This window comes from Bradyrhizobium sp. UFLA05-125 (assembly GCF_059803515.1).
Window position 1 is genome coordinate 1 of record NZ_JBANBJ010000080.1, and the last position, 40,393, is coordinate 40,393.

36 protein-coding genes are annotated in these 40,393 nt (G+C 64.0%); 19 read left to right on the forward strand and 17 right to left on the reverse strand.

The features are described 5' to 3' along the window. A partial coding sequence (locus tag SO156_RS38760) for an MFS transporter (protein ID WP_498538438.1) occupies positions 1-610 on the forward strand: 610 nt, incomplete at its 5' end. Between the two features lie 132 nt (positions 611-742). Here the strand turns inward: SO156_RS38760 and SO156_RS38765 are convergent. Together SO156_RS38765 and SO156_RS38770 are read right to left on the reverse strand one after the other, a co-directional pair. Further along, positions 743-1,237, reverse strand: coding sequence for a VOC family protein (locus SO156_RS38765; RefSeq protein WP_498538439.1), 495 nt, complete (start codon positions 1,235-1,237; stop codon positions 743-745). 215 nt (positions 1,238-1,452) lie between these two features. Next, the gene (locus SO156_RS38770; RefSeq protein WP_498538440.1) at positions 1,453-1,998 is read right to left on the reverse strand and encodes a carboxymuconolactone decarboxylase family protein; all 546 of its coding nucleotides are present in this window, start codon (positions 1,996-1,998) and stop codon (positions 1,453-1,455) included. Positions 1,999-2,155: 157 nt separating this feature from the next. Between SO156_RS38770 and SO156_RS38775 the strand changes: the two genes are divergently transcribed. Both SO156_RS38775 and SO156_RS38780 read left to right on the forward strand, forming a co-directional pair. Beyond that, the gene (locus SO156_RS38775; protein ID WP_498538441.1) at positions 2,156-3,370 is read left to right on the forward strand and encodes an acyl-CoA dehydrogenase family protein; all 1,215 of its coding nucleotides are present in this window, start codon (positions 2,156-2,158) and stop codon (positions 3,368-3,370) included. 152 nt (positions 3,371-3,522) lie between these two features. Beyond that, positions 3,523-4,662, forward strand: coding sequence for an acyl-CoA dehydrogenase family protein (locus SO156_RS38780; protein ID WP_498538442.1), 1,140 nt, complete (start codon positions 3,523-3,525; stop codon positions 4,660-4,662). A gap of 283 nt (positions 4,663-4,945) precedes the next feature. On the opposite strand, the gene SO156_RS38785 is transcribed toward SO156_RS38780, so the two are convergent. From SO156_RS38785 to SO156_RS38830, 10 genes are all read right to left on the reverse strand, one after another. After that, on the reverse strand, positions 4,946-5,983 hold the full coding sequence (locus tag SO156_RS38785; protein WP_498538443.1) for an amino acid ABC transporter substrate-binding protein: 1,038 nt from the start codon (positions 5,981-5,983) through the stop codon (positions 4,946-4,948). Positions 5,984-6,093: 110 nt separating this feature from the next. Next, a complete protein-coding gene (locus SO156_RS38790) occupies positions 6,094-6,687 on the reverse strand; it encodes a L,D-transpeptidase (protein ID WP_498538444.1) in 594 nt (197 codons plus the stop codon). A gap of 184 nt (positions 6,688-6,871) precedes the next feature. Next, a complete protein-coding gene (locus tag SO156_RS38795; RefSeq protein ID WP_458145991.1) occupies positions 6,872-7,858 on the reverse strand; it encodes a hypothetical protein in 987 nt (328 codons plus the stop codon). A gap of 101 nt (positions 7,859-7,959) precedes the next feature. Beyond that, positions 7,960-8,523, reverse strand: coding sequence for a thioredoxin family protein (locus SO156_RS38800; RefSeq protein WP_458145990.1), 564 nt, complete (start codon positions 8,521-8,523; stop codon positions 7,960-7,962). 30 nt (positions 8,524-8,553) lie between these two features. Then, positions 8,554-9,252 carry a cytochrome c biogenesis CcdA family protein gene (locus SO156_RS38805; protein ID WP_458145989.1) on the reverse strand — a complete coding sequence of 233 codons (699 nt, stop codon included), beginning with the start codon at positions 9,250-9,252 and terminating at the stop codon, positions 8,554-8,556. 470 nt (positions 9,253-9,722) lie between these two features. Further along, a complete protein-coding gene (locus SO156_RS38810; RefSeq protein WP_458145988.1) occupies positions 9,723-10,334 on the reverse strand; it encodes a sigma-70 family RNA polymerase sigma factor in 612 nt (203 codons plus the stop codon). A 304-nt stretch (positions 10,335-10,638) separates the two neighbouring features. Beyond that, a complete protein-coding gene (locus SO156_RS38815; RefSeq protein ID WP_498538445.1) occupies positions 10,639-11,376 on the reverse strand; it encodes a response regulator in 738 nt (245 codons plus the stop codon). A gap of 24 nt (positions 11,377-11,400) precedes the next feature. Beyond that, positions 11,401-13,149: an ATP-binding response regulator gene (locus SO156_RS38820; RefSeq protein WP_498538446.1), complete on the reverse strand. Its 1,749-nt coding sequence runs from the start codon at positions 13,147-13,149 to the stop codon at positions 11,401-11,403. Next, positions 13,119-15,194, reverse strand: a complete 2,076-nt coding sequence (locus SO156_RS38825) for a sensor histidine kinase (protein WP_498538447.1) — start codon at positions 15,192-15,194, stop codon at positions 13,119-13,121. The genes SO156_RS38820 and SO156_RS38825 overlap by 31 nt, the downstream gene beginning before the upstream one ends. A gap of 6 nt (positions 15,195-15,200) precedes the next feature. Next, on the reverse strand, positions 15,201-16,196 hold the full coding sequence (locus SO156_RS38830) for a TRAP transporter substrate-binding protein (protein ID WP_498538448.1): 996 nt from the start codon (positions 16,194-16,196) through the stop codon (positions 15,201-15,203). Between the two features lie 306 nt (positions 16,197-16,502). On the opposite strand from SO156_RS38830, the gene ugpB reads away from it, so the two are divergent. The 5 genes from ugpB to SO156_RS38855 all read left to right on the forward strand — a co-directional run bounded on the left by ugpB (position 16,503) and on the right by SO156_RS38855 (position 20,728). After that, on the forward strand, positions 16,503-17,831 hold the full coding sequence (gene ugpB, locus SO156_RS38835) for a sn-glycerol-3-phosphate ABC transporter substrate-binding protein UgpB (RefSeq protein ID WP_458151678.1): 1,329 nt from the start codon (positions 16,503-16,505) through the stop codon (positions 17,829-17,831). A gap of 194 nt (positions 17,832-18,025) precedes the next feature. Then, positions 18,026-18,205 (forward strand): DUF4089 domain-containing protein, encoded by a 180-nt coding sequence (locus tag SO156_RS38840; protein WP_458151677.1) that lies wholly within the window; start codon positions 18,026-18,028, stop codon positions 18,203-18,205. Between the two features lie 7 nt (positions 18,206-18,212). Then, positions 18,213-19,607 carry an AtzE family amidohydrolase gene (locus SO156_RS38845; RefSeq protein ID WP_498538449.1) on the forward strand — a complete coding sequence of 465 codons (1,395 nt, stop codon included), beginning with the start codon at positions 18,213-18,215 and terminating at the stop codon, positions 19,605-19,607. Between the two features lies 1 nt (position 19,608). Further along, positions 19,609-20,001: an oxalurate catabolism protein HpxZ gene (gene hpxZ, locus SO156_RS38850; protein ID WP_498538450.1), complete on the forward strand. Its 393-nt coding sequence runs from the start codon at positions 19,609-19,611 to the stop codon at positions 19,999-20,001. A gap of 4 nt (positions 20,002-20,005) precedes the next feature. Next, complete coding sequence (locus SO156_RS38855; protein WP_498538451.1) at positions 20,006-20,728, forward strand: GntR family transcriptional regulator; 723 nt, start codon at positions 20,006-20,008, stop codon at positions 20,726-20,728. A 98-nt stretch (positions 20,729-20,826) separates the two neighbouring features. Here SO156_RS38855 and atzF read toward each other — a convergent pair whose 3' ends face one another. After that, positions 20,827-22,635: an allophanate hydrolase gene (atzF, locus tag SO156_RS38860; protein WP_498538452.1), complete on the reverse strand. Its 1,809-nt coding sequence runs from the start codon at positions 22,633-22,635 to the stop codon at positions 20,827-20,829. 195 nt (positions 22,636-22,830) lie between these two features. Then, the gene (locus SO156_RS38865; RefSeq protein ID WP_458148440.1) at positions 22,831-23,340 is read right to left on the reverse strand and encodes a MarR family winged helix-turn-helix transcriptional regulator; all 510 of its coding nucleotides are present in this window, start codon (positions 23,338-23,340) and stop codon (positions 22,831-22,833) included. A gap of 136 nt (positions 23,341-23,476) precedes the next feature. Between SO156_RS38865 and SO156_RS38870 the strand changes: the two genes are divergently transcribed. Next, positions 23,477-25,330, forward strand: a complete 1,854-nt coding sequence (locus SO156_RS38870; protein WP_498538463.1) for a feruloyl-CoA synthase — start codon at positions 23,477-23,479, stop codon at positions 25,328-25,330. 166 nt (positions 25,331-25,496) lie between these two features. Continuing rightward, entirely contained in the window at positions 25,497-27,179 is a 1,683-nt protein-coding gene (locus SO156_RS38875; RefSeq protein ID WP_498538453.1) for a tannase/feruloyl esterase family alpha/beta hydrolase, read from the forward strand. A gap of 340 nt (positions 27,180-27,519) precedes the next feature. On the opposite strand, the gene SO156_RS38880 is transcribed toward SO156_RS38875, so the two are convergent. Then, entirely contained in the window at positions 27,520-28,014 is a 495-nt protein-coding gene (locus SO156_RS38880) for a MarR family winged helix-turn-helix transcriptional regulator (protein WP_498538464.1), read from the reverse strand. Positions 28,015-28,094: 80 nt separating this feature from the next. Here SO156_RS38880 and SO156_RS38885 point away from each other — a divergent pair, with 80 nt between their 5' ends. From SO156_RS38885 to SO156_RS38895, 3 genes are all read left to right on the forward strand, one after another. Next, entirely contained in the window at positions 28,095-29,315 is a 1,221-nt protein-coding gene (locus tag SO156_RS38885; protein WP_498538454.1) for a cytochrome P450, read from the forward strand. A 9-nt stretch (positions 29,316-29,324) separates the two neighbouring features. Further along, a complete protein-coding gene (locus tag SO156_RS38890; RefSeq protein ID WP_458148443.1) occupies positions 29,325-29,648 on the forward strand; it encodes a 2Fe-2S iron-sulfur cluster-binding protein in 324 nt (107 codons plus the stop codon). 77 nt (positions 29,649-29,725) lie between these two features. Next, positions 29,726-30,937 carry an ABC transporter substrate-binding protein gene (locus SO156_RS38895; protein WP_498538455.1) on the forward strand — a complete coding sequence of 404 codons (1,212 nt, stop codon included), beginning with the start codon at positions 29,726-29,728 and terminating at the stop codon, positions 30,935-30,937. A 210-nt stretch (positions 30,938-31,147) separates the two neighbouring features. Here SO156_RS38895 and SO156_RS38900 read toward each other — a convergent pair whose 3' ends face one another. Continuing rightward, a complete protein-coding gene (locus SO156_RS38900) occupies positions 31,148-32,161 on the reverse strand; it encodes a fumarylacetoacetate hydrolase family protein (protein WP_498538456.1) in 1,014 nt (337 codons plus the stop codon). Positions 32,162-32,266: 105 nt separating this feature from the next. Here SO156_RS38900 and SO156_RS38905 point away from each other — a divergent pair, with 105 nt between their 5' ends. The 3 genes from SO156_RS38905 (at position 32,267) to SO156_RS38915 (ending at position 35,066) form a co-directional block, all read left to right on the forward strand. Then, positions 32,267-32,926: a GntR family transcriptional regulator gene (locus tag SO156_RS38905; RefSeq protein ID WP_498538457.1), complete on the forward strand. Its 660-nt coding sequence runs from the start codon at positions 32,267-32,269 to the stop codon at positions 32,924-32,926. Between the two features lie 66 nt (positions 32,927-32,992). Next, on the forward strand, positions 32,993-34,234 hold the full coding sequence (locus tag SO156_RS38910) for an MFS transporter (protein WP_498538458.1): 1,242 nt from the start codon (positions 32,993-32,995) through the stop codon (positions 34,232-34,234). A gap of 55 nt (positions 34,235-34,289) precedes the next feature. Continuing rightward, positions 34,290-35,066 (forward strand): cyclase family protein, encoded by a 777-nt coding sequence (locus SO156_RS38915; RefSeq protein ID WP_498538459.1) that lies wholly within the window; start codon positions 34,290-34,292, stop codon positions 35,064-35,066. Positions 35,067-35,094: 28 nt separating this feature from the next. On the opposite strand, the gene SO156_RS38920 is transcribed toward SO156_RS38915, so the two are convergent. Beyond that, positions 35,095-36,360, reverse strand: a complete 1,266-nt coding sequence (locus tag SO156_RS38920) for an NAD(P)/FAD-dependent oxidoreductase (RefSeq protein ID WP_498538460.1) — start codon at positions 36,358-36,360, stop codon at positions 35,095-35,097. A gap of 303 nt (positions 36,361-36,663) precedes the next feature. Here SO156_RS38920 and SO156_RS38925 point away from each other — a divergent pair, with 303 nt between their 5' ends. The 3 genes from SO156_RS38925 to SO156_RS38935 all read left to right on the forward strand — a co-directional run bounded on the left by SO156_RS38925 (position 36,664) and on the right by SO156_RS38935 (position 40,384). Further along, on the forward strand, positions 36,664-37,836 hold the full coding sequence (locus SO156_RS38925; RefSeq protein WP_498538461.1) for an ABC transporter substrate-binding protein: 1,173 nt from the start codon (positions 36,664-36,666) through the stop codon (positions 37,834-37,836). Between the two features lie 353 nt (positions 37,837-38,189). Then, positions 38,190-39,536, forward strand: coding sequence for a hypothetical protein (locus tag SO156_RS38930; protein ID WP_498538462.1), 1,347 nt, complete (start codon positions 38,190-38,192; stop codon positions 39,534-39,536). Positions 39,537-39,928: 392 nt separating this feature from the next. Continuing rightward, positions 39,929-40,384 (forward strand): hypothetical protein, encoded by a 456-nt coding sequence (locus SO156_RS38935; RefSeq protein ID WP_458148452.1) that lies wholly within the window; start codon positions 39,929-39,931, stop codon positions 40,382-40,384. Positions 40,385-40,393: the final 9 nt, after the last annotated feature.

Consider the following 40,393-nt stretch of genomic DNA (forward strand, 5'->3'; position numbering starts at 1 on the left):
GCTTCGCATCGTGCGGCAGCCGCGCTTCATCGCGGCGGCGCTGTGCGGCGTGATCGCCTATCCCATGATGAACCTGGTGATGACCTCGGCGCCGCTCGCCATGAAGCTCTGCGGCCTCAGCGTCAGCGATTCCAATTTCGGCATTCAATGGCACATTGTCGCCATGTACGGCCCGAGCTTCTTCACCGGCGCCTTGATCGCACGCTTCGGCGCGCCGAAGATCGTCGCCACCGGCCTCTTGCTGGAGGCGGGCGCCGCGGCGATCGGCCTCTCCGGCATCACCGCGATGCACTTCTGGGCGACGCTGATCGTGCTCGGGGTGGGGTGGAATTTCTCCTTCATCGGCGCCTCCGCGCTGGTGCTGGAGACGCACCGCCCGAACGAACGCAACAAGGTGCAGGCGTTCAACGATTTCCTCGTCTTCGGCATGATGGCGATCGGTTCGTTCTCCTCGGGACAGTTGCTCGCGAATTACGGCTGGTCTGCGGTGAACATGGTGGTGTTCCCGCCGGTGCTGCTGGGCCTGGCGGTCCTCTCGTTCGCCTCCTGGGCGCGCCGTCGCAAGGCGCGGCTGGAAGCCGCGATGGGCGAGTTTCCGGATGCGATTTGACGTAGTTCTGCTGAGTTCTTCCCGCGGGGTCGGAATCGTAGGGTGGGCAAAGGCGCGGAGCGCCGTGCCCACCATCTCTTCACGATTGCGACAGAAGTGGTGGGCACGCTCCGCTTTGCCCACCCTACGAAGTCACGTCTCCCGCTGCTTCAGCAAATCCTCCAGATCCAGCCGCTTCGTAAACATCGCCAACTTCCCATCCGGCCCAAACGGCCACTGCTCCCGCGGCCGGTCCCAATAGAGCTCGACGCCGTTCTCGTCGGGATCGCGCAAATAGAGCGCCTCGGACACGCCATGGTCGCTCGCGCCGTCGAGTGCAATGCCAGCGGAGAGCACGCGATGCAGCGCATCTGCAAGCGCCGGCCGCGTCGGATAGAGGATCGCAGTGTGATAGAGCCCGGTCGTGCCCGGCGGTGGCGGCGAGCCGCCCTTGCTCTCCCAGGTGTTGAGGCCGATGTGATGATGATAGCCGCCCGCCGAGATGAAGGCCGCGCCGGAGCCCATGCGCTGCATCAGCTCAAAACCCAGCACGCCGCAATAGAAGCCGAGCGCGCGATCGAGATCGGCGACCTTCAGGTGAACATGGCCGATGCGGGTGCCTGCGTTGACGGCGGGATTTGGTGACATGCTGCTGCTCCGTTACTCCACACCACATAGGGACTGCTGCGGGACAGAGGAACTGGCCCATACCGAAACTCAGCGTTTCCGGATCGGCAACCAGCATGATCCGGAAAAGTGCCTAGCGGTTTCCCTCGCGACAAACGCGGAACGCGTTTGCGCGGAGATCATGCTCAAACAACAACCTAAAGCGCGATGACGAATCTTCCCAATCTCATCGCGCTTTAGCTCAGCTCCGACACGGCCCCCTCCGGCAGATCGAATTCAAAGCTGTTCAGCGTCATCGACACCAGCGTGTAGTAGCCGCACAGCCCGATTACCTCGACGACTCCGCGCTCGCCGAGCAGCGCGACGGCCTCGTCGTAGAGTCCCTTCTCGACGCCGTGGCCCTCGTGCAGCGACTTGGCGACGTCGTAGATCATCTTGCCTCTGGGATCGTCGAACTCCGGCGTGCGGCGGTCGCGGATCGCGTCGATAATCTCCGGCTCCATCCCGCCCTGAAGCGCCAGGCGCTTGTGCGCGTACCATTCGTAATGCGAGGTCCAATGCCGCGCCGTCACGAGAATTGCGATCTCCGAGAGCTTTGCGGGAAATACGGTGTTGAAGCGCAGGACCTCGCCGAGCCGCGTGGCGTGGCGCGCCATCTCCGGGCTGTTGAGCCAGGCCATCATCGGTGCCGGCGGCTTGCCGCGTTTTCCGGCAATCGACTCGTCATAGGTCTGCCGCTGGTCGTCGCTCATTTCGCCAGGCGAAAGTAGCTTCAGGCGCATTGTCGTTTCCTCTGTGTTTTCAAGCCTTGCCGTGCTGACGACTATAGCCTGACGAAGAACGGTGTGAGTAGGTGGAGCATACGGAATAGGTTGAATTCCGCGGTGCGATGGCCCAGAGTCATAGCAACAAGCTGACCTTGATGGACGGAAGCGACCCATGACCGACTCAAAAGCGCCGGATTTCGAATCAACCGAGCTCGAAACATTTCGCAACGAGACCCGCGCCTGGCTGGAGGCCAACTGCCCGCCAGAGATGCGCAAGCCCGCGACGTCGGACGCCGACGTGTTCTGGGGCGGGCGCAATGCGAAATTTTCGTCCGAGCCGCAGCGCGTCTGGTTCGAGCGCATGCGCGACAAGGGTTGGACGGTGCCGGATTGGCCGAAGGAATATGGCGGTGGTGGTCTGTCGCCTGCCGAGCACAAGGTGCTACGCGCGGAGATGGCTAAGATTGGCGCACGTCCGCCGCTGTCGAGCTTCGGCATCTGGATGCTCGGCCCGGCTCTGCTCAAATACGGCAACGAAGCGCAGAAGAAGGAGCATCTGCCGAAGATCGCGGCGGGACTGATCCGCTGGTGCCAGGGTTATTCCGAGCCCAATGCCGGCTCCGATCTCGCTTCGCTACAGACCCGCGCGGAGAGCGACGGCGACGATTTCGTCGTCACCGGCCAGAAGATCTGGACGTCCTATGCGAACTACGCCGACTGGATCTTCTGCCTGGTGCGGACCGATCCGGCGGCGAAGAAGCACGACGGCATCAGCTTCATCCTGTTCGACATGACCTCGAAGGGTGTCTCGACCAAGCCGATCCTTCTGATCTCCGGCTATTCGCCGTTCTGCGAGACCTTCTTCGACAATGTCCGCGTGCCGAAATCTCACGTGGTTGGCACCGTCAACCGCGGCTGGGACGTTGCAAAATATCTGCTGCAGCACGAGCGCGCGATGATCTCGGGCATGGGCGAGCGCGGCGTCGGCCGCCCGCTCGGTCAGATCGCTGCCGATTCCGTCGGCGCCGATGCGCAGGGCAAGCTCGACGATGCGATGCTGCGCGGCCAGATCGCGAGCTTCGATGTCGATGAAGCGGCGCTCGCAGCCTGCGCCGAGCGCGCGGTCGACCTCGCCAAGGCGGGACAGGCGCATCCGGCGTTCTCATCCGCAATGAAATATTACGGTACCGAGCTCAACAAGCGCCGCTACGAGATCCTGATGTCGGCCGGCGGCGTCGACGCGCTGGAATGGGAGAGCGAGCGTTCCAGGCAAGGCGCCCGCCCGCGCGCCTGGCTGCGCACCAAGGCCAACTCGATCGAGGGCGGTACGTCCGAGGTCATGCTCGGCATCGTCGCAAAACGCATCCTCGATCTGCCGGGGGCGTGAGGCGTTCCGTCGTTCCGGGGCGCGCGAGAGCGCGAACCCCAATGCGCAATTGCGCATTGTGGAACCTCGAGATTCCGGGTTCGATGCTGCGCATCGCCCGGAATGACACGAACAACAAACATGCATTTCGCCAGACGTTAGAGATTTGAATCATGGCCCTCGTCCTCACCGAAGAACAATCGATGCTCCGCGACTCTGCGCGCGGGCTGATCAGCGACAAGGCGCCGGTGTCGCATCTGCGGCACCTGCGCGACTCAAAGGATCCGACCGGCTTCTCCAAGGAGCTGTGGCACTCCTTCGCCGAGATGGGCTTTGCCGGCCTCCTCGTGCCGGAAGAGTTCGGCGGCAGCGGCCTCGGCTGCGTCGAAGCCGGAATCGTCATGGAGGAGATCGGTCGCACGCTGATGCCGTCGCCGTTCCTGGCGACAAGCGTGGTCGCCGCGTCCGCGCTCACGCGTGGCGGCAATGCCGCGCAGAAATCCGACTACTTGCCGAAGATCTCGAACGGCTCGCTGCTCGCCAGCCTCGCGATCGACGAAGGCGCCAAGCACCGGCCGCTCCAGACCAATCTGCAAGCCGTCCGCGCCGGCAACGGTTTCAAGCTTTCCGGCGCCAAGGCGCTGGTCGTCGACGGCCATGTCGCCGACTTGTTCATCGTTGCGGCGCGCACGGCGGGCTCCGCCGGCGAACGCGAGGGCCTGACGCTGTTCCTGGTCAACCCTGCGGCCAAGGGCGTTGCCATCGAGCGCACCATCATGGTCGATGCACACAATGCGGCGCGCATCGAGTTCAATAATGTCGAGGTCAATGCCGACAGCGTGCTCGGCGAGTTCGATCGGGGCGCCGAGCTGCTCGACGGCGTGCTCGATATCGGCCGCGGAGCGGTCGCCTCCGAAATGGTGGGCCTGAGCGAAGAGGTGTTCGGCCGCACCGTCGAGTACCTCAAGCAGCGCAAGCAGTTCGGCAAGCTGATCGGCGAATTCCAGGCGCTCCAGCACCGTGCCGCCGAGCTCTATGTTGACATCGAGATCACCCGCGCCGCCGTCATGAAGGCGATGCAGGCGCTCGATGCCGATGCCGCCAAGGCCGCGTCAGCCGTCGCGGTCGCGAAAGCGCGCGCCGGCACTACTGCGACCCGTGCGGTTCAGGAAGGCGTGCAGATGCATGGCGGCATGGGCATGACCGACCAGTTCGACATCGGCTTCTTTATGAAGCGCGCCCGCGTCTGCGAGGAATTGTTCGGCGATGCCAACTACCATGCCGAGCAGCTGGCAAGGGCAAGGGGGTATTGAGGCGTATTGAGTGAGGCGAGGCGCAGCGCCGTCTCCCGGACGATGCTGCGCATCGCCTAGAGAACCATGAGAGCCTGGCTCTCGCATCTCGGACTTCATCCTTCGAGACGCGCGTTCCGCGCTCCTCAGGATGACGGGAGAGAGTGGCACTTGTGACGCCATTCGTCATGGCCGGGCTCGTCCCGGCCATCCACGCGCATCCGCGTATGCCGTGCCCAAAGACGTGGATGCCCGGGACAAGCCCGGGCATGACGATTGAGAGCGTGGCTGCGCTTGAAATCTACTACCGCATCGGCGGTGCGTACTGCACGCCACCCGCGTTCCAGAGCTGGTTCATGCCGCGCGGGATTTTCAGCTTGGATTTCTCCCCGATATTGCGCTCGTACATCTCGCCGTAATTGCCGACGTGGCGGATGATGCGCACGGCCCAGTCCTTGGTCAGCCCAAGCTGCTCGCCGTAATTGCCTTCGGTGCCGACGAGGCGCATCACTTCGGGCTTCTTCGACTTCAGGGCCTCGTCGATGTTCTCCGAGGTGACCCCTAACTCCTCGGCGTTGATCATGGCGTAGAGCGTCCACTTCACGATCATCATCCAGTCGTCGTCGCGCTGGCGCACGACGGGTGCGAGCGGCTCCTTGGAGATCATGTCCGGCAGGATCATGTGGTCGCCGGGCTTGGAAAGGTTGAGCCGCAGCGCATAGAGCTGGGAGACGTCGGCGGTCAGCGTGTCGCACTTGCCGCTGTCATAGGCCTTGACGACGTCCTCGAGCTTGTCGAACTTCACCTCTTCATACTTCATGTTGTTGGCACGGAAGTAGTCGGCGAGGTTGAGCAGCGTCGTGGTGCCCGACTGCACGCAGACCTTGCTGCCGTTGAGGTCCAGCGCGGTCTCCTTGTTGCGCGAGCGGGGCAGCATGAATCCTTCGCCATCGTAGTAGGCGACTGCCGGGAAATAGAGGTCGTAGTCGAGCTCACGCGCCATGCTCCAGGTCGAGTTGCGCGAGAGGATGTCGACCTTTCGGCTCTGCAATTCCTTGAAGCGCTCGCTGGCGTCGAGCGGAATAAACTTGGCCTTGCTCGGATCGTTGAAGATGGCCGCCGCCACCGCGCGGCAAAAATCGACGTCGAAGCCAGTCCAGTTGCCCTTGTCGTCGGGGATCGAGAAGCCCGGCAGGCCCTTGTTGACGCCGCAGAACACTTCGCCGCGCCGGACCGTGCGCTTCAGCGTGCGGGTGTCGTACATCTCATAGACAACGGCCAAAGCGCCGACCAGGACAGCGACCGCGAGCCCGATCAGCAGGCCGCCTCGAAAAGTGCGCATGATTTGTTTCTCTCGAAATAATCGGGAAAAGGAGTTTGGACGAAGGCGGAGAGCATGATCCGGAAAAGTCCGAAGCGGCTTGCCGAAAAATCATGCTCGAACGATAACCCTTAGAGTTCGGGCTTCTGCCGGATCACCACCTTGGTCCCGACCGGGACGCGATCGTAGAGATCGGCGACGTCATTGTTGACGAGACGGAAGCAGCCTGAAGACACCTTGGTGCCGATCGTATCAGGGCGGTTGGTGCCATGGATGCGGTAAACGGTGGTGCCGAGATACATGGCGCGGGCGCCGAGCGGATTGCCGGGGCCGCCGGCCATGAAGCGCGGCAGATAGGGCTGGCGCTGGATCATCTCCGGCGGCGGCGTCCAGTCCGGCCACTCCTTCTTGTTGGTGATGTTCACCAGTCCCTGCCACTGGAAACCGTCGCGGCCGACGCCGATGCCGTAGCGGATCGCGCGCCCGCCGGGCTGCACCAGATAGAGGTGACGCTCCGAGGTCGAGATGATGATGGTGCCGGGCGCTTCGGTCGTGCGGTAATAGACGACCTGCTTCTGCCATTCCGGATCGAGCTCGTAGCTGTCGTCCGCGATCAGGCCTGGCTCATCGCCGCGGTCGGGCTGCTGGGCGCAGGCGTAGGAGGTGGGGAGGATCAGGCCGAGTGCGGCGATCAACATCCCTGTCAGGCGACGAAAATCCGTCATTTCAAGCTCTCCCCGCTGCCACATTGCAAATCATTCGGAACCATCAAAACTCAGGGGCAGCTTCATGGCAAGTTAATGGCGCGCCCGGCTGGTATGTCACTAGGATGTTTTGGTTTTTTGACATGCCTCAATGCCACGAACAGGGGATATGGCGCGAAAAGCCGTGTCCGCGCGGCGAGGACTGCTAGATCCGGTTGTTCTCAGGCCCTATTCCGAGCCGCCGGACGATCTCGGTGCCCACGGCGCGTGCCTCTGGCCGCGAGCCGATGCGGGGGCTGCGAAACCTTTGTCCGGACCGCAATCTGATCGCGACGATGCAGTGCTCGTCCTCGGATCGACCGCGGCGCTCGACCGTGATCGCCTCGACGTCGCGCCCCTCGATATGGTCCGCGCGCAAGCTACCGTCGCCCGACAAGCGTTCAACGCGAACATCGCCCTGCCGGATGATCCAGAAGGCGCCCGTCACGAGATTGGCATATCTGTGAACGGCGAACGCGGCGACCGCGCCGATCGGCAGCAGCAGGATGTCGACCAGGCCGGGCGACAGACCGCGCCAGAGCTTGTAGGCGTAGGGAACGGCGGACAGTCCGGCGACGATCAATGCAACGATCCTGATGTCCCTGTTGGAGAACGGCTCGACGGGCTCGCCGAGATGCATCTCGGGATTGGCGGCATCGAGCGGATTGACCGGTGGCTCGACATTGGGAACGCCGAACTGCGCGGCGATCCGGGCAACGGTGTCGCGGACATGCGTGACGTCGGAGATGGGTGGGGACGTCAGGCGCTCCCCCGACGCAAGCGTGAAGGCCAGATGGAAGCGCGTCGTGGACGCCTTGCGCGCCTGGACCTGTCCCTGGACCTGCAGTTGCGAGATTTCGTCCTTCGCGACGATCCGGGTGCGAAGCCGTCCGAACGGGCGCTGCTGACCGATCAGGATTTCATTCGGCGTGATGATCCACACCACCGCCGGTGCAAGCATGACGCCGCCGATGAACGCCGCTCCGAGGAGCAGCGCGAGCACGGAGATGACCAGTTCCAGGACATCGTGCGCAAACAAGCCTGGCGTGAAGCAAAGCGAAACGATTGCCGCGAAGCCGGCGATCACCAGCCGCTGCGCAATTGAGGAGCCTTCACGAAGGCGGATGTCGTCGCTGGTGGTGGCGTCGTCCATTTCGGGCGGTCGATTCCGTCGGCACGAAACTCCACGGACGGGTCCGTGGAGTCAAGCAACAACGGCGGCATGCGAGCCGGCCTCGTGATGTCCGCGCGGGATCAGCTATTGGCATTGAGCAGGCGAGCGACCGTGCGGTCGATCGTATCATAACTGCCTTCGCCTTCGTGCTGGAAGACGATCTTGCCGCTCTGGTCGATGATGTATTGCGCCGGCCAATACTGGTTGCGGTAGGCATTCCAGGTCCGGGAGTCGTTGTCCTGCGCCACCGGATAGCTGATGCCGTGACGCTTCAGCGCGGCTTGCACGTTGGAAGCAGAGCGCTCGAACGGAAATTCCGGCGTGTGCACGCCGACCACGACCAGGCCCTTGTCCCTGTACTTGGCGTAGAGCTCGGTGACATGCGGCAATGTGTTGACGCAGTTGACGCAGCCATAGGTCCAGAAATCCACCAGCACCACCTTGCCGCGGAGGTCGGCGAGGCTCAGCGGCTTCGAGTTGAACCAGTTGCTGATGCCGGTGAAGTCCGGTGCGGTGTCCTGGCTGGCGGCCGCGACCTTGATCGACGCCGCGGGCGCGGCCTCGTCGCAGATGCCGGGAATGACGGCGCCGGTCACAGCGAGGCCGATCAGTGCGGCGGAGACGGCGAGCAGTTTGAGAGTCATGGAAACGTCCTCCGGTGAGATGTGGGGTGATCACAGGCCGATCTGGCCGGTGGGATAGAACCCGGTGAGCCACGCCACGATCAGCGTGTCGTATTGGAAGTAGGCGGCGAGCGCGAAGGCAATCACGACGACGCCAAAGGCCTGCTGCAGACGCGGCGAGATGCGCGCGATGCTGGCCACGCGCGTGGTCACGGCCTGTCCGCCATAGGCAATCGCAAGCATCGGCAGCGCCGCGCCGATAGCATAGGCGATCAGAAGCGTGCCGGCCCAGGCCAGGTTCTTCGAGGTTGCCACCAGGGTGAGGATCGAGCCGAGCACGGGCCCTGCGCAGGGCGTCCAGACGAGGCCGAGCGTGGTGCCGAGCACCAGCCCGCCAAGCGCGCCCTCGCGCTGCGCGTTCTGCGATGTGCCCAAATCAAGCCAGCCATGAAGCCGGATCGACAGCCACTCGAACGGCGCCGGCCACAGCATCAGCAGGCCGAAGCCAAGCAGCAGAATGGCCGCAGCCGAACGCAGCACGTTCGGGTCGAAGTCGAACAGGTGCGTGATCGCGCCGAGCAGTAGCGCAGTTGCGGAAAACGAGATGACGAAGCCCAGCGCAATCATCGCCGGCCGCAGGCGTCCCGCGCGGCCGATGGATGCCCCGAGCAGGATCGGCAGCACCGGCAGCGTGCAGGGCGCGGCGATGGTGAGGACGCCGGCAAGGACAGCAAAGATCAGGTCGAGCATCGGGGCACTCGTGGATGGGGTCACGAGGCTATTCGGGACGAAGCCGCACGTCGTTACAGAGCGTCACGCATTCGTGACGGGCAGCCGTCGCCGTCTGCTCCGCTGCGTTCGCTCCCCCTTGTGGGGGAGGGTTAGGGAGGGGGTAGCCCCGGGCGAAGTCGGAGTTCGTGGCACCCCCCTGCCTGCCCCTCCCCGCAAGGGGGGAATGAGAGAACGGTACGCACCTCACTCAAGCGCGTCGCACCAGCGCCTCGTGACCACCCCCAAATATAAAACGACCCGGAGGCGGGCACACCGTCCGGGTCGTTGGAGGTCCTTGGGAGGTTTAAGCAAACCGTATGGAGCTTTATACGGGGGAAGTTTTTCCGCCTGATGTTGTGGTTCGTTTCAATTGTTTCGTCGGCGGTAACGCTTTCGTGTCCCGGGACAGGGCCGCAGATGCGGTCCCATCCCTTTGAAATCACAAATCTTTAGGCGGCGAAGCGGTCGACGCCGGCAACTTTCAGCAAATCGGCCAGTTGCTTACGGGCGTAGAACATCCGGGTCTTCACCGTGCTCTGGGGGATGCCGATGATCTGGCCGACCTCCTCCACCGATTTCTCGTGGTAGTAGACGAGATTGATGATCTCGCGATGCGCCGGCGACAGTTTTGCCACGCAGGCGCGCAGGATCGCGCTGGTGTCGTTGCGGTCGAGCGCCGTCTCCGGCGTGTCGTGCTCGTCCGGGATCTGGCGCACGTCTTCCTGGTCGATGTCCTCGAAGCGGCGCTGGCGCATTGCGGTCAGCGCCTTGAAGCGGGCGATCGAGAGCAGCCAGGTCGAGACTTGCGAGCGGCCCTGGAATTGGCTGGCGGTCCGCCACACGTCCAGGAAGACCTGGCTCACGAGGTCTTCAGCCGTGGTAGCGTCGCGCACGATGCGCAGGATGAAGCGGTACACCCGCACATTGTGACGGCAGTACAGGATGTGCATGGCCGTCCGGTTGCCGTCGGCAATGCTTTCCAGAAGCATTTCGTCCGATGTCGCCTGAGCGGCAATGATGCCCTCGCTGGCCTGGGCGTTGATGGCGACGACATTCTGCATGACTGGCTCCCCGTAGCGCCGCAACCGAGCGGCGTTTCCTTGGATCAAAGTGTTAAAGAGCCAGCGTTTCGGGACGTCTGCGCGACAAGCGGAAAATGGTTTCGTGCGCCGCCAAATTGTTTCGTCGCGAGGCTTGCGACGAAATATTCGGAGTAAAAAAATCAATTAATTCAATGTACGGGATTTACGGGGCTGCGGACCTTGCGGAGGCAGGAACGAATCTTTCATTTCCGCGTTCGCCGCCGCTCTAATCTCGATGTCGTCCTGGCTTTCGCCAGGAGGGCATCGCGATCCTTGATCGACGCTACGCCTTCTCGCCCGACGGCGAGAACAGATAGCCGCCGCCTCTGATCGTGCGGATCACGGCGGGCTTGGTCGGATCGGGCTCGATCTTGCGGCGGATGCGCATGATGCGCAGATCGACGGCGCGGTCGAAGGCCTCGGCGTCGCGCGCATTGGCGAGCTCGAGGAGACGCTCGCGCGACAGCACACGCTTCGGATTGGCTGCGAACACCTTGAGCAGCCCGAATTCGGATGCGGTCAGCGGATGCTCGTTGCCTTCGTCGTCGCGCAGCGCCTGCGCCTCGAGGTCGAGCCATTTGGTGCCGAAGCGCACGAGCTGATCCTTGTCGGATTTTGCCGCCGCCGTTTCCGTCGCCACCGCCTTCACCGGCGTGCTCCGCCGCAGCACCGAGCGGATGCGAGCCATCAGCTCGCGCAGCTCGCAGGGCTTGGCGACATAATCGTCGGCGCCGAGCTCGAGCCCTACGACGCGGTCGATCGGGCTCGCGGTCGCCGTGAGCATGATCACCGGAACGTTGATGCGGCGCTTGAGGTCGCGGATGATCGACAGGCCATCTTCCTCGGGCATGTTGAGATCGAGCACGACGAGATCGGGCATGCCGCCCTGGATCGCCGTGCGCAAGCTCTTGCCACCGTCACACAGCGTCACGGTGAAGCCGTGCATCTTGAGGTAATCGCCGACCATTTCCCGGGCCGGGGCCTCGTCGTCGACGATCATGATGTGCTGGCTCTGGGTCATGTCATTCAGATCCTGGCACTCAAACTATGGCAATTCGGTCGCGGGTAGCGTGATAGTGAAGATCGAGCCCTTGCCGGGGCCGCCGCTGGCGGCGGTCACCTCGCCGCCATGCATGTCGATAATACGCTTGACGATGGAAAGCCCAAGGCCTGTCGAGCTCTCGCCCGCGGTCGGTTTTGCGGAAAGCCGCTGGAATCGGCCGAAAAGGCGACCCAGATCCTCCGGCGACAGGCCCGCGCCCTCGTCGTTGACACGAATGACGGTGTCGTTGCCCTCATGCGTGACGGTCACGCCGATCTTGCCGCCGATCGGACTGTATTTGATCGCATTGCTGATCAAATTGTCGATCGCCTCGCGGATGCGATCGGTGTCGCACATGGTGACGATGTTTGCAGGCGCGGTGACGCTGATGGTTTGCTGCTTGTTGACGGCGAGCGGCTGGTTGGCCTCGGCGACCTCCTGGACCAGGGATGCGACGTCGACCGGCTCGCGGCGGATCGTGATGTCGAAAGCGTCGGCCATCGCGTCCGAGATCAGGTGATCGACCATCGTGGTCAGGCGCTTGGTGGCGTCGCGAATGTGATCGACCTGGGCGATGACGCCGCCGCTCGAGGCGCCCGTCGTGATCAGCTCCTTCAGCATCTCGGTGCGGCCGAGGATGACGCCGAGCGGATTCTTCAAGTCATGGGCGACGGTGCCGAGAATCTCGTTCTTGAAGCCGTTGGCGCGCTGCAAGCGCAGCCACTGCGCGGAGAGGCGCCGGTTGGCCTGCATCAGGGCACGGGTACGCTGGGCGACGCGGTCCTCGAGCTGGGTATTGGCGTCCTGGAGCTGCTGATAGAGGATGACGTTGTCGAAGGCGATCGAGAGCCGGCTGGAGAAGATCTCGACCAGCGAGCGGTCGGTTTCCGAGAGCTCGCGCTCGGCCTGCAAGAGCACCACGACCTCGCGGCCGCTGCCGGTGCGCAAATAGATCACGCTGCGGTGGTCGGCGAACTCGTTCTTGCGGCGCTGGAAGGCGGCCTCCACGAGCGCGCGCAGATCGGGGTCGAGCGCTTTCGAGGTGGTGGTGCCGATGAAGCGGCTGTAGCAGCCGGAGCCGGCCAGCACAGACAGTTCCGCGCCTGCCGCTCCGCCATTGTCGCGCAGCACCAGTATACCGGCGCAGTCGACATTGAGCAGCGAGGCGAGCTGGGTCAGCACGCCCTCGGCGAGCCGCTGCATCGACTTGAAGTCGTAGAGGGTGGAGGCGGCGTCGATGATGATCTCGAGCCCGCGCCTTGTCTGCACCATGCGCTCGAGCTGCTGATAGGAACGCAGCGCCGCGGTCAGCGAGGTGAACAGCTTGTCCGCGGTGAGCTCGGTCTTGGCCTTGTAGTCGTTGATGTCGTACTGGACGATGACGCGCCGTTCCGGCGCCTGGCCCGGCTGTCCCGTGCGCAGGATGATGCGGACGGTCTCGTTGCGGACCTCGTTGCGGATGAATTCGACGAGCTCGAGCCCCGCGACATCCGTCTCCATGATGACGTCGAGCAGCACGGCGGCGATGTCGTTGTGCTCGCGCATCAGCTTGCGGCCTTCGGCCGCCGAATAAGCGGAGAGGATTTCGAGACCCTGGCCGTTCAAGCTGTAGTCAGAGAGCGCAAAGCGCGTGCCGTCATGCACGGCCGGATCGTCGTCGATGACGGCGATCTTCCACTTCCGCGCAGTCGTATCCTCCGCCGTGGTGGCGGTGTCGTCGATCAGGTGGAGGACATCGTCCTGTTCGGCCATTGAGAAGTCCCGTCAGTCTCTGTGCTTTGCGTGCCGCCCTTGGCGACCCGGGGCATGATAATGCGAAAAGTGGTGCCTTGTCCCAGCTTGGATTCCAGCATCATCCGCCCGCCGAGCTGCTGGGTGACCAGGTTATAGACGATATGGAGGCCGAGACCCGTGCCGCCCTCATTGCGCCGGGTGGTAAAGAAAGGGTCAAAGGCCTGCCGCTGCACGTCCGGCGTCATGCCTGCGCCGTCGTCGACAAAGCTGAGCTCGATGTCATCAGACCCGCGCGGCCGTGCCGAGATCGAGATGGTGCCGGCGCGGCCGTCGGCGAAGGCGTGGTTGGCGGCGTTGAGGAACAGGTTGGTCAGGATCTGGCCATAGGAGCCGGGATAGCCGTCGAGCAGCAGCCCTTCCGGCACGTCGACTTTGAGCGTGATCGGCGAGCGCTTCAGCACCGGGCGCAGGCTGGCGATGATCTGGTCGGTGGCCTCGCTCAAGCTGAACTGCCGGCGCTCGGCATGGGAGCGGTCGACCGCGACCTGCTTGAACGACTGGATCAGCTCGCCGGCGCGCGTAAGGTTGGCGACGAGCTGCTGCGAGGCGTCGCGCGAGGACTGCACGAATTCTTCCAGCTGCGAGCGCCGCAGGCCGCCATCGCCCTTCAGCTGCGCCTCGAAGATCTCGCTGCGCCGGGCAAAGCTGGAAGCAACCGTGAGGCTGATGCCGATGGGGTTGTTGACCTCGTGGGCGACGCCGGCAACGAGGCCGCCGAGCGCGGCCAGCCGCTCGGCGTCGATCAGGTTCTGCTGTGCGGTATTGAGCTCCAGGAGCGCGCTCTCGGCCTTCTCCTTCGATGCGCGCAACTCGTCCTCGGTCTTGCGCTTGGCGATCGCGTTCTCGCGGAACACTTCCACCGCGCGCGCCATGGCGCCGACCTCGTCGCGCGCTTTGATGCCTTGCACTTCGCGGTCGAGATCGCCGATCGTGATCGCGCGCATCGCGGTCATGATCTGCTGCAGGGGCAGCCGGATCGACAAAGCGATCAGCACGCCGACGGTGAGGATGATGCCGAGGAAGATCACCGCGATCGACAGCACCCGCCGCGAAATGTCCGACAGCGTTCGGTCAAAGGTCTCCTGCGCCCGCTGCTCGCGCTGGCGCATCTTGGTCGAGAGGTCGTCGATGGCGCCGATGGCCTCGGCCTGGCTAGCGTCGATAGTGTTGCGCAAAAGATCGGTGCGGCTCATGAGCTGCTCGGAGAGGTTTGCAAAGCCCTCGCGTAGCGCGGTGGTGCGGGTGGCGAGCCGCTCCAGCGCCATCCGCTGGAGGTCGTTGTCGGCGAGATCCCTCATCACGGGGATGGTCTTCTCGATCGTCTCGGTGTTGCGGCGGGCGTCCTCGGCGGAGGCCGACGCCAGCGAGAGATAGTAGGAATTGGCCGCGACCAGCATGGCGGTGAAGGCTTCGCGGGACTTGCCCAGCGAGGGCCAGATCAGCGCGTCGCGATGGCCGGTCGCGCCTTCGATGATGGAATAGAGCCCGGCCATGTCCTTGGCGGGCCCCAGCACCTGGTCCTCATAAGTCTTGGCGATGGTCGCCTGCACGCTGCGCAATTCGCCAAAGCCGTTGAGGAAGCGCTCGGTGGTGCGCTCGAGCTCCTCGACCGAGCCCGACAGCATCGGGTCCTTGGCGGCGCGGTTGGTCAGCGTGCCCAGCACGGCCTCGCGCAGCAGCAGGATCTCGGCGAACAGGTCGGGGCTCGGCTGGTTGATGTAGCGGTGGATGAGGTTTTGCAGGCGTCCGGTCTCGCTTTCGAGCAGCGCCAGGATCTTGTCGGACTCGCGCACCTGGCGGAGATCGTCCCAGGCCGAGGCCAGCACTTGTGCCCCGTTCCAGATCATCGCCACGAGCACAATGACCACGGCGGAGTTCAGCGCCGCGATCGACAGGATGCGCCAGCGGATCGGAACGGCGCGCAGTACGCCGACGATGCGGGCGCGCAAGCGTCCGACCGGGCCGGGCGGCTTTTCCTTCTCGCTGTGTCCAAGCGCTGCCAAGCGGCCTCACTCCACCTTGCGAATACGTTCGATCAGCGCAGCCGCGGCAGGGTCCTGCGCGGCCTTGGCGTAGATGTCGGCCATCGCATCCTCGAACGGCTTGTGGTCGATATCCCTGATGATGGTGACGCCGGCAGCTTGTGCCTTGCGCTGCGACTGCTCCTCCAGATCACGCCACTTCTCGCGCATGAAGCGGCTGGAGCGCTGCGCGGCTTCGCGAAAAATCTGCTGGTCCTCCGCGGACAGGCTCCGCCAGGCCTTCAGCGAGATCACCAGCACCTCCGGGCTCATCGTGTGTTCGGTCAGCGTGTAGTAGCCGGCATATTTGTAATGGTCCGTGGTGACGAAGGACGGCCAGTTGTTTTCTGCGCCGTCGATCAGATGAGTCGCGAGCCCCGTGAGCACCTGCCCATAGGGCAATTCGACCGGCTCGGCGCCGAGCGATCGGATCATCGCCGACATCAACTCCGATTGCTGCACGCGGATCCGCAAGCCCCTGAGGTCGGCCACGCTCTTCACCGGCCGGACGCCGTTGTAGATCGACCGCGCGCCGGAATCGTAGAAGGCAAGGCCGACGAAACCGAAAGGCTCGAAGCTGCCGAGGATTTCGCGGCCAATCGGCCCGTCCAGCACTTTTTGCATGTGCTCGATGGAGCGGAACAGGAACGGCATTGCGAGCACATTCATCGCCGGGACGAAGTTGCCGATCAGCGCCACGTTGGTCCGGTTGAGGTCGATCGCGCCAGCCCGGGTCTGCTCGATCGTCTCCTTCTCCTCGCCGAGCTGGCGGGAGTGAAACACCTTGACCTCATGCCGGCCGCCGGTGCGTTCCGCGATCAGAGCGCCCATGTAATGCAGCGCCTGGACGGTCGGGTAATCCTCGGTCTGGGTGTCGGCGGCACGAAATTCGCGCGCAAACGTCCCCGTCGCGCACATCGCGAACAGGAACACGACGAAAACCATCCCGGTCCGCGAGAGTTCGGCACGGCTCAACACTGGCACACTCAACCCCTCAGTGATGGAGTCTATGGCGGGTAGAAAAGGTTCAATGCAATCTAGCAGAAGGTCAGGGGAACGCTATCCTGCCCGAGCGTGCTGAAGCTCCCACAACGTCATGGCCGGGCTTGTCCCGGCCATCCACGTCTTGCGGCGCGGTACAAAGAACGTGGATGCCCCGGACAGCCCGGGCATGACGTGGGCGCCTTGGCCTTCCGGCCGCCGATTGTGCAGCGCGGTCGGTTCTTGTTCCTGATTGAAACCAGCCATGCCGCGCCTTAAGCAGGTACGGGGGCGCGAGACGGATGAACGATGGTGATTAGAACCTTGCGTCTTTTGCAGATGGTCGCCGTCGCAGCGGCGCTCGCTATGGCCTCGCCGGCCCGAGCCGCGACCGACATCCAGCTCTGGCACGCGATGTCAGGCGAGCTCGGCCGGCAGCTGGAGAAGCTCGTCTCCGATTTCAACGCCTCGCAATCCGACTATCGGATCGTGCCGAGCTACAAGGGCAACTACACCGAAACGGTGACGGCGGCGATCTTCGCCTTCCGCTCACGCGGCCAGCCGGCGATCGTCCAGGTCAACGAAGTGGCGACCGCCACCATGACCGCGGCCAAGGGCGCAATCTATCCGGTGTTCAGCCTGATGCAGGATCAGAACGAGCCGTTCTCGCCCGGCGCCTATCTTCCGGCCGTCTCAGGCTACTACACGGACGCAGCCGGCAATCTGCTGTCCTTCCCGTTCAACGCCTCGACACCGATCCTCTACTACAACAAGGGCATGTTCCGTGACGCGGGCCTTGATCCCGAGACGCCGCCAAAGACCTGGCCGGAACTCGGGGCTGCCGCAAAACGTCTGCGCGAGCACGGGGCGGTCTGCGGCTTCACCACGTCCTGGCCGTCCTGGATTCACGTCGAGAATTTCTCGGCGTTTCACGATCTGCCACTGGCGACCAAGGCGAACGGCTTTGCCGGGTTGGACGCGGAATTGAGGATCAACAATCCCATCGTCGTGCACCACATCGCACAGCTCAGCGAGTGGCAGAAGGACAAGGTGTTCGACTATAGCGGTCGCGGGCAGGCGGCCGAGCCGCGCTTCCAGAATGGCGAATGCGGCATCTTCATCGGCTCCTCCGGCACGCGCGCCGACATCAGGGCCAACTCGAAATTCGAGGTCGGCTACGGCATGATGCCGTATTGGCCGGACGTGAAGGGCGCGCCGCAGAACTCGATCATCGGTGGCGCCACGCTGTGGGTGCTGCGCGACCGTCCGCGCAACGAGTACAAGGGCGTGGCAAGATTCCTCGCCTATCTGTCGCAGCCGGGCGTGCAGGCGGCCTGGCACCAGAACACGGGCTACCTGCCGATTACCCGCGCCGCGTTCGAGCTGACCCGCGCGCAGGGCTTCTACGAGCGCAATCCGGGCAGTGCGATCTCCTTCGAGGAGATCACGCTGCATCCGCCGACGGAGAACTCGAAGGGCATTCGGCTCGGCTCCTTCGTGCTGATCCGCGGCGTCATCGAGGATGAGCTGGAGCAGGCCTTTGCCGGCAAGAAGGGCGCCCAGGCAGCACTCGATTCCGCAGTCGAGCGCGGCAACAAGCTGCTCCGCCAGTTCGAGCGCGCCAGCCCAGACCGGTAGCTGCCCAATCCGCGGGCGGAGATTTCCGCCCATTGTGTGAGCAGGGCAGGTTATTTGTATGCAATAGGGCTGCTGGTAGTCGCGATGGCTTGGAGATTAATTAAGTAATATCAATAGTTTGCTTGTACCTTAGCGCGGCATTGGCCTTTGGCACGAAGCTTGCGACCCATACTCATAAGAGAACAAGGTGAAAGATGGCCGAACCGCTGGACGATTATATCGACGCCGTCGCGCAGGCGCTGGCGTTGCCTATCGACGAGGCCTGGCGGCCGGCCATTCGCGCCAACCTCGACGTGTCGCTGCGGCTCGCCCGCCTCGTCGACGAATTCGTGCTGCCGGACGAGACCGAGCCGGCGCCCGTGTTCACCGCCTGATGCTGCCATGACGACAGCTCCCGAAGTGACGGCTGCGGACATCGCCAGGGCGGTGACAGGCGGCAAACTGTCCGCGCTAGATGCGACCGAAGCCGCGCTCGCCCGGATCAAGCAGCACGACACGCTTCTCAACTCCTTCACCGACGTCACTACCGAGCGCGCCCGCGCCAAAGCGCGCGCGATCGATGCCGACATCGCGGCCGGCAAAAAGGTCGGTCCGCTCGCAGGTGTCCCGTTCGCGGTGAAGAACCTGTTCGACGTTGCCGGCCTGCCGACGCACGCCGGTTCGAAGATCAATCGCGACCGCGCGCCCGCCGCGCGCGATGCCACGCTGATCGAGCGGATGGAAGCGGCCGGCGCCGTGCTGGTCGGCGCGCTCAACATGGGTGAATATGCCTACGACTTCACCGGCGAGAACGTCCATGATGGCCCCTCGCGCAATCCGCACGACACGACACGGATGAGCGGCGGTTCCTCTGGCGGCTCCGGCAGCGCCGTCGGCGGCGCGCTGGTGCCGATCGCGCTCGGCTCGGATACCAACGGCTCGATCCGCGTGCCGTCCTCCTTCTGCGGCATCTTTGGCCTGAAGCCGACCTATGGCCGGCTTTCGCGCGCGCGCTCCTTCCCGTTCGTTGCGAGCCTCGATCATCTCGGTCCGTTCGCGCGCTCGATCACCGACCTCGCGCTCGTTTATGACGTGATGCAGGGTCCGGATGTCGATGATGCCGCCTGCACCACACGGCCGGTCGAGCCGGCAACGCCGCTGCTCAACGAGTCCGTTTCCGGTCTGCGGATCGCGATCGCCGGCGGTTATTTCCAGAAGAACGTCTTCCCCGAAGCCGTCGAAGCTGTTGGCCGCGTGGCCAGGGCCCTCGGCGCGACGCAAGTGGTCGACATTCCCGAGGCTGCGCGCGCCCGTGCGGCTGCCTATGTCATCACCACGACCGAGGGCGCTTCGCTGCATCTCGATCGCTTGCGCAAGCGGCCGAACGATTTTGATCCGGCGGTGCGCGACCGGCTGATCGCAGGCGCCATGGTGCCGGCGGCGCTGGTCGACCGCGCGCAAAAATTCCGCCGTTGGTATCGCGCGCAACTCGCCGAGATATTCAAGTCGGTCGACGTGCTGCTCGCGCCGGCAACGCCCTGCACCGCGCCAGAGATCGGCCAGGTGACATTCAAGCTCGACGGCGTCGAGTTGCCGGTGCGCGCCAATATCGGCATCCACACCCAGCCGATCTCCTTCGTCGGCTTGCCCGTGGTCGCGGTGCCAGTGCCGCTCGAGCCGATGCCGATCGGCGTGCAGATCATTGCCGCGCCCTGGCGCGAGGACATCGCGTTGCGCGTCGCGCACGCGTTGGAACGGATGGGCGTGGTGTCGGCGCCGTCGCCGAGAGGGATTTGAGATGGAGATCGATCTGCCCGACGTGATCGCGGAAGTCACCGCCGCGTTCGAGCGCTACGAAAAAGCGCTGGTTACCAACGACGTCGCCGTGCTCGGCGAGCTCTTCCGCAACGACCCGCGCACGCTGCGCTACGGCATCGGCGAGAACCTCTACGGCTATGAGGCGATCTCCGGCTTTCGTGCCGCGCGCTCGCCGGTCGGTCTGAACCGCCGCACCGCGAAAACCGTGATCACCAGCTACGGCCGCGACACCGCTGTCGCCTCCACGCTGTTCTATCGCGACACCATGCCGGGCAGGGTCGGCCGGCAGATGCAAACCTGGGTCCGCTTCCCCGAGGGCTGGCGCGTCGTCGCTGCCCATGTCAGCATCATCGACGAGCCGAAAGAGACCTGATCGCATGACGCTTGACGACCTTCCGCCCGGAGCAATGCCAGCTGAGACGGTGGTGCCGCGCGTCGACCGGCCGCTGCCTTCGGTGCAGAAGGTCACGCGCGCCGAGGAGCTGCGGCTTCAGCTCGCGGACGCGATCGTTCGCGGCACGTTGCCGCCCGGTGCGCCACTGGATGAGACCGATATCGCACGGCGCTTCAACGTTTCGCGCACGCCGGTGCGCGAAGCGCTGCGTCAACTCGTGGCCAGCGGCCTCGTCGAGGCGCGCGCCCATCGCGGCGCGGTGGTGGCGCAACCGTCGATCGAGCGGCTGACCGGCATGTTCGAGGCGATGGCGGAGCTGGAAGCCTTGTGCGCCGGCCTTGCCGCAGAGCGGATGTCGGCGGCCGAGCGCCACGGCCTGGAAGCCATTCACGAGGAGCTGCGGGTCTTGAGCTACACCGGCAATCCGGAGCGGTTCCACGAGATCAACGAGCGATTCCACAATGCGATCTATGCCGGCTCGCAGAACGGCTATATTGCCGAGATCACGCTTGCGACACGTGTGCGCGTGCAGCCGTTCCGCCGCGCCCAGTTCCGCAATCTCGGCCGGCTCGCCAAGTCGCAGGCCGAGCACGACCGCGTCGTCGTCGCCATCATGCGCGGCGACAAGCAGGGCGCTGCCGCCGCCATGCGCGCGCATATCGAACTAGTGCGCGGCGAATACGAGGTCTACGCGGTGTCGGTGTAACGTTGTAGTGTGGGTTAGCCGAAGGCGTAACCCACCACTGTTCGCACCCGCAGAAACACAAGAGGTGGGTTACGCTGCGCTAACCCACCCTACGCGAGCTACGCCGTCGCAGCTTCCGCCATATACGCGCGCCAGCCGCCGAACGCAGTGATGTCGCGCGCTGCGGCCAGCGCTTCCGGCTCGACGATGAAGCCTTTCACGCTGCGGCCGTCGGCGAGCTTGATGCTGCCGATCGACAGTGGCGGCGGAATCGCGTTGACGAACTCGCCGAAGGCCGACGCCGACAAGGACCAGATCTCCAGCTCGATCGCAGATCCCTTGCCGGCCTCGACGCGCAGCATTCCGGGCTTTGGCGGGCTCGTGTCGAGCGCGTAGAGCCTGTAGTCGGGCGCCGTCTTCGTTGCTTCGATCAGGCGTGCGTTCAGCGCCCTCAACTCGCCGTTCAGCGCCATGCCGGATAGATGCGCGCCAACCACGGCAATCGGAATCTCGTCGGTGCTGCTGGCCGGCAGCGGAGCGAGCGGTGGCTGCACAATGCCCTTCGCGCCGACACTGAGCTTCGTGTCGGCATGGAATACGCGGCCGATGCTCGCAAGGAATCCATCGCGGCCGGCGGGCGCGAGCAGCGTGATGCCGAAGGGCGCACCGTCTGCGCGTATTGACGCGGGCAGTGCCAGGCCGCAGAGATCGAGCAGGTTCACGAAATTGGTGTAGGTGCCGAGCCGGCTGTTGAGCTCGACCGGATTGGCGAGCACCTGCGCGGTCGAATAGATCGTCGGGGCCGTCGGCAGCACCATCGCGTCCAGATGCGCGAAGGCGCGCTCGGCTATCTTGCGCAGCCCTTGCAGCCGATAGAGCGCGGAGAAGGTCTCGGCCGCGGTGAGCCGGGCGCCGGCGGCGGTGATCTCGCGCGTCACCGGATGGATCGCATCCGGCGCGGAGGCGAGGAGATTGCGGATCACGAGATAGCGCTCGGCAACCCAGGGTCCCTCATAGAGCAACCGCGCGGTCTCGTAGAACGGCTCGAGGTCGAACTCGACGAGTGTCGCGCCGAGCGCCGTCCAGCGCTTCAAGGCCTCGCCGTAGGCGGCCTCCGACTTCTTGTCGCCGAAGAAGATCAGCTGCCCGTTGCGCGGCACGCCCAGACGAACGTTGGCCGGAAACGGTGTCATCGCGCCAAGCGGCCGGTCGCGCGAGAACGGATCGGCCTGGTCCGGTCCGGCCATCACGGAAAGCGCGAGCGCGGCATCGTCCGCCGTAAGAGCGAAAATCGAGATGCAATCGAGCGTGCGGCACGCAGGCACGAGCCCTGCCTTCGAGATCATGCCGAGGCTCGGCTTCAGCCCGACGATATTGTTGAGCATCGCCGGCACGCGCCCGCTTCCCGCAGTGTCGGTACCGAGCGAGAGCGGTACGAGACCCGCGCCGACGGCGGTCGCCGAGCCCGAGCTCGATCCGCCGGGAATGAGATCCTCGCGAATCGGATTTTTGGGAATGCCGTAGGGCGAGCGTACGCCGACGAGGCCGGTTGCGAACTGATCGAGATTGGTCTTGCCGATGATGATGGCGCCGGCGGCGCGCAGGCGCTCGACAGCGGTGGAGTCGTGTGTCGGCGTGTAGGAGAAGGCCGGGCAGGCCGCCGTCGTCGGAAAGCCCAGCGCGTCGATATTGTCCTTCACCGCGACCGGCACGCCGTAAAGCGGCAGGCTCATGGCATCCTTCCGCGCGGCAAGCTTCTCGGCCTCCGCAATCGCGTCCTTCTCGTCGCGCAGGCTGATAAAGACGGCATCATCGCCATGGTCGCGGATGCGCTGATAGGTTCGCGCGATCGTCTGTGCCGGCGTCATCGTTCCCGCGCGATGCGCGGCCACGATTGCGGCTATCGTCTCTGGCTGGTCAGCCCCCATGGCAACAAAAACTCCGGCAACGAACTTCTGGCAGAATGAAGCAAGCGATGTGCCATTGTGTACAGAATCCGGGCAGGCCGTCTGCTCCTGATATTATCGAAAGATCAGGCGGTTACGAGAATAGTCACCGGCCGGCACTGGTGCGGGGGTAAGGCCTGGATGCGTGCATCTGCTCAACTTTTGAGCAGGAGGGGCTCAGGTAAAGCCGGCGAGGATCTGCAACAGCCGCTCCCGGTTCGTCTTGCCGATCTTCTCCTCGACATGGCGCTCGTGCTCGGCGGCGAGCTGCTTGAACTTGAGGAGCGACAGCTCGCCCTGTGCAGTGAGATGCAGCGCGTGGGAGCGGCGGTCCGTCTTCGATTTGATCCGCTTGACGAACTTGCGCTGTTCGAGGCTGTCGAGGAGATGCACCAGCCGCGCCCGCTCGATGCCGAGGCGCTTTGCGACCGCCATCTGGGAGAGGCCCGGATTGGCGCTGATCACGGTCATCACCGAATATTGCGTCGGCCGGATGTCGACGGCGGCGAGCGTGCGGACGAAGTCCTGGAAAATCCAGATCTGGAAGCGCCGCACCGCATAGCCGGCGTGGCCGACCAGCGCATCGAGACCGATCTCGTCCGCGTCATCAGGACGCGCCGCGCCGTTGCCGGCCCGCTTGCGCGGCGCGCGGACTGGCGGTTCATTTCGACCTGCACTGGCTGTCACGTTTTTTCTCCGGCGTCACGCAAGTCTAGCGCCTCGCCCGGCTTCGGCAAGATTGTTGTTGACGACAACAATTGCTCTGCCCAACATTATCGGCAACGCGGCCCGGACGAGGTCGCTGCCGGGAGGACGACCCATGATCATGGACGCCGCACGCGGTGAGGCTTCCAGCCTGTTCGCAACGCCCAAGACGGTCGCCGAGCATCGCGCCGACGGCAGCATCGTGTTGAGCTCGCCCGAGCCCTTGCGTGAGGCTGCGCGCTGCATCGGCGACTGGCTGGAGCAATGGGCGCGGCAGACGCCGGACCGGATCTTCTTGGCGGAGCGCGGTAAGCTTGATGCGCCGTGGACCACCGTCACCTACGCTCAAGCCTTGCAGCAGGTGCGTTCGCTGGCCTCGTGGATCCTCGCGGAAGGCCTGAGCGCGGAGCGTCCGCTCGTCATCCTGTCCGACAATAGCGTCGATCATGCGCTGCTCGCGCTGGCTGCCCAGCATGTCGGCGTGCCCTCGGCCGCGATCTCGCCGGCCTATTCGCTGATGTCCAGGGACTTCGACAAGCTGAAGAGCATGATCAGCCTGCTTCAGCCCGGCGCGATCTATGTCAGCGACAGAAAGCCGTTTACCGCCGCGCTCGCCGCGATCCGGCCGCTGCATCAGGCGGAGATCGTGAGCGGCAGCGCCGATGACGCCGAGGCGCTGTCTTTCCACGCGCTCGCTGCGACGCCAGAATCTTCCGACGTCGCCAAGGCTTTCGCCGCAGTAACGCCGGACACGATCGCAAAATTCCTGTTCACCTCGGGGTCGACCGGTACGCCGAAGGCCGTGATCAACACCCAGCGCATGCTGACCTCGAGCCAGCAGGCCAAGGCGCAGACCTGGACCTTCCTCGCTCAAAACGGCGATCTCGTGATTCTGGACTGGCTGCCCTGGAGCCACACCTTCGGCGCCAACCACAATTTCAATCTCGTGCTGCGCAATGGCGGCTCGCTCTATATCGACGGCGGCAAGCCGGCGCCCGGGCTCTTTGCGACGTCGCTGGCGAACCTGAAGAGCGTGATGCCGACGGTCTACTTCAACGTGCCCCGTGGTTTCGACATGCTGATCGCTGCGCTGCGGAGCGACGAGGAATTGCGGCGTCGTTTCTTCGGCGAGGTCAAATTCGCCTTCTATGCCGGCGCGGCGCTGCCGCAGAATCTTTGGGATGCGCTCGAGGAGCTCTCGATCAAAACCGTTGGTCGCGCGCTGCCGATGGTGTCGGCCTGGGGCTCGACGGAAACCTCGCCGCTCGCGACCGATTGCCACTTCCTTGCCGAGCGCTCCGGTAATATCGGCGTGCCGATCCCGGGCACCGAGCTGAAGCTCGTCACCTCCGGTGAGAAGCTGGAGGTTCGTGTGCGAGGGCCGAACGTGACGCCCGGCTACTGGAAGGCGCCGGAGCTGACGAGGCAGGCCTTCGACGAGGAGGGTTTTTATCTCATCGGCGATGCCGTGAAATTCGCCGACGGCGCGCGCCCCGCGCGCGGCCTGTTCTTCGACGGCCGTGTGGCCGAAGACTTCAAGCTCAACTCCGGCACCTGGGTCAGCGTCGGCACGCTGCGCGTCGCCGGAATCGCAGCGCTCGCGCCGCTGGCGCAGGACCTCGTCGTGACCGGCCACGGCGGCGATGAGGTGCGCTTCCTCGTGTTCCCCAACATTCCGGCCTGCCGCGCACATGCAGGGCTGCCAGACGCCGCCGCTGTGAGTGAGGTGCTCGGCCACGACAAGGTGAGGAGCGCGATCGCACAGGGGCTCGCAAAGCTGAAAGCGCAAAGCGCGAATTCCTCCGGCCACGCCACCCGCGCGCTGTTGCTGGTCGAGCCGCCGTCGGTGGATGGCGGCGAGATCACCGACAAGGGCTACATCAACCAGCGCGCCGTGCTGACGCGCCGGGCGGAGGCAGTGGCGCGGCTGAACGACGATGCGTCGGTCGAATGGATCGGCTGCGCGGGCTGAACTGAGGCCATACCGAATGATCGCGTGCCCCGGCTCTGCGTCGCGTCATACGGGACGATGCTCCGCATCGCCCGGACATGCCGCGCCGCGTCCGGGACACCTGCGACTTGTCAAAATGGAGAATATGTGTAATAATTATACAATATAATTAAATAGGGAGGCCGCCGTGAGGTCTGGCTTGATATCGACAGTCGCGCTGGCTGCCCTTCTTGGATCCACCGCGCTCGCCCGCGCCGAAGGCGAGAGCTGCTCGCCCGTTACTACGGCATCGTTGTCCGTCCCGGGCGTCGAGATCGTTAGCTCCAAGCTTCAGGAGGCCGGCAACGGTCTGCCCAAGCATTGCATAGTGACTGGCCTTGCCAACCAGCGCACCGGTGCGGATGGAAAATCCTACGCCATCCAGTTCGAGATGCGGCTGCCGGCCGAATGGAACGGCCGTTTCCTGCACCAGGTCAACGGCGGCAATGACGGCGTCGTGGTGCCGGCGCTCGGCGACAAGCCCGACGGCTGGGCATCGGGCGGCACAGTGCCGCTCGCCCGCGGCTTTGCGGTGCTGTCATCCGATAGTGGTCATTCCGGTTCCGATCCCGCGAACAAGCCTCTCGGGCTCGCCGCAGGCGCGGCCTTCGGGCTCGACCCGCAGGCGCGGCGCGACTACGGCTACGCCGCGGACATGACGCTCTCGCCGGTTGCGAAGAAGATCATTGCGCTGCATTACGGCCGCCAGCCGGATCGTTCCTACATGGCAGGCTGCTCGAACGGCGGACGTCATGCGATGGTGGCAGCATCGCGCATGCCGGAAAATTACGACGGCTTCCTCGTCGGCAATCCCGGCTTCGATCTGCCGCGCGCCGCCGTCCAGCACGCCTGGGACGTGCAGGCCTTCCTGAAGGCCGATCCGGATCTTCGCAAGTCGATCACCAAGGAGGATGCGCAACTCGTCGCCTCGCGTATCACCGAGGCTTGCGATGCGCTTGACGGCGCCAAGGATGGCCTCACCTCCAATCTCGCCGCCTGCCAGAAGGCATTCGACCTCAAGACGCTCGCTTGCGCGCCGGGCCAGACCAGTGCTTGCCTGCCGGAAGCCAAGGTCGATGCGCTCAGGACCAGCCTTGCCGGTCCGAAAAATTCGAAGGGCGAAGCGCTGTATTCGGACTGGCCCCTCGATGGCGGCATCGGCACCGGCAATTGGCGTGCTTGGAAGGTCGAGAGCCCTGTCGCGCCCTGGAATAATTTTCCGATCATCGCGACGATGGGCGCCGCATCCCTGAACTACATCTTCTCGACGCCGCCCGTCGCGGTGGAAGGAGCCAGCGACAAGCTCATCGACGCGCTGAAGGCGTATGACTTCGACAAGGACGCGCCAAAGATCTTTGCCAAGGACGGCACCTTCACGGAGTCGGCGATGGATTTCATGACGCCGCCCGACGTCGATGATCCCAAGCTCGCCGGCCTGCAAAAGGCCGGGCGCAAGATGCTGATCTATCATGGCCAGGCCGATCCGGTGTTCTCCGTCAACGACACGATCCGCTGGTACGATCGGCTGAACAGGAACGCGCAGGGCAACGCCAACAATTTCGCTCGTCTCTTCACCATGCCAGGCGGCACGCATTGCGGCGGCGGCGTGACGCTCGACAAGTTCGATGCCCTGACCGCGCTGACCGACTGGGTCGAGCAAGGCAAGGCGCCGGAGCGGATCGTTGCCTCCATCAATCCGGCCAACAAGGAAGTTCCGACGACGTGGAGCGCGAACCGCACCCGGCCGCTCTGTCCGTATCCGACGTATGCGGCCTACTCCGGCACGGGTGACATCGAGGATGCCGCGAGCTTCGTCTGCAAGGCGCCGTAGCTCTCGTCTCACGCTCGCAGTCATTCCGGGGCGATGCGAAAGCATCGAACCCGGAATCTCGAGATTCCGGGTCTGGCGCTCGCGCGCCATCCCGGAATGACGGCAATCGTGACGCGGCTTCACGCCGTTCCAGGAAAGGCCAACAATCCTGCCGCATCGCGTAGTTTGAGATTTTTGTTGCCTAGGCAACTAATTTATGCGAGTCCTTCGCATGCACGGATGACGGCGGGGAAATCGCTGCGCCCGAGCGGGAGGATTCATGTTCGGCAGGAATGGTGCCGCCGGCAATCGCCGGTGCATGCCAGGTGAGCGCGACAGGGCACCCGCCCGGCGCGCGCCCTTACGCGTCGCCGGTGACCGCGCCGAGATTTTCGTGCAGCCGGCGCAACAGATCGATCAGGACCTCTTGCTCGTCCTTGGACAGGCACGACAGCAACCGCCGCTCGCGCGCAAAAGCGGCGACGATGACCTTGTCATGGGTGGCGCGGCCCTTAGCGGTCAGCGAGATCGAGTGCGTTCGTCCGTCATTGGGATCGCTGCGGATCGCCACAAGCCCGCGCTTGTCCAGGCTCGCCAATGTCCGGCTCACCGGCCCCTTGTCGAAGCCGATGACCTGGCAGATGCGCGAGGCCGGGATGCCCGGCTCGATCGCGAGCAGCGACATGATCCGCCACTCCGTGACGTTGACGCCGAACTCGCGCTGATAGAATGCGGTCGCGCTGTTCGAAAGCTTGTTGGCGATGAAAGTGATGAACGCCGGGACGTAACGCTCGAGGTCGAGCGTCGGCCCTGCTTCCGTGGACGTCTGGCGGCTTCTGGTCGAGGGCGCGGTCATCTTATCGGGGCTCACTTCATGCGCCACAGAAATAAGGACATGCGCGCGCGCTCGACAAGCGCAAAATTGGGAGGATGTGAATGAGTGCAGCCAGCTCCGCGTCGATCGGCGGCCCGCCCGCCGTCCCGCATCTCGATGTCGATCCCTTCGCGATCGCGTTCTTCGCCGATCCGTTCCCCACCCACGACGTGCTGCGAGATGCCGGCCCCGTGGTCTATCTCGACAAGTGGAACGTCTATGGCGTCGCGCGGTATGCCGAGGTCCATGCGGTGTTGAACGATCCCATGACCTTCTGCTCAAGTCGCGGCGTCGGTCTCAGCGACTTCGAGAAGGAGAAGCCGTGGCGGCCGCCGAGCCTGATCCTCGAAGCCGATCCGCCCGCCCATACGCGCACCCGCGCCGTGCTTTCGCGGGTGTTGTCGCCGACGGTGATGAAGCAGGTGCGCGACCGCTTCGCCGCAGCCGCAGAACAGAGGATCGATGCGCTGCTCGAGAAGCGCAGCTTTGATGCCATCGCCGATCTTGCAGAAGCCTATCCGCTCGCGATCTTCCCAGATGCGCTGGGCTTGAGGCCGGAGGGCCGCGAGCATCTCATTCCCTATGCCAGCCTGGTGTTCAACGCCTTCGGTCCGCCGAACCAGCTGCGCCAGGAGGCGATCGAGCGCTCGGCGCCGCACCAAGCCTATATCGCCGAGCAATGCCAGCGCGAGAACCTCGCGCCTGGCGGTTTCGGAGCCTGCATCCACGCCCGCGTCGACGAGGGCGAGATCACCGCGACGGAGGCGCCGCTTCTGGTGCGCTCGCTGCTTTCGGCGGGGCTCGACACCACCGTCAACGGCATCGGGGCCGCGGTCTATTGCCTGGCGCGTTTTCCCGATCAGTGGCAGCGGCTGCGCGATGATCCGACGCTGGCGCGCAACGCCTTCGAGGAGGCCGTGCGGTTCGAGAGCCCGGTGCAGACCTTCTTCCGCACCACGACGCGCGAAGTCGAGCTTGGCGGCGCCACCATTGGGGAGGGCGAAAAGGTCCTGATGTTCCTTGGTGCGGCCAATCGCGATCCGCGGCGCTGGGACATGCCCGATACCTACGACATCACGCGGCGCACCTCCGGCCATGTCGGCTTCGGCTCGGGCATCCACATGTGCGTCGGCCAGCTCGTCGCGCGGCTCGAGGGCGAGGTGATGCTGTCGGCGCTGGCGCGGCGTATCGCGAAGATCGAAATCGCTGGTGAGCCGAAACGCCGTTTCAACAACACGCTGCGCGGGCTCGACAGCCTGCCGGTCACCATCACTCCGGCCTGAGGATCCCTGATGCCAGCGATCACCTTCATCCATTCCGGCGGCAACACCGATCATATCGACGTCAGCGACGGCGAGAGCGCCATGCAGGCCGCGACCCGCCACGGCCTCGACGGCATTTTGGCCGAGTGCGGTGGCAACGCGATGTGCGCGACGTGCCATGTCTATGTCGACGATGGCTGGCTCGCGCGCCTGCCGGCGATGGCTGATGACGAGGACGCGCTGCTCGACGGCGCCGCCGCCAAGCGCACGGCTAACAGCCGGCTGTCCTGCCAGATCAAGATCACGCCCGAGCTCGACGGGCTCGTGCTGCGCTTGCCGGAGCGGCAGGTCTGAAGCGGTATGTCTGACGTTCTGATCGCCATCGGCAACGACCGGTGGCGCGAAGCGAAAAGCCAACGGGAGAGGGAACGATGAATCACTTGAAGTGGACGCTTGCACTTGCGGCAAGCCTGATTGCCGGAACAGCCAGCGCCGAAATATCCGACAACGTCGTGCGCATTGGCGTGCTCAACGACATCTCCGGCATTTTCCAGGACACCAACGGCATGGGCTCCGTCGAGGCCGCGCGCATGGCGGCCGAAGACTTCAACGGCGCGGCAAAGAACATCAAGGTCGAGATCGTCTATGCCGACCACCAGAACAAGGCCGATGTCGGCGCGGCGATCGCGCGCAAATGGCTCGACGTCGAAGGCGTCGATGCGATCGTCGACGTGCCGAACTCGGCGGTCGGCCTCTCCATCAACACGCTGCTGCGCGACAGCCGCATGACGTTCCTGGCGTCCTCGACCGCAAGCGCCGACCTCACCGGCAAGGCCTGCTCGCCCAACACCATTCAATGGGTCAACGACACCTGGGCCACCGGCAACACCACGGCGGCCGCGATGCTCTCGGGCGGCGGCAAGGACTGGTACTTTCTCACGGTCGATTACGCGCTCGGCAAGGGCATCGAGGCGGAAGCGCAGAAATACATCGAGGCGCATGGCGGCAAGGTGCTCGGCTCGGCCAAGCATCCGCTGGGCACCTCGGATTTCGCTTCGTTCCTGTTGCAGGCACAGAGCTCGAAGGCGCAGGTGATCGGCCTTGCCAATGCGGGCGGCGACACCATCAACGCTGTGAAGCAGGCGGCCGAGTTCGGTATCCAGCAAAGCGGGCAGAAGCTCGTCGCCTTCCTGCTCTTCATCAATGATGTCCACGGCATGGGCCTGAAGGTCGCGCAAGGTCTCCAACTCATGGAAGCCTTCTATTGGGACATGAACGACGATACCCGCGCCTTTGCGAAACGCTTTGCCGCGCGCCCCGGCATGAACGGGAAGATGCCGAGCGGCAACCAGGCTGGCGTCTATGCCTCGACGCTCGCCTATCTGAATGCGGTCGCCGCCACCGGCAGCGATAATGCGAAGGACGTCGTCCCCGAGATGAAGAAGTTCAGCGGCAAGGACAAGCTGTTCGGCGACACCACGATCCGCCAGGATGGCCGCGTGGTGCACCCGATGTATCTGTTCGAGGTGAAGAAGCCGGAGGAGTCGAAATATCCGTACGACTATTACAAGCTGGTCTCGACGATCCCGGCGGACCAGGCATTTCGGCCATTGGCGGAGGGTGGGTGTGTGTTGGTGAAGTAAGTGTGGCCCCAAGCGCTGCTGCACCCTCTCCCCTTGCGGGAGAGGGTAGCTTTGCGAAGCAAAGCCGGGTGAGGGGTTCTATCCGCGCGCAGAACTCATACAGTTGAGTGTGCCGAAACAACCCCTCATCCGGCGCTTCGCGCCACCTTCTCCCGCAAGGGGAGAAGGGAAGAGCGGCCTACACCACCACCTGACTGATGCCTTGCGTGATCAGGCGTGCGGTGCGCTGGTTGCGAAGTCGGCGGCCCTCCGGAGAACCTGGTTACGTAGCCTGCCGATTCCCTCGACCTCGAGCTCGACGGTGTCGCCATGGTTCAACCAGCGATCGAGCTCCAGGCCGCAGCCGCCGCCGACCGTGCCGGAGCCCATGAACTCGCCCGCCCGCAGCGTCTCGCTGCGCGAGACATAGGCGATCATGTCCTCGAAGGAGTGCAGCATGCCGCGGCTCGTGCTGTCGGTCCAGATCTCGCCATTGACGCGTGCGCGCATCGCAAGATTGTAGGGATCTCGAATTTCGTCGGCGGTCACGATCCACGGGCCGATGACGTTGCCGGCATCGAAGCTCTTGCCCTTTGCGGGACCCAACATGCCCCGCATCTCCTCGAACTGCGTGTCGCGCGCGGAGAAATCATTGTAGATCGTGTAGCCAAAGATATGTTCGCTCGCCTTCGCGCGTGGGATGTCGCCTCCTCCCTTCGACAAGAAGATCCCAAACTCGAGCTCGAAATCCATGAGCTCGCTGTACGCCGGCCATGACACCGTCGCGTCCGGGCCGGACACGCTGAAGCGGTTGGTGATGTAGTAGATCGGCCGATCCCGGTAGACTTGAGGGACGTCTTGCAATGGTTGCGTGGGGGCATCGCTTGCTAGCCCCTGCCGTTGGGCGATGCGGGCCATACCCGCTGGAGCTCCGCGGATGTGTCCGGGAAAGACGGAGAAGTCGCGCATCTGCGGCGGCTCCGGGATCGGAGCCAGGAGCCTGATGCGGTCGAGCGGGGAGCAGATGTCTTCGTCCGCTGCACAGGCTTCCACCACCCGACGCGTTGCCTCAAGAGCTCTTTCTCCCGCCTCGATCAGTTGCAGCAAGCTTCTGCCAATAGCATCCGCCCGGCCGGTTCGCGTCGCCGCCGCGACGAGGTCGAGCACCCGCTGACCTCCGGCAGTATCAATGATCGCGCCCGGTCGGGCCGCTCCCCCGGGCGAAACGAACGTCGCAAGCTTCATTGAATGCTCCCTTGAAAAATATATTTTACTGATTAAAATATACAAACTTGTCAATGCCAGCTTTTCACCGGCGTGGTCGGTCGGCCACCAGAGAACGCAAAGTCCATGGACCAGGAAAGCGCGACCCTTACCGAGCGGGCCGAAGCAGCGCTGGAAGTCGCCATCGTCAACGGAGAACTGCGGCCGGGCGCCAAGCTCAAGATCGCGGATATCGCCGCCGACTACGGCGTCAGCCAGACGCCGGCCCGTGAGGCGCTGTCGCGGCTGGCTGCGCGGGGGCTTGTGATCGCGGTGGGGCAGCGCGGATTCCGCGTGGCGCCGATGAGCGACACGGATCTTGCCGACATTACATCAACGCGAATTGCGCTCGAGGTGGCGGGGCTGCGCCAGTCGATGCGGCATGGCGACGCGAAGTGGGAGGGAGAAATCGTCTCTTGCCTGCATCAGCTCAAGCGTGTCGCCGGGCGATCCAGGATCCTGAAGAATACGCCCGAGCTCGACCGGGTGCACAAAGCCTTTCATGCCGGCCTGATCGCGGCCTGCAGTTGGCCGCGAACCGTTAGCCTCGCAAATCAGCTCTACGATCAGGCATCGCGGTATCGCAACGTGATGCTCTCGAACGCAATCGTTGCGGAGGCGTTCGTTGCCGAGCATGAGGCGCTTGCAAACATCGTGCTGTCGCGATCCGCAAATGCCGCCGTGACCAAGCTCACGGTCCATCTCCAGCGCACCTACTGCGACATCTACGGGGCGATGCCCGACTAGCGAAGCCAGCATCTGCGCCCCAGAAAGCAAAGAGCGCAGAGAGAATTCAGTACGAGGGAGGGAGTCGTGAGTTTGATCGATCATTCAATCGGGCTGCGGAGGCATGAAATCACCCGCGGCTGGTTCATCCTGGCCATGGCACTGGCCGGCATTGGGGTCGGCGCGTCATCTCTCCTGTTCTACAGCATCGGGGTATTCTTTGAGCCGTTGCAGCGGGAGTTCAACTGGAATCGCGGGCAGATATCCGGCGCCCTGATCTACCTCACCGCAGGCCTCGTCGTGTCCGGACCGATCGTCGGCTCGCTGATCGACAGGTTCGGCGCTCGGATCGTCGCGCTTGTTTCGATCCCGCTTCTGGCGCTGAGCATGATTGGTCTCGGCAGCCTCAACGATTCCATCTCAGCCTTCTACGCATTGTTCTTTGCCGCCGGATGTTTCGGCGGCGGCACGACGCCGGTCGTCTACACCCGGATCGTCAACGCCAACTTCAACGCATCGCGCGGTTTGGCGCTCGGCATCGTATTGGCGGGAAGCGGGATCTCTGCACTGGCCTTGCCGCCGCTGCTCGCCGCGCAGATCGCGTCGTTCGGCTGGCACGCGGGCTTCATCGTCCTGGCTGCGCTCGCCGCTGCGGCCTGGCCCCTGGTCTATTTCGGCTTCCGCGATCTGGAAGGCGCGATGCAGCCGACGCGTACCGTCACGGCGGGCGCCGGACGCTGGGAGGCGCTACGGTCTCGCGTCTTCTGGACCATCGCGATTGGGTTCCTCGCCGTTGCGGCAGCCATATCGGGAACGGTCGTTCATCTGGTACCGCTGCTGCGGGACGCCGGCGTGCCGCTGTCGACCGCCGCCGGCGTCGCATCGCTAATCGGTGTCGGCGTCATTGCCGGGCGCGTGCTGATCGGATGGGCCATCGATCGCATCTTTGCGCCCTACGTGGCGTGCACAGTCTTCCTGGTTGCGGCAGCAGGCTGTGCGCTTCTCAACTACGGTGCTGCGCAAGGCGCTCCGGTAGCCGCGCTGCTGATCGGCTTTGCCTTCGGCGCGGAGATCGATCTCATCGCTTACCTGACGGCGCGCTATTTCGGCATGCGCCACTACGGCTTCCTCTATGGATTGGCCTATTCGCTGTTCAGCGTCGGTGCAGCTGCCGGTCCCGCCGTGATGGGACGCATGTTCGACCTCAACAAGAACTACGAGACCGCGCTCTGGCTGATGGTGGCGTGTCTGCTGTTCGGGGCAATGTCTCTCGGGACATTGCCGCGCTTTGTCGAGGCATCTGACGACGGTTTGCAGGTAACGTCATAGGTAAAAACACTTGGCGTTAGAACACATGGCGTTAAGGCACATGGCGACAAGACACATGGCGAGACGAATCATCGACATTTCGGTTCCGCTCCAGAACGATGTGCCGGCGGATCCCCCGGGCAACCGGCCAAGCATTCAGTACATCGATCACCAGCAAGGCCTGCCAGGCATGTTGCAGTTCTTTGCCGGCCTGAAGGCGGAGGATCTGCCGGACGGCCAGGGCTGGGCGGTCGAGCACGTCACGCTGTCGACCCATAACGGCACCCATCTGGATGCGCCCTGGCACTTCCACCCGACGATGAATCGCGGCGAGCGGTCCTGGACCATCGACGAGGTGCCTCTGGAATGGTGCTTTCAGCCAGGCGTGAAGCTCGATTTCCGGCACTTGCCGGATGGCCATGTGGCAACCGCAGGGGACGTGGAAGACGAGCTCAAGCGCATCGGCCACACGCTGAAGCCGCTCGAGATTGTCGTCGTCAACACGAGTGCCGGTGCCAAATTCGGCCGGCCTGACTATGTCAGCTCAGGCTGCGGCCTGGGGTATGAGGCGACGATGTACCTGTTGGAGCGCGGCGTGCGGCTGACCGGAACGGATGCCTGGAGCTGGGACGCTCCCTTCGTCTTCGCCGCGCAGAATTACGCCGAAACGGGGGATGCTTCGTTGATCTGGGAGGGACACAAGGCGGGCCGGCACATCGGTTACTGCCATCTGGAGAAGCTGCACAATCTGGAGCTCCTTCCTTCGACCGGATTCAGCGTGTCGTGCTTCCCCGTCAAGATCGCGCACGCCTCAGCAGGCTGGACCCGCGCGGTTGCGATCGTTGATGACTGAGGTGCTATTCACCTCTCCCCGAGAAGGATCACCCCACCACCCTGCTGCTGCCCTGCGTGATCAGCCGTGCGGCCCGCTGGTCGCGAACGTAGATCCAGAGCCAGGTCAGCGCGACGGCGAGGCGGTGGCGCAGGCCGATCAGGAAGTAGATGTGGGCGATGCCCCAGATCCACCAGGCAATCGCGCCGCGCAGCTTCACGCGGCCGAAATCGATCACCGCGAGACGCTTGCCGATCTGCGCGAGGCTGCCGGCATGCTTGTAGCGGAAGGGGCCGAGCTTCTCGCCGCGCAACCGTGCCTTGATGAGGTTTGCAACATAACGTCCCTGCTGCTTGGCCGCCGGCGCGATGCCGGGCACCGGCTTGCCGTCCCACGCGGGAATCGTGACGGTGTCGCCAATGGCAAAGACATCCGGATGGCCGGGCACGGTCAGATCATCCGCAACCTCGACGCGGCCGGCGCGGTCGGCCGGTGCATTCAGCCATTCGGCGGCGGGAGAGGCGCGCACACCCGCCGCCCAGATCCGGGTTTTCGCGTTGAGCCGCTGTCCGCCATAGACCACGCCGTCGCGGTCAACCTCGGTGACGGGCTGGCCCAGCACGACCTCGACCCCGATCTTCTCCAGCGAAGCCTGCGCATAGGCCGAGAGATCGTCGGCAAAGCCGGCGAGCACGCGCGGTCCGGCCTCGATCAGCACGACGCGCGCCTTGCGCGTGTCAATGTTGCGGAAATCACCCGGCAGCGTGTGGTGCGCCATCTCGGCGATGGTGCCGGCGAGTTCGACACCGGTCGGACCGGCGCCGATGATGACGAAGGTGAGGCGCGCGGCACGGCGCTCCGGATCGGTCTCGCGTTCAGCGCGCTCGAACGCGAGCAGGATGTGACGGCGCAGCGTGGTCGCATCCTCCAGCGTCTTCAAGCCGGGCGCCCACCGCTCCCATTCGTCGTGGCCGAAATAAGCGTGGCGGACGCCCGTCGCCAGCACCAGCGTGTCATAGGAGACTTCGCTGCCGTCATCGATCAGCACGGCGCGCCGCTCAACATCAACGCCGCTCACGGTCGCAAACAGCGTCGTCACTTCGCGCCGCGCCCGCATGAGGTGGCGGACCGGCCAGGCAATATCGCTCGTTGCAAGCGAAGCGGTCGCGACCTGGTAGAGCAGCGGCTGAAACAGATGATGGTTGCGGCGGTCGATCAGCGTGATCTCGACCGGGCTGCCGGCGAGCCGATAGGTCGTCTCAAGCCCGCCAAAGCCGGCTCCGACGATGACGACGCGGTGGGGTTTCGCTGTCATGAAAGCTGCCCTCGATTCGCTGGGTGTGCGCCACTCATTAAAGAGCGAAGACCCGGTCGTGGTCCAATAGCCGTCACCAATTGAGGAATAGCGACGGCGTATCGACGAGACGGCGAAAAAGCGCCGCGGCCCTCGCCAAAGTGAGTAGAATTATATTTCTTGCCATCCGGGATGGGGGCGAATTATGGTGCAGGGGCAGGCGCTGAGCCATTGACGGCTCTCACGATTTTGCGTCCTAAACAGAACGATCCGGGAGCGGGCCATCCGCCATTTCGGGCAATGAAAACGAGGAGGGGACTGGTTATGAGGACGGCATTCTGGCTGGCGGGCGCGGCTGCGTTGGTGCTGGCAAGTCCGGCATCGGCCGGCGACACCATCAAGATCGGCTTCGTCTCGACCTTCAGCGGCCCGACTGCGGTGATCGGCAACGACATGCGCAACTCCTTCGAGCTCGCGCTCGATCATCTCGGCCGCAAGATGGACGGCAAGCCGGTCGAGGTGATCTATGAGGACGACCAGCAGAAGCCCGATGTCGGCAAGCAGAAGACCGAAAAGCTCGTGCAATCCGACAAGGTCGATTTCATCGTCGGCTACATCTGGTCCAACGTGCTGCTCGCCTCGCTCAAGACCGCGGTGGATTCGAAGACCTTCCTGATCTCCGCCAATGCCGGCCCGTCGCAGCTCGCCGGCGAATTGTGCTCGCCTTACGTCTTCTCGACCTCCTGGCAGAACGACCAGACGCCGCAGGCGATGGGCCAGTACATGAACCAGAAGGGCGTCAAGAGCGTCTTCCTGATCGGGCCGAACTATGCCGCGGGCAAGGACATGCTCGCGGGCGTCAAGAGCACCTTCAAGGGCGAGATCAAGGGCGAGGAATATACGGTCTGGCCGAGCCAGCTCGATTTCTCCGCCGAACTGTCCAAGGCCCGCGCGTCGGGCGCCGAGTCGATCTTCGTGTTCTATCCGGGGGCAGCCGGCGTGCAGTTCCTCAACCAATATGTGCAGGCGGGCCTGAAGAGCCAGATCCCGCTCTATACGGCGTTCACCGTCGACGAACTCTCGCTGCCGCTCCAGAAGGACAATGCGCTGGGTGTTCCCGGCGCGCAGGAATGGGTCAACGACCTGCCCAACGACGAGAACAAGCGCTTCGTCGCCGATTACCGCAAGAAGTACTCCAACCTGCGCCCGACCTATTACGGTGCGCAAGCCTATGATGCGGCCCAGCTCATCAATAGCGCCGTCGTGGCGGTGAAGGGCGACACCAGCAAGAAGGACGCGATGAAGGCCGAAATGGAGAAGGCCAACATCAAGTCGCTACGCGGTTCGTTCAAGTTCGGCAACAACCACATCCCGATCCAGAACTTCTATCTCCAGGACGTGGTGAAAGACGCCGACGGCCAGCTTGCGCTCAAGACGGTCGCCACCATCGTCAAGGACGACCAGGACCGCTTCCACGACAAGTGCCCGATGAAGTGAGCTCGCTTCTGTCCCTCTCCGTTCTTGCGGGGCCGCGACGAGCCTGGCTCGCGCTGAGAGGGGTGGGTGAGGGGTTGCCTCCGCAATCGCGTGACAATACGACTCGCGGAGCGTCCCCCTCACCCGCAATTCGCGCTGCGCGTGAATTGCGGCCTCTTGCCGCAGGCGCGGCGAGGTGAAGAGCTACACCTGCGGCATGCTCCCGCAACGTCCGTCCGCTCCCAAACGGGTGTAGCCGATCTGACGTCCTCATTCGAATCACTGCATCCGAATTGACGACTCGGCTTTTGACCTGCCCAGGCTGACACTCTGACATTGGGAGAGGCCCGTCCGATTGCGACGAGAGAGGCGATATGAATTTCCCGTACCCGTCGGACGCGATCGTACCGCTTCACCGCGACCACCATCACGTTGAAGATGATGGTTATGACCGGTCGGCTTCCACATGGAGGGACTCTGCGCCTTCCTCCATGCCGATTTCCGGAGACGACGGAGCCGGCGCCCATGGCCGGCTGTGGGTTACGGGCCAGGAGGCGCATTCTCCCACCGGGATGATGAGCCGGCACGACGCTGTGTCTTTCGAGCCCGATAGCGTCCATCACGCCACTCCATCGGCCGCAACCGGATCCGGATCGGACAACCCATCGCCCGGATCGGGCTCGATCCAGAGCGGGGGGAGCACGGCCGGTGATGGCGGAGATGGCTATTCTTATGGAGGCATCGTTCATGCCTCCATACTGATCTATGAGCCGATCAACATTTCGGTGTCATTTGGATACGGCTCCGTTGCCCTGGCCCAGCAAACCAACGACGTGAATGTCGATCAATCCGCCTTTCAAATGGCGGGCGTCGGGGGAGGTGGCGGCAACGGCAATATCGCGTCGGGAGGCAGCGTCGGCAGCGCCGGCAACGGGGGCGACGGCTATTTCTCCGGCGCGTTGGTGGACGCCCCCGTCGTGATCTACCATCCGGTCAATATTGCGATGGCGGGCCCAGGCGGCACCGCATACGCAAGTCAGTCAAATGCGGTCGATATCAATCAGTCGGTCGTCCAGATCGCGGGTGTTGGCGGGAGCGGCGGAAACGGCAACGCCGCCGGTGGCGGCAGTGTCATCACGCTCGATCCTGCCTGGGCATCAAGCAATGGTGGAAGCGCCTGGAACCTGGCCGAGGCTGGAGGCAGCCAGGCCGGCAATGGCGGAGACGGTTCCTTCTCTGGAGAGCTCGTTCATACGTCCTTCGTGCTGTACGACCCGATCAACATCGCCGTCGCTGGCTATAACTCCAGTGCCTACGCGATCCAGACCAACAGCGTGTATGTGGATCAGTCCGCCCTTCAGATCGCCGGCATCGGCGGGCAGGGAGGCAATGGAAACGCCGCGATGGGCGGCAGCCTTGTCTCTCATAACCTGTGGGGCGGCTCCGACGCGATTGCGACCGGGAGCAACGGCGCCGGCAATGGCGGGAGCGGCCACTCCTCGGGGAGCCTGATCGATGTCAGCGTCGCGATCTATGCTCCCATCAATATCGCAATTGCCGGCCCGCATTCGACGGCAGTGGCGGATCAGACCAACGACGTGCACATCGACCAGAGCGCGGTGCAGATCGCCGGAGTGGGCGGTGATGGCGGCCATGGCAATCTCGCGCTGAGTGGTGATCTTGCCACGCATCTTGTGTCGGACCTGCACTTGATGGCCTGAAGCGCGATGAAGTCAGGATGAATCGTCATCGCGATTTGGGTTGTTGCTTGCGCGTGATCTCGGCGCAAACGCGTTCCACGTTTGTCGCGAGGGAAAACCGCTTCGCACTTTTTCGGATCATGCTTTAGCGAGACTTGCATCGCTCGCCCGATCGCAACGCGGCCGGCCTCGTCGGTGCGCCGCGTATGCAAGCACTCGGACGCCCCCCGACGTCTGCCACGTCAAGATGTCATCGCGGAGGTCATACTTTCGTGCGTAGGCCCACCAAACCGGATGGTGTCCGATTTGACATCTATCGCCGTCGAGCGCGCGGGGATCAGAGTTGCTGAGCGTGTCCATCTGATCGGGATGGATGATGCGTGTAAGTCAACAAACGCAGGGAGGCTCAAATGATGCCCAAGGCGGTCAACATTTCAGATTCAATCGGATTCAAATCGATCGACACTGGCGGTCAAAGTGTCGGAAACGGCGGTGATGGCACTTTCAAGGGAGCCATCATCAACAAGCCGACGCTCACCTTCGACCCGACCAACAAGGCGGAAGGTGCCGATGTGCACGTGAACACCGGCGATCACGTCAAGCAAACGGCGGACTGGGACGCTGGCGGCGCGAACGGGACCGCCTCATGGTTTGCAAAAGCCCATGGCGGGACCGCCACGTCGAACGGAAGCCAGAGTTCGGAGAGCGGTTTCGATACCTCCAAGGTCTACGCGAATACGGATGCCACCCAGATCAACAAGGTCTGGGCAGACCAGCACCAGGACGTGGTGGCCGGCATCGGCGGTGACGGTGGAAGTCTCAATAGCGCAGATGGTGGAGACGTGCACTTCCACTTCGACGTGCTCTGACCAGCGGCT

Excerpts from the sequence above, each read along its gene's own strand:
- SO156_RS38765 (WP_498538439.1), bottom strand. The coding sequence starts at position 1,237 with ATGTCACCAAATCCCGCCGTCAACGCAGGCACCCGCATCGGCCATGTT.
- SO156_RS38770 (WP_498538440.1), bottom strand. The coding sequence starts at position 1,998 with ATGCGCCTGAAGCTACTTTCGCCTGGCGAAATGAGCGACGACCAGCGG.
- SO156_RS38775 (WP_498538441.1), top strand. The coding sequence starts at position 2,156 with ATGACCGACTCAAAAGCGCCGGATTTCGAATCAACCGAGCTCGAAACA.
- SO156_RS38780 (WP_498538442.1), top strand. The coding sequence starts at position 3,523 with ATGGCCCTCGTCCTCACCGAAGAACAATCGATGCTCCGCGACTCTGCG.
- SO156_RS38785 (WP_498538443.1), bottom strand. The coding sequence starts at position 5,983 with ATGCGCACTTTTCGAGGCGGCCTGCTGATCGGGCTCGCGGTCGCTGTC.
- SO156_RS38790 (WP_498538444.1), bottom strand. The coding sequence starts at position 6,687 with ATGACGGATTTTCGTCGCCTGACAGGGATGTTGATCGCCGCACTCGGC.
- SO156_RS38795 (WP_458145991.1), bottom strand. The coding sequence starts at position 7,858 with ATGGACGACGCCACCACCAGCGACGACATCCGCCTTCGTGAAGGCTCC.
- SO156_RS38800 (WP_458145990.1), bottom strand. The coding sequence starts at position 8,523 with ATGACTCTCAAACTGCTCGCCGTCTCCGCCGCACTGATCGGCCTCGCT.
- SO156_RS38805 (WP_458145989.1), bottom strand. The coding sequence starts at position 9,252 with ATGCTCGACCTGATCTTTGCTGTCCTTGCCGGCGTCCTCACCATCGCC.
- SO156_RS38810 (WP_458145988.1), bottom strand. The coding sequence starts at position 10,334 with ATGCAGAATGTCGTCGCCATCAACGCCCAGGCCAGCGAGGGCATCATT.
- SO156_RS38815 (WP_498538445.1), bottom strand. The coding sequence starts at position 11,376 with ATGACCCAGAGCCAGCACATCATGATCGTCGACGACGAGGCCCCGGCC.
- SO156_RS38820 (WP_498538446.1), bottom strand. The coding sequence starts at position 13,149 with ATGGCCGAACAGGACGATGTCCTCCACCTGATCGACGACACCGCCACC.
- ugpB (WP_458151678.1), top strand. The coding sequence starts at position 16,503 with ATGGTGATTAGAACCTTGCGTCTTTTGCAGATGGTCGCCGTCGCAGCG.
- SO156_RS38840 (WP_458151677.1), top strand. The coding sequence starts at position 18,026 with ATGGCCGAACCGCTGGACGATTATATCGACGCCGTCGCGCAGGCGCTG.
- SO156_RS38845 (WP_498538449.1), top strand. The coding sequence starts at position 18,213 with ATGACGACAGCTCCCGAAGTGACGGCTGCGGACATCGCCAGGGCGGTG.
- hpxZ (WP_498538450.1), top strand. The coding sequence starts at position 19,609 with ATGGAGATCGATCTGCCCGACGTGATCGCGGAAGTCACCGCCGCGTTC.
- SO156_RS38855 (WP_498538451.1), top strand. The coding sequence starts at position 20,006 with ATGACGCTTGACGACCTTCCGCCCGGAGCAATGCCAGCTGAGACGGTG.
- atzF (WP_498538452.1), bottom strand. The coding sequence starts at position 22,635 with ATGGGGGCTGACCAGCCAGAGACGATAGCCGCAATCGTGGCCGCGCAT.
- SO156_RS38880 (WP_498538464.1), bottom strand. The coding sequence starts at position 28,014 with ATGACCGCGCCCTCGACCAGAAGCCGCCAGACGTCCACGGAAGCAGGG.
- SO156_RS38885 (WP_498538454.1), top strand. The coding sequence starts at position 28,095 with ATGAGTGCAGCCAGCTCCGCGTCGATCGGCGGCCCGCCCGCCGTCCCG.
- SO156_RS38890 (WP_458148443.1), top strand. The coding sequence starts at position 29,325 with ATGCCAGCGATCACCTTCATCCATTCCGGCGGCAACACCGATCATATC.
- SO156_RS38895 (WP_498538455.1), top strand. The coding sequence starts at position 29,726 with ATGAATCACTTGAAGTGGACGCTTGCACTTGCGGCAAGCCTGATTGCC.
- SO156_RS38900 (WP_498538456.1), bottom strand. The coding sequence starts at position 32,161 with ATGAAGCTTGCGACGTTCGTTTCGCCCGGGGGAGCGGCCCGACCGGGC.
- SO156_RS38905 (WP_498538457.1), top strand. The coding sequence starts at position 32,267 with ATGGACCAGGAAAGCGCGACCCTTACCGAGCGGGCCGAAGCAGCGCTG.
- SO156_RS38915 (WP_498538459.1), top strand. The coding sequence starts at position 34,290 with ATGGCGAGACGAATCATCGACATTTCGGTTCCGCTCCAGAACGATGTG.
- SO156_RS38920 (WP_498538460.1), bottom strand. The coding sequence starts at position 36,360 with ATGACAGCGAAACCCCACCGCGTCGTCATCGTCGGAGCCGGCTTTGGC.
- SO156_RS38925 (WP_498538461.1), top strand. The coding sequence starts at position 36,664 with ATGAGGACGGCATTCTGGCTGGCGGGCGCGGCTGCGTTGGTGCTGGCA.
- SO156_RS38930 (WP_498538462.1), top strand. The coding sequence starts at position 38,190 with ATGAATTTCCCGTACCCGTCGGACGCGATCGTACCGCTTCACCGCGAC.
- SO156_RS38935 (WP_458148452.1), top strand. The coding sequence starts at position 39,929 with ATGCCCAAGGCGGTCAACATTTCAGATTCAATCGGATTCAAATCGATC.